Below are 50,278 nucleotides of genomic sequence, written 5' to 3' on the forward strand. Positions count from 1 at the left end.
ACCACAGCGAGCGACACGGTCAAGGCGATGCACGCCGAAATCGAGGGTCGGGGCCGCACAAACGGCTGAGACCGGCGCGCCCGCACGCACTCAGCGGATTTGCGCAACCGCCCGGTCAATTTTCCGGCAGAACGCCTTGAGGCGCGCCTCGTCGAGCGCCGCCACGCCGTAAAGGCTCAACATCTCGAAGGCCGCCTGCGGCGCGCAAGCCTTGAGGATCGCCCCCTTCAGGACTCGCTTGACCGGCTGCCGCAGGAACAGGCGGTCGATTTTCCACGGTGACGTCATCGTCGTGATCGCCAGGCAGGATTTGAGGTTGCCCAGCGCCGGCGTGATGGCGCCCGTCTCGGCTACACTGTCGAAGGCGACGCCGGGCGCCCACACCCGGTCGAACCAGCCCTTGAGCAGCGCGGGCATCCCGAACCACCAGGTCGGAAAGACGAGGATCAGCGTCTCCGCACGTTTCAGCCGGGCGGTTTCCCCGCCGACAGCGCTATCGTCGAATTGGCTGAAATAGCTCGCCCGCTCGGCGGCGGTGAGCGCGGCCTCGAAGCCGCATCCGTAGAGATCCAGGTGCTCATAGGACACGCCGTTCGCCGCGAGGCCGGCTTCGACCCGGCCGACAAGGTGATGGCACAGGCTGTCCTTCAGCGGATGGCAGGAGACGATCAGGCAGTTCGGTTCGGCGTTCCGCAGCGTTCGGGCCTCGGCCACTTTTTTCGTCTCCTTTGCCCGGCGCCGGGCGCTCCCGCAATCGACGCGTCAGGCCGGGGCCAGCACGAAATCGAATCGCGCCCGCCAGTGTCCGCCGACCCTGTCGAGGCGCAGCAACAGTTCGTCGCGATAGATGAAATCCCGGCTGTTGGCCTCCCGCAGGTCTGGAAAATAGAGCTGGGTGGTCAGCAGGCGCGTCTTCTCGCCCTGCACCTTGACGTGAAAATGCGGCGTCCGCCCGGTGTAGTGGCCGGGCCGGACGGTCTTGAACCGGAACGCGCCGGCGGCGTCGGTAAACTGATGGCCGCGATAGCGGAAACCGCTGTTGTCGTACCGGCCGCGCTCGTCGCAATGCCACAGGTCGACAACCGCGCCGGGCACGGGGCGGCAGTCGGACATCAGTACGAGCCCCTGAAGGACCAGCGGTTCTCCGCCGGAGTCCGGCTCAAGCAGCCTGGTGCGCCGCGGCGTCGACGGCGTGTAAAACGGCCCCGCAGTCCGCCCGACCGTACCGGGCGTGCATGCCGCAGGCGGCGCGAGACCGAGGCCGCGATCGGCCGCCGGCCCCCTAAATTTGTATCCGAGAGTCGCCGAACGGGCGCCGGGCGGCAACAGCGCTGCGGCCGCGCCGGCCGCGAGCCCGGCCGTTACGGTTCGGCGTGTCAAGCTGCGGTTCGACATCGACTTCTCCTATCATATTCGAGGTCCGGACGCATTTCCGTTCACGGCATAGCCGGACCGGCGGATTCGGGATCGAGTTCCCCAGCGCTCCGGACTAATGTGGGCGAAGATTCTCCTGTCTTGAAAGAAACGACGATGCCGGCCGAATCCATCGCTTACCTGAATCCGCCGAACACCTGCCCGGCCCAGGGCCTCTACTCTCACGCCACCGCCGTGCCCGCGGGCGGCACGCTGCACATCGCCGGCCAGCTATCGGTCGGGCGCAACGGCAGCGTGGTCGGCAAGAACGATTTCGACGCCCAGATGCGCCAGGTGCTCGAAAATCTGGGCGCGGTCCTCGAAGGCACCGGCCTCGGTTTCAACCATATCGTCAAATTCACGACCTACCTGGTCCATGCACAGGATATCGAGCGGTTTATGGAGATCCGCGCCGAACTGTTTCCGGCGCTCTTCGGCGGAAGCCTGTATCCGCCGAATACACTGCTGATCGTCGACCGGTTGGTGAAGGAGGAATTCCTGATCGAGATCGAAGCGATCGCCTATTCCGATCCGGAAGGCGCCATGCGTCAGCCCTGACCGCCGCCCGCTTCTGCGCAGGAACGACCTGCCGGCTTACCCGTTGCCGGCCGGAGTACCGTATTCGGGTTCGGCGGTGACTTCGTAACCTTCGAGGCGAAGCCGGCGGCCCAGTTCCGCGATATGGGCCGGCCCGATTTCGCAGCAGCCGCCGAGGATCGTCGCCCCCGCTGCTGCCCAGTCGAGCGCGTACAGCGCATAGGCCTCCGGGCCCAGGTCGTCCCGCGCCTCCAGCACGTCGAACGGCCCGCCCGGCTCAAGCGCCTCCACCGACACGAACCCGTTGGCATAAGCCCCGAGCGGCGCGCCTATGTCCGCCAGTGCCGGCAATGCCCGGGAGACGGCCTCCGGGATGGAGCAGTTGATCAATATCGCAGACGCCCCGGCGTCGAGCGCCGCGAAGGCGCCGTCTGCGACCGGCTCCCCCGACCGCAGCACCGTCCCGTCCGCATCGTCCACCGTGAGCGCGGTCCACACCGTCCGGCCGCTTTCGCACGCCGCCAGCGTGGCGATGCGCGCTTCCCTGACAGTGGCCAGGGTCTCGCACAGGAACAGGTCGACCCGGTCCGCCTGGGCCGCGACGATCCTGCGGTAGTCCGCCAGGCAGAGGTTTTCGGGCAGAGTCAGATCCGGCCGGTAGGATGCCGCCAGCGGCGGCAGGCATCCGGCGATCAGGACGTTGCGCCCGCTGCGGTCGCGTGCTGCCTGCGCGGCGCGGAGGGCGGCGTCCTGCAACGTCTCGAAACTCCCGGACCGGCCGGTGCGCGCGAGCCGGTGCGGCGTCGCGGAATAGCTGTTCACCGTGAGGATCCGCGCGCCGGCTTCGATGAATTCGAGATGCACGGTCTCCACCAGCTCAGGTTCATCGATCATGACCTGCGTCGACCACAAGGGACCGGACGGAAGACTGCTGCGCCGGTGCAGTTCCTGTCCGACGCCGCCATCGAGCAGCGCGATCTTTCTGCCGGGCGCCGGATTTTCGCGCTTCGTAATGCAGCTCATTTTCGTCCGGCTTGCTCAGGATTCCCGCGCGATGGCGTGAAAAAAGGTTCCTGTCGTGTTGCCCCGGCGGCCGCCGCCGGCACCCAGCGCCCGTCCCTCGCCATCGAACACCGTGAGAAAGGCGTCGTCCGCCGTGTCGTCCCGGATCGTCGCATAATGAAATTCATGGCCGCGAACCGCCGTGCCGGCGTGTCCCAGAACACAGTCCTGCGTCGTCACGGCCCGCCGGTAGCCCAGATGCAGCTTCCGGTCCCTGAAGCTCGTGCGGTGGCCGAGCAGTCCCGCCATGGTGTGCACCGCACCGTCGGAGTCTTCGAGGGTCTGTCCGAGAACCATGTATCCGCCGCATTCGCCATGCACCGGGCGGGTTTCGGAGAAGGCCGCGAGGCCGGCGAGAAATCTGCCGGCCGCAGCGATCCGCCCGGCGTGCAGCTCGGGATAACCGCCGGGCAGCCAGCAGGAGTCGCATCCCTCCGGCGGCGGCTCGTCAGCAAGCGGCGAGAAGCGTTCGATTTCCGCACCCTGCCGGCGCCACGCTTCCGTCATGTGCGGATAGACGAAGGAGAAGGCGTCGTCGTCGGCAAAGGCGATGCGCTGGCCCGGCGGATCGGGCGCACAGGTCGCGGCCTGCCCGGCATCGGCGTCGCCGATCTCCCGGACCGGCCGGGCCATCGCCTCGATCCGGTCGAGATCGACGGTCGCGGCGATCTGATCGGCAAGGGCGGCGATCTCCTTGTCCAGATCGTGCCGCTCGCGTGCCTGCACAAGGCCGAGATGCCGGTCCTGAAAGGCGAATTTCCGGCGCCGCGGCAGCCATCCGAGCCGCGCCATACCGGCAGCGGTCAGGCCTTCGGTTGCGGTGCGCAGATGCCGTTCGCTGGCGACCCCGTTCAGGATGACGCCGCCGATTTCGAGTCGCGGATCGAATTCGGCGAAGCCCTTGGCGACGGCGCCGGCAGACTGGGCCTGGCCGGCAATGTCGACCGCCAGAACGACCGGAATTCCGAAACGGACCGCAATATCGGCCGCAGCCCCGGAGCGCCCCGCCTGCCCGGCGATCCCGTCGAACAGGCCCATGGCCGATTCGACGACGACCAGGCCGTCCGGCTCGCCGGCCGACTCGAGGATCGCGGCCATATGGCCGGGCGACATGGCCCAGCTGTCGATGTTGGCGCACCCGGCTCCGCTTGCCGCGCTGTGAAACGCCGCGTCGATATAATCCGGCCCGCATTTCAGCGCGCGCACCCGCCGTCCACGTGCGTTCAGCGCCGCGATGAGGCCGACGGTGAGTGTCGTCTTTCCGGCCCCGGACCGCGGCGCGCCGACAAGGATTGCCCTGGCGGTCAAGCGAGGGCTCCGGCAAAGGCCGGCGCAACCCGCAGCAGCCGTTCGCGGGTCTTCACGATATCTCCGACAACGACGATGGCGGGCGGTTCGATGTTGCGGCGCTGCCGGTCTTCTGCAACGGCGCCCAGGCTGGAGATCAGGATGTCCTCGTCCGGCCGGGTGGCCGACGAGATCACGGCAAGCGGCGTTGCCGGCGGCAGGCCGCCAGCGATCAGTTCGCGGGCGATCCCGTCGATCCGGCGCAGCGCCATATAGAGGACCAGCGGCTGGCCCAGCGCGGCGAGCGCCGCCCAGTCGGTCTCATCGGTGTCCGGCGCAGCATGGCCGGTCGCGAACACCACGGCGCGGTTGACGTCGCGCAGTGTCGCCGGGATCGACGCCACCGCCATCGCCGCCAGGCCGGCCGTGACGCCGGGGATGATGCGGAAGGGAATTTCGGCCTCGGCGAGGCGCAGCATTTCCTCGCCGCCCCGGCCGAAGACCATCGGATCGCCGCCCTTGAGGCGCAGCACGCGCTGACCGGACCGGGCGAGGTCGACCATCCGGGCGCACAGGGCGGCCTGGTCGATGGAATGGATCCCCGCCCGCTTGCCCGAGAAGATCCTTTGCGCTTCCGGCCGTGCGAGATCGAGTATCCGGTCGTCGATCAGCGCGTCGTGCAGGACGGTATCCGCCTGCTGCAGCGCGCGGATCGCGTTGACGGTCAGATAGCCGGGATCGCCCGGGCCGGCGCCGACCAGCCAGACCGAGCCGGGCTCGAAGACCGGGCCGCCGTCCAGCATGCCCTCCAGCCTGGCGCCGATCATCGACCGTCCTGCCCCTGATGACAGCCGCGCGGCCGGCGCTTATGTCTTTCGCCATGAAACCCGACCGACCGCTCAAGCGCGGCTGGACCACCGGCGCCTGCGCCACCGCTGCCGCCAAATCGGCCTATACCGCCCTGCTCACCGGCACATTCGAGGATCCGGCGACCATCGCCCTGCCGCGCGGCGAACGGGTGGCCTTTGCGCTGGCGCGGCAGGAGGTGACGGCGGATTCGGCGACGGCGGCAATCGTCAAGGACGCCGGCGACGATCCGGACGTGACCCATGGCGCGCTGGTCGAAGCCACCGTTCGCAAGTCGGATGGCGGCCTGCGGTTCCGCGCCGGTCCGGGCGTCGGCACGGTGACCAAGCCGGGTCTCCCGGTCGGGCCGGGCGAACCGGCGATCAACCCGGTGCCCCGGCAAATGATTGCCGGCGCGATTGCCGAAGTCGCCGACAGGCACGGCGGTTCCCGCGATGTCGAGGTCGAGATTTCGATACCCGGCGGCGAGAAGCTGGCCGAGAAGACGATGAACGGGCGTCTCGGGATTGTTGGCGGCCTGTCGATCCTCGGCACGACAGGGATCGTCGTTCCCTACTCCTGCGCCGCATGGATCCACTCGATCTACAGCGGCATCGACGTGGCCCGGGCGACCGGCCTGACCCACATCGCCGGCGCCACCGGCGCGACCTCCGAGGCGGCGGTCCAGCGCCATTACGGACTGCCGGAAGGTGCGCTGATCGATATGGGCGATTTCGTCGGCGGCATGCTGAAACACCTGCGCAAGCATCCCGTGCCCCGGGTCACCATCGCCGGCGGTGTCGCGAAGATGACCAAGCTGGCCCAGGGAATGCTCGACCTGCATTCGGGCAAGGGCGCGGTCGACCGGGCTGCGCTTGCCCGGGTCGCCGGCGAGGTCGGGGCGAGCGACGAGGCGGTCGCCGCGATCGCCGAAGCCAACACGACGGCGCTCGCCTTCCGGATTGCCGGGACCGAAGGGCTGGCGCTCGGAGATGCGATTGCCGCTGCGGCCCAGCGTGAAGCCGGGGCCGTGGTCGCCGGAGCGGACATCAGGATCGACGTGCTGATCTTCGACCGCGACAGCAATCTCGTAGGAAATTCGGCGCGTCAGCCGCATCCGGCCGGTCCTCCCCGGAAGCGGCGGCGGTATTCGGGGTCGTAGAGCGCGCTTTCGCTGAAATCTTCCGCCGCGAGAACCGGCCCGACAAGGATTGTCGCCGTCCGCTCCATCGGCTGTTCGGCGGCCAGCGTCTCGATCGTACCCAGCGTGCCGCGCAGCACCGCTTCGTCTGGCCAGCTGGCCCGGCACACGATGGCAGCCGGGCAATCCGGCCCGTAATGCGGCAGCAGCGCAGACACGATCCGATCCAGCACATGGACCGAGAGGTGGATCGCGAGCGTCGCGCCGGACGCCGCGAAGGTTTCCAGGGTTTCGCGTTCCGGCATTTTCGTGGCCCGGCCGGTGGTCCGGGTCAGAACCAGCGACTGGCCGATGCCGGGCAGGGTCAATTCCCGCCGCAGCGCGGCGGCCGAGGCGGCGAACGCCGGAACGCCCGGCGTCATCGTATAGGGAATGCCAAGCCGGTCGAGCCGTCGGAACTGTTCGCCGACCGCGCTCCAGACCGAAAGATCGCCGGAATGCAACCGCGCGACATCCTTCCCGGCGGTGTGGGCGGTGCGGATTTCAGCAATGATTTCGTCGAGGCTCATGGGCGCGGTATCGACGACTTTCGCATCCGGCGGGCAATGCGAAAGAATATCGCGGTGAACCAGCGAGCCGGCATAGAGGCACACCGGGCAGCGGCCCAACAGTTCACGGCCCCGGACCGTAATCAGGTCCGGCGCGCCGGGTCCTGCGCCGATGAAATGGACGGTCATCGATTGTTCAGCGTCGTCTGCGTGGCGATGTTCAATACCTGTTGGTAATAGACAGAAAAAATTGAGGGAATGATTTTGTCGGTCGGGCGCTGCTATTTGCCCAGCCGTATCGTATCCGGATTCATTCCGTTGTCTGAAATCCTTTGTCCGCATCTTGCCGGCTTTTCGCCGCGAAACCGGACAAGGCGCGGTGTTCGGCGACCGTGTGTACTGCGCGCGTCAGGTCCTGCCCGAACGGCGGCTGCGCACGATCCGGACCAGATGCGCGATTATTGTCGCCACGCCCAGCACGAGGAAGACGGCGGCAGTCGGAAAGTCGAAGAAGCCAAACAGCCGGTAGTCCATCATCACCATCGATTGGTAGAAGGCCTCCTCGCCGATCTGCCCGAGTATGACCCCCATCACGATGGCAGGCAGCGAATAGCCGTAGCGCCGCAGGACGTAGCCCAGGATACCCGCGACGAAGATCGTCCAGACGTCGAGGATGTTGTTGCGCAGCGAGAAGGCGCCGATGGCCGAGAAGAAGATGATCGCGGGGCCGAGAATCGAGAAGGGAATGCGCAGCAGGTTGACGATCATGCGGGTCTCGATCAGGCCCAGCGCCAGAATCGCGATACTGGCCCAGAACATGCCGCAGAACAGAATCCAGACCAGCGGCTTGTGCTGAATCATCACCAGCGGGCCGGGCGTCAGGTCGTGCAGCGTGAGCACGCCGATCATGATCGCCGTGAAACCGCCGCCGGGCAGGCCGAGCGCCAGCAGCGGCACCATCGCCCCGCCGGTCGCCGAGTTGTTCGCCGTTTCCGCGGCGACGATGCCCTCGGGCTCGCCGGTGCCGAAGCGTTCCGGGTGCTTCGACCAGCGCACCGCCTCGCTGTAGGACAAGAACGATGCCAGCGCCGCGCCGACGCCGGGCAGCACGCCGCAGGCGAAACCGATGACCGACGAGCGCAGAATGGCGATTTTCAGGCGCCAGAACTCGGCGAAACGCGGGAAGTCGACCGAGACCTTGGGCGCCTTGTAGGTGCCCCTCACCAGCCTTTCGCCCTGTACGAACACTTCGGACACCGCGAAGAAGCCAACGATCAGCACCGTAAAATTGATCCCGGTCATCACGTAATAGTCGCCGAAGGCGAATCGGCCGAGGCCGCCCACCGGATCGGTGCCGATGGTTCCGATCCACAGGCCGAAGAACAGCGAAAGCCAGCGCTTCCAGAAAGAACCCCGGCCGATGCCCGCAACCACGGCCAGCGCAAAGAAGACAATGGCGAATTTCTCAATCGGGCTGATGGCGGAGATCGCCCAGCGGGCTATCGGCGCCGTGCCGATCATCATAACGATGCAGGACAGCGTGCCGCCGACCGCCGAGGCGGTAATGGCCAGTCCGACGGCCCGTCCGGCCTGCCCCTTCTTGACCATCGGATGGCCGTCAAAGGTGGTCGGCGTGTTTTCCACCGATCCCGGAATATTGAACAGGATTGCCGTCGTCGCCCCGCCATAGACCCCGGAAACGTAGATAACGCCGTAGAACAGGATCGCGTGTTCCGACGGCAGGAAAACGGAAAACGGCAGGAAAATTGCCGCCAGCGTCATGGAACTGAGGCCCGGCACCGAGCCGAAGACGAGCCCGGCGATCAGCGCGGCAGCAAAGAGAAGCAGCGCGTTCGGATCGCTGACGAGTTGATAGGTTCCGAGAAGAAAGTTCTCCACTGCCCGCCGTTCCGCCTATTGGATGAGATCCACGAACCGGCCGGTGAGGCTGTGAAAGACCCCGAGGCCGGGCGGGAAATGGGTGTAGAGCAGGCGCACGAAGACCAGCAGGACAAGCGCGTAGATGGCGAGATTGACGGCGATCAGGACCCGCCACTTGCGATAGCCGAACAGGTACATGTAGGCGAGCAGGAAGACCGGCGAGACGAAGAGGAAGCCGAACCGGTGCATGGCGGCGACATAAACGAGCGGCAGGCCGAAGCTGAGCAACCGCTTCGGTTCCAGCGCCTGCCGCCAGAATTCGGCGGTCGAGGCGGCCGGCGGCGACGCCTTGCTCTCAGCGTCGAACGAACTGTCGAGGTCGGCGCTCCGGTCCGCTTCTGCGCCGGGATTCAGCAGCCCGGAGACCAGCAGTCCGACCGCGCCGAGCCCGATCATCAGGATGATCGCCCGGGGCCAGGTCGTCGCGCCGAGGTCGTAGCCGCGCAACGGCTGGTCGAATTCGTAAGTCAGAAAAAAAGCGAGCGCCGCGAAGGCGAGCCAGATCAGGCCTTCGGCGGCGCGCGCTCCCATGGTTTACCGTTCGCTCGGTGAGCCGCGCAGGCGTCCGGCCCACTCCGAACACGAACGGCGGGCCAACAAGCGGCTACCGGCTCGGCAAACCGAGTTCGCGATAGGCTTCCGAATAGGTCTTGATTTCGTCGGCCGCGATTTTCGTTGTCTCGGCGCTGCTCCGGTAGGAATTCAGCAGGTGCATGCCCTTCTTCTTCAGCCAGGCCTGATGGCTCTCGGTCGCCCAGGCCTTTTTCATCGCCGCTTCAAGGAAATCGGCGATCGGCTTGGGCGTGTCCTTGCGGATGAACAATGCCCGCCACTTGACGGTCGGGACCCATTTCATGCCGTAGTCTTGCCCGGTCGCCTTGGTGTCCGGGTAGACCTTGAACCGCTTCGGCCAGATCGAGAGCACCGGCGCCAGGTCACCACTCTGGACCAGGGAGCGGACGTCGCTGATCTGCTCGAACAGCACGTCGATGCGTCCGCCGATCACCGAACCATAGCGTTCGGCCGGCTTGTCGAAGGCGACGATCTTGGTCTTGATGCCGAAGAATTTCTCCAGCTTGCCCATGGTCACGCCTTCGAGATTCTCCGACGTGCCGTAGTTCGCCACTGTCAACTTGCCCGGATTGGCCTTGGCGTACTTCAGCACCTTGTCGAAATCCGGCTTGCCGTCGGTCAGGAAGCGCTTGTCCTTCGGGTTGATGAAGACCTGGCTGGCCACGACGTTGGCGATCAGCAGCGGCTTGATGTCGGTCGCCGGGTTCAGGTTGCTCTTCTTCGACGCATAGAGCGTCACCAGATTGTCGGTATGCTGCAGGATCGTGTAACCATCCGCCGGCGCGCCGAGGAAATCGGGCAGGCAGCCGAGGCCGCCGGCGCCCTTCTTGTTGGTCACCACGACCGGAACGCCGAGCACCTTCTTGGCCGCTGCGCCCATGGCGCGGGCCATCTGGTCGCTGCCGCCGCCCGCCCCGAAGCAGACGATGATCGTGATCTGGCGTTTCGGGAAACCACCCGGGCCGTCGCCAGCGCTGACCGCAGAGGGCGTGGCGGAAAGGCCCAGTATCGCTCCGGCGGCAAGCACCGCGGCTGCACCTTTGCGCATACCCTTCAGGCATCCGTTCGAAATCATGACGACGCTCCCTCCCACTCGGCAAAGCCGAGTGCCCTGGCAATGCTCGGCCGTATCGAACGAAGGCCTGCCAGCGGCGGCGTCACCGCGCCAGGCGGCAGGATCAGCTTGGAAAAATCGAGTATGGGCAGGCGTCCTATTCCCTGTCAACACGGGATTGTGTACAAAATTCAATTTGCGGATGCTGCCTGTTCCGCGGCGGCGGGATTGCCGCCGGCGGCAGAACGCGGGCAGTATTCGCAGCAGCAACGGACGATGACCGATGGCAACACCAAACAAACGGAATCCGGGTCTCGACAAAGATTTCGTCGACGATCTGAACCTGCCGGTCTCGGCGAGAATCGCCAATCTTCTGGAGCGCGCCATCCTCGAAGGCCGCTATCCGCCGGGACAGCGGCTGCGCGAGGTCGAGCTTGCGGAGCGGCTCGGTGTCAGCCGGACCCCGCTGCGCGAGGCGTTCTACACGCTCGAAACGCGCGGCTTGTTGCAGATTCAGCCGCGCCGCGGCGCATTCGTGAAATCCGTTACCGTCGAGGAAATGGAGGAACTGTTAACGGTTCGCGTCGCGCTCGACGGGCTGGCGGCGGGGCTGGCGGCGGAAAAGGCCGACGCAGCGGATATCGAAGAGTTGAAGAGGGTTCACGAGGCCCAGCTCGCCGCTTTCCGGCAAGGCGACGATTCCGCCTTTCATGCGTTGGGCCAGGAATTTCACAACCTGATCTACGCCACTGCCGGCAATCCCAAGCTGAACTCGATTTACCGCTCGCTCCGCGTCGACCTGGCACTCTATCCGGTTGCGGACATCCTGCTGCCCGGCGAAACGGAAAAGTCGCTCGAAGATCATGGCGAGCTGCTGGCCGCCATCGATGCCCGCGATTCCAGCAAGGCGCACGACATTGCGGAAAGACATATCGGGCGGATCAAGGCTCATCTGAAGGCCAACCTCCCGGCCGAGGCGAAACCGGGCTGACCTCGCCCGAACGAACTTTGCCGACGCGGCCGGCTCAAGTGCTCACATAGCCTTCCCGGAGGTCGCAGCCCGCTGCCGCGGCGTCACGGCGATCGGCCGCGCCGAACCCGCCGCCGCCGGCGGACTCCACGACCAGGACCGATTGCGGCGGGAAATCGATCAAGGCCTTGTCGGGGATGGACTTGCCGTCGAGTGTGATGACCGCGGGCCGGCCTTCCAATCCGCCGAACAGTCCGCGCGCGCCGCGATGGGTCAATTCCGCAAGGACCGACAACTGGATCGGCTCACCGGACGCATTGCGCACCGCCATGCGCTGGCCGCAGCCGCCGCGCCATTGCCCGGTACCGCCGGAATCCGGCACCAATTCCTTGCATTCGATCCGCAATGTCGTCAGCGCCTCGATGATTTCAATCGGCGTACAGGTCGTATTGGCGGGGAAACACAGGGCGTTGGGACCGTCGGCGACCGAGCGCGCGCCAAGCCCGCTCACCATGAAGATATGCTCGACGAAGCGCTCGCCTTCGCGGGTCTTGCCGCTGAACACCAGCTGCGGCCGGGTCACGCCGCTTTCCGCCATGATGCGGTCGGGGATGCACTCGGCCAGCGCCAGGAAAACCGCCGCGCTGAGAAACTGCCCGGTCAGGTGGCGCGCCGAAACCGGCGCCGGAAATACCGGATTGAGCACGCATCCTTCGGGTGCGCTCACGGCGAGCGGCGTCAGGGCGCCGTGGTTGTTCGGAATCTCCGGCGCAAGGATGCATTTGAGCGGATAGACCGTGTGGGCGTAGGTGTAGCAGAGCGGCACGTTGATGCCGAAGCGCTGGGCGCCGGTCGTGCCGCTGTAGTCCACGCCTATGGCGTCGTCGGCGACCGTCACGGTACAGGCGATCCGAAGCGGTTCTTCGAGGCCGCTTGTCGTCAGTTCGCTGCGGTAGACGCCGTTCGGGATTTCCCGGATCGCTGCGCGCATAGCGGCTTCCGACCGGCGAACGATCTCGTCGGCACAGGCCAGATAGCGGGCCGGCGTCATGGATTGCGCAAGGTCTCGGACCTGGCGTCCGGCCTTTTCCACACAGGCCGCCATGCCCTCGAGATCGCCGATCACCTTTTCGGGCACCCGCACGTTGGACACGATGAAATCGCGCACCAGCGGATCGCGCACGCCGGCTCGGGCATAGTGGCAAATGGGAATGCGCAGACCTTCCTCGAACACCTCGCGGCTCAGCGCCGAATAGAGGCCGCCGCCGATGTCCGGTCCGTGGGCGGCGATCAGCGCAAAACCGAACAGGTCGCTGCCCAGGAAGACCGGCGACGCCATGGTGATGTCCTGCAGATGGCCGGCGCCGATCCAGGGATCGTTGGTGATGACGCAGTCCCCGGCGCGCCACTCCGCGGCGGGATGCGCCTTGAGAAAGGCCTGCATGGAGCGCGGCAGCGTTCCGATAAAGGATGCATTCGCCGAAGTGCATTCGGCGATGGCGCGGCCCCTCGGATCGAACAGCACGACGGTCAGGTCGCGGCTTTCCCGGATGGTCGTCGAATAGGCCGTCCGGATCATGGTCGTCATCGCCTCGTCCATGAAGGAGATGAGCCGGCGCCAGACGATCTCGATGTCGCCCGGACGGAGACCTGCGTCCCCCGCGCTCGCGGGTACCGCCGTTCGTGCCGGCGCGTCCATCATCCGGCGCTTCCGATCCGGATTCTGAGATTTCCGATGCCGTCCGCCCGGAATTCGGCGCCCGGCGGCACCACGGTCGTCGTTTCGCGTTCTTCGACCAGGGCCGGTCCTTCGAGCCGGATTTCGGGTTCGAGCCCGCTTCTTTGCAGGACCGGGACGTCCATCGGGCAGCCGGCGAAACGCGCACGGCGCACCGTGCCTGCCGAACCTGCGGAAGGCGAAGACTCGGCCGTGTGGACGGCGAGATCGGGGCGCGGACCCGTCGCTTCCAGGCGCCAGATCACCACCTCGGGGCGGCCGCCGGGATTGGTGCGGCCGTACAGCTTCCGGTAGGCTTCGCTGAAGGCCCCGTTCAGGGCGGCATGCCGCCCGTCCGCCGGCAGCGGCCAGGGGACCGGGACATCGATTTCGTGTCCCTGGCCCCGGTAGCGCATGTCGCAGGACAGGCTGAATGCCAGATGGTGCGCACCGCCAGTCCCGAGATCCGTGAGCAATTCGGCCCGCATGTCCTCGACCAGGTCGCAGACCTCCTCCCACTGCACATCGTCAAGCGCTTCCAGACGCGACCGCGACGCGCGGGCGATCGCCGGCGCCTCGAGCAGGCCGACAGCGGCGCCGACTCCGGCGCGCGGCATGATCAGGACGTCCTTCACGCCGAGGTGCCCGGCGAGCGCGGCGGCATGCATCGGTCCGGCGCCACCGCATACGACGATGGCGAATTCGCGCGGATCCAGTCCGCGTTCGAGAATGTGGATGCGCGCCGCATTCGCCATGGTCTCGACGACGACGCGAAATATCGCCTCCGCCGCCGTGTCGACATCGACCGATTGGGGACGCGCGATGGCCACCGATATCGCCTCGGCCGCGGCTTGGGCGTTCAGGGGATACTCGCCGCCGACGAGCCCGTCCGGATTCAGGTATCCGAGCATGAGGCAGGCGTCGGAAACGGTCGGCGCACGCCCGCCGCGGCCATAACAGGCAGGGCCGGGATCGCTGCCGGCGCTGTCCGGTCCGACCTCGACCAGCCCGAGACGGTCGATCCGCGCAATGCTGCCACCGCCCGCGCCGATCTCGATCAGGTCGATGGCGGCGGCCTGGATCGGGATGCCGCTGCCCTTCTTGAGCCGCGCATTGCGCGCCACTTCATAGCTGCGGGTCAGGATCGGCTTGCCGTCGAGGACTATCGCGGCCTTGGCGGTGGTTCCGCCCATGTCGAAAGCCAGCACCTTCGGCCAGCCGACCCGGCGGGCGATGCCGGCCGCGGCGAGGACTCCGGCAGCCGCGCCGCACTCCAGCAGTTCGACCGGGCGGCGGACCGCCGCCTCCACGCGCAAACGCCCGCCGTGGGACGAGATGAGATGCCATGGCGCGCCGATGCCGCCCTGCTTCAACAGCTCGTCCAAGCGCCGGATATAGCCGGCAACCCGGGGGCTCAGATAGGTATTGGCGACGGTTGTCGAGGCTCTTTCGTATTCGCGGATTTCCGGGCAGGTCTCGTGCGACAGCACGATCGGGCCGTTAAAACCCGCCTCGCGCAGGACTTCGCGGACGCGCGTTTCATGAACGCCGTTCCGGTAACCGTGCAGCAGGCAGACCGCGACGGCCTCGACGCCCGCATCCGCAAGTTCGCCGGCAAGCTTCGGGACCCGTCCGGTATCGAGCGGCGTTTCGATGGAGCCGTCGGCGTTGAGCCGCTCTTCGACCTCGAACCTCAGACGGCGCGGCACCAGCGGCACTACCGGCCGGACCGTCAGGTCGTAAAGGTCATAGCGCGCCTCCCGCCCGAATTCGAGGATGTCGCGGAAGCCTTCGGTCGTGATCAGCGCGATGCAAGGCCCGCTTCGCTCGATCAACGTGTTCGACGTCTGCGTGGTCGCATGTATCAGCGAGTCGATCGCGCCAGGTTCGATTTTCTCCCGGTCGAGGAGTGTCCGGATTCCGGCGGCGGCGCCGAGGGCGATATCCGCAGGATTCGTCGGCACCTTCGCTGTACCCTTTACGCGGCCTCCGGAATCGAGCAGCACGAAGTCGGTGAACGTGCCGCCGACATCGAAGCCCAGGCGATAGCCGCCCCGGCCCGGAGTCTCTGCCGTTGCGGCTGTCATCGCATTGCTGCCCGAAGGGCCGCGTCGGCAGCCCGGAGCGTGAACTCGACCTCCCGCTCGCGGTGGGCGGTCGAGAAATAGCTTCGTCCGCCGATCCGCACCATCACGCCCTGTTCGACCAGGCCGAGATGAAACCGCCGGTGCCGGGCGCTGTCGGCGCGTACCGCCGCGCGATGATCCCGGATCGGCCCGTCGGCAAACACGATATCCCAAAGCGGTCCGGAGCCGACGACCTGTGCTGCCGTGGCACCGCGCCGCTCGACAATGTCGCGGAGCCCGGCCTTCAGCTCCTCGGCGGAACGGTGAAACGCCTGCATGACCCCGGGCCGCGACAGTTCGTTCAGGGTCGCCAGCGCAGCCGCACAGCCGAGCGGGTTGCCGGCCTGGGACGAGGTCACATAGCAGTAGCCGTCTTCCGGGCCGCCCCGGTTCGGGTCGCCGTGGGACATTACCTCTTCCCTGCCGGCGACGGCGCTGACCGGCAGTCCGCCGCCGAGCGCCTTGCCAAAAACCGAAAGGTCCGGTTCGATGCCCGTCAACTCGGCCGCGCCGCCCAGGGCGTGGCGGAATCCGGTCACCACTTCGTCGTAGATCAGCACGATGCCGCGCGCGTCGCACACGCGGCGCAGCGTTTCGAGGAAGCCGGGCTCGGCCGCGTAGTAGCGCTGAACCGGCTCGACGATGACGGCCGCAATATCGCGCCACTCCCGGTTGACGATCGAAGCCGCCGCTTCGGGATCGTTATATGGCGCCACCAGGACGAGTTCTCCGATCGCGCCCGGTATGCCCGCCGAATCGGGGGCAGTAGCCGCATAAGGCACCGCTGTGCGCGACGCCATGCCCCAGAGCGCATAGTCCGAATTGCCGTGATAGGCCCCCTCGAACTTGACGATCTTGTCCCGCCCGGTCGCGGCACGCGCCAGGCGCAACGCGAACATGACGGCTTCCGCACCCGAGAGCGCAAACCGGACCCTTTCGACCCATCCGACAAGCTCCGTGACGCGCTCGGCCAAATGCAACGCCGGAAAATTGCGGATGCTGACAAATTGCGTGGCCTGCTCGGCCTGCGCCTGCACGGCCCGGACCACGGCCGGATGGCTGTAGCCGAGGATCAGGGAACCGCCGCCGCAGGAATAGTCCAGAAATTCGCGGCCGGCATGGTCGACGATCCAGGCACCCTTGCCGGATACCGGGATGTGTTCGACGCCGTCGGGATAGACATGCCGGCCCAGCACGCCGCCCGGCAGGACCCGTTCGGCCCGAGCGACCGTCTCGGCGTAGGACCCGGTCTCCGTATCATTGGCGCTGTCTGAGGCGGGTCTCCCCAAGAATCGTCTCCCGGTTCATCATCGATACGCCCCGCGGCCCGAATCCCGCTCCTCCGCGGCGGGACGACTGGTTCCACCTGCCGCAATTTGACCTTGTAGAGGATGCAGGCGTATTTTGTCGACATAACACAATAGAGGCGCCGAATTCCGAAAGAGCCGGCACGAAGTGTGCTACAGGAAACGGGCGGCAGCGGCAGCCGGCACCAGCGTCTCGGGGGCAGCAGGATCATGCAGGATCGTTTCGGAAACCCGCTCGATCCCGCGGTCGGCTATGCACGCGGCGCGCATCTTGCCGGCCCCCTGGACGAATTCCGCCGCCGCGCCCATGGTCTTGACATTCTCCGGGCAAAGGTCGCCTCCGAAGGGCGCGACAGGCTGTACAATTTTACCGGCCATCGGCGCGACTTCCTCGCGCGGGACAAAGATCTCACGGACAACCTCGCCGAGGAGTGGATCGGCACGCCGCTGATCGAAGACCAGTTCAATCGGTTGGCGCAGGATCATTTCGGCGCCGGCAAGAAAGCAGCTGTGGCTCTGTTCAACCGGTCGGCCGCCGGAATCGTGTCGGCAATTCTTTCCGCCGCGTCGCCAGGCGACCGTATCGTTGCGGTGGCGTCGAACGGCCGGACCCATCCGTCGATCCGGCGCGGGGCGAGCCTTGCCGACGCCCGGCTTAGCGAGCCGGATCCGGAAAACGGCCTGGATCCCTCGGAATTCGACGGCGCCGTCCTGACGGTCCTGACCCGGGTGACCAGCGAACTTGACACCCTTGCCCCGGAACGGACCCGCGCCATCGTCGCCATGGCGAAAGCGGCCGGATCGCCGGTCTTCGTCGACGACGCCTACGGAACGCGCGTCGGTCCGGTGCTCCTGGGGCAGGAAAAAACGCTGGAGCTGGGGGCCGACTACGGTATCACGAGTTGCGACAAGGCCGGCATGGGCGGCCCGCGGGCCGGCCTCATGGTCGGCCGGCCCGACCTGGTCGACCGGGCCGTTGCGCAGGCCAGCGGCCTTGGCCTGGAAGCGCGCGGCCCGCTGGTCCTCGGCGTGCTGCGCTCGCTCGAAAGTTACCGGCCCGAGACCCTGCGGACCGATTCGGCGGTTGCCCGGCAGATCGCCGCCGGCCTGCGGGAACGGTTCGGAGCGGAACGCGTTCTCGATCTCTGCATGGGCCCGACGATTTCCGAAGAGGACGTGCTGACCATTGCGCTGGAAGGCCGGAACGACGCCGAAAACGATTCCGCCATGGTTCCGGCCGAAGCGTCGTGCATCCTCGGCATGGCGCTCCTGGAGGACCACGGCATCGTGACCTCCAACGTCGCGGAACGGCCGGGCGCCCGGGTCTCGCTGCGCCTGCGGCCGACCGCAACGGAAGTCGAACGGTTCGGCGGACCGGACCGCGTCGTCGATGCCGTGGAGCACGCATTCGGCAGATTGCGGGCGCTGCTTGGCGACACCCGGGCGGCCGAAGCGAAAATCTTCGGCAACGGCCGGCCGCATTGAACCGCCGCGACCCTTCCGGAACGACCGATCCCGTGCACGATCCTGGCACATGGCAGGAGCAGTTCCCGGTCACCCGCGACTGGGTCTATCTCGACATCGCCAACAAGGCGCCCCTGCCGCGCGCCGTCAAAGACGCATGGCTCCGGTTCCTCGTCGAACAGCACGAGGGCCCCGGCGACAAGACCGGCTGGAAGCGGCGCGCAGAGACCCTCCGCGCCGAGGTGGCCGCGTTGATCGGCGCCCGCCCTTCCGAGATTGCCTTTGTCAAGAACACCTCCGAAGGGCTCAACACGATTGCCCAGAGTTTTCCCTGGCGCGCGGGTGACAGCATGGTCGTGCACGCCCGGGAGCATCCCAACAACCTGCACGGCTGGATCAACTTGCGGCGTCGCGGCGTCGAGGTCCGGGTGGTCGAAAGCGCCGGCCCGATCATCGATATCGAAGACATCCTGGCCGCCATCGGGCCGACCACCCGCATGGTTGCAATTTCGGCCGTCAGCCATCGCACCGGGCAGCGCTTCGATCTCGGGCAACTCGGCGAACGGTGCCGCCGGCACAACGCCCTGCTCGTCGTGGATGCGGTCCAGGCGATCGGCACGGTGCCGTTCGATGTCAACGATCCGGCGATCGACGCGCTGGCCTGCGGGCCGCAAAAAGGCCTCATGTCCACCCACGGGCTCGGTTTTCTCTGGTGCCGCGAACCGCTGATTCCCGGCCTGATGCCGCCGTTCGCGGCGCGTTCGAGCCTGGCGGATACAGCGGCCGATGCCGAAATTCCCGGGTTTCACGCCGACGCGCGCCGCTTCGAGCATGGAAACATGAACTATGGCGGCGTTTACGCTCTCGAAGCGGCGGTCGACTTCATCGGCGAAATCGGGATTCCTGCTATCCATGACCGGGTCCGGGCCCTGACCGGCCACCTCATGGATCTTATCGACCGCAAGGGACTGCCCTGCATCACGCCGAGAAACGACGGCGAGCGCGCCGGGATCGTCACGATCGGGATGGACGACGCACCGCAGCGCCGTGACGCGCTGCTGGGCAAGCGATTCGTCGTCAGCGCCGTCGAGGACGGACTGCGCGTCGCCCCGCATTTCTACAATACCGGGCTGGAACTCGAGGCCCTGGTCGACGCGCTATAGGAGCCGGTGACGGGAGAGACCGAAAATGGCATCGCATTATCAGTTGTTAATTGACGGCAAATGGACCGATGCCACTTCCGGCAAGGCATTCGCGACTCATAACCCGGCGACGGGCGAGCATGTCGCCGACGTGGCGGAAGCGGATACGGCAGATGTCGACACCGCCGTGGCGGCGGCCCGGCGGGCGTTCGAAACCGGCCCGTGGCCGCGCATGGATGCGGCGGCGCGCGGCCGGCTGCTGCTCCAGGTGGCCGAGAAAATCCGCGCCCGCGGCGACGAGCTGGCGCGCATGGAGACGCTGGACAACGGCAAGGCGATCCGCGAGACGCGCGCCCAGGTCAACGCTTCGGCCGACTATTTCGAATATTACGGCGGCTGGGCCGACAAGCTGGAAGGCCATGTCGTGCCGGTGCGCGGCCGGTTCCACACCTATACGGTGCTGGAGCCGATCGGCGTGTGCGGCCAGATCATCCCCTGGAACTCGCCGCTTCCCCAGGCCGCCCAAAAGCTGGCGCCGGCGCTGGCCGCCGGCTGCAGCATGGTCCTCAAACCCGCCGAACATACGCCTGTCACGGCCTTGGTTCTGGGTGAAATCCTGATGGAGGCCGGCCTTCCCGAAGGCGTGGTCAATATACTGCCGGGCTTCGGCCACACCGCCGGCGCGGCCCTGTCGCGCCATCCCGGCGTCGACAAGGTGGCATTCACCGGCGAGGTCGCGACGGGGCAGGAAGTCTTGCGCGCGTCGATCGACAATCTCACCAAGGTGACTCTGGAACTGGGCGGCAAGGCACCGAACATCGTCTGCGAGGACGCCGATCTGGATGCCGCGGCCCGCGGCACGCTGTTCGGCATATTCGCCGGCGCTGGGCAGTATTGCGACGCCGGCCCGCGCCTGTTCGTCCACCGCGCGATCCGCGACGCCTTCATGGAGAAACTGCTGGATATGACCCGCCTGATCCGGGTCGGCGATCCGCTCGACCCGGCGACCCATGTCGGCTCGCTGACGACCCGCGAGCAGTTCGACAAGGTCGCGCGCTATGTCGACATCGGCCGGAACGAAGGCGCCCGATTGATCGCGGGCGGCGCGCCGCCGGAAGATCCCGGCCTGGCAAGAGGACATTTCTACCTGCCGACGATCTTCGACCGCGTGGCGCCGGATATGCGCCTCGCCCGGGAGGAGATATTCGGCCCTGTGCTTTCCGTGCTCGATTTCGAGGACGACGAGCAACTCCTGTCGGACGCCAACGGCACGGATTTCGGCCTCGTCGCCGGCCTGTGGACGGAGGATATGCGCCGGGCCATGCGGCTGGCGCAACGCCTCAAGGCGGGAACGGTGTGGATCAACACCTTCCGCCAGACCCAGATTTCGGCTTCCTTCGGCGGCTACAAGATGAGTGGCATCGGCCGCGAGAAAGGCCTGTCGGGCCTCGAGGAATACTGCGAGGAGAAAACCGTCTGGGTTGATCTCAACGACGCCGGCATCGGCTATTTCGACAGCTGACAGAAGCAGAATCGCTGAGACCGCAGAAAATGCTGAACAAAGAAAAGATCGTATCCCCGCTGGCGCCCGGAAAAATCGCCAACCACCCCCACCCGTTCTCGCAGGGCTGGAAGGTCGGCGATTTCGTGTTTACCGGCGGCATCGCGCCGGAGGACCACGAAACCGGCGAGATCGTCGAGGGCGGTATCGATGTCCAGGCGCGCCGGGTGTTCGAAAGCCTCAAGGCGATCCTCGAAGAGGCCGGTTCGTCGCTCGACAAGGTCGTCAAGGTCACGGTCTACCTGACCGACATCGGCAACAAGCCGGGCTTCGAGAAGGTCTACCGTGAGTATTTCCCGAAAGACGCGCCGGGCCGGATGACCGCGGAGGTCAGCTTCATCGGCCCCGGCATCCTGCTGGAAATGGATGCCATCGCCTACGTCTAGGATCGGTCCGGCCTGCGAAAGCGTGCCGGATCGTTGTCGCCAAAGTGCGGGCCGGCGCCTATCATCGCCCCGAGTTTGCGATGCCCCCGGTCCGGAAACGCTGAAAGGGGTTGGGACGCCGGCCATGACCGTTAGCGCCAGGCCAGTGCCGAAAGTCGATCCGATCGAACTCGAGATCATCCAGGAGGCGATGATCTCGATCGTCCGCGAGATGCGGGTCAATCTCGTGGCGACCGCCTATTCCTCGATCATCTACGAGGCCTACGACTTTTCCTGCGTCCTGATCGACGGGACGGGCCAGATCGTGGCGCTGGCCGAGGACAACCCGTCCCACATCTTCCCGGTGCCCTGGTCGGTCAGGCAGATGTTCGACACTTTCGGGGACGACATACGGCCGGGCGACGTTTTCCTGCACAACGACCCCTATACCGGCGGCACCCACCTCAACGACATCGCCATGATGTTTCCGGTCTTTGCCGAGGGGCGGCTGGTGCTGTTTCCGTGCGTGCGCGCCCACTGGGGCGATGTCGGCGGCACGACGCCGGGCAGCATCTCGGGCAAGTCGACGGAGATTTTCCACGACGGGGTGCGCCTGCCGATCGTGAAGATCGCGAGCGGTGGCGAACTCAACCGGGGCCTGTTCGACGTGATGATGGCCAACATGCGCGTGCCGCGCGAGCGACGCGGCGATTTCATGTCGACCTGGGGCACCTGCCAAGTCGCCGAACGGCGCATCGCCGAGTTGTTCGAACGGTATGGCGTCGCAACGATCGAGGGCGCCATCGCCGAGCTGATCGACCGGGCCGAGCGCAGAACGCGGCAGCGGATCGAGGCGCTGGCCGACCGGGAGTATTTCTACGAACACTATCTGGACCCGGTCGGCGCCGACGCAGAACCCGTGATCGCGAAAGCGCGAATCCGCATCGAAGGGAGCGACCTCGCGGTCGACTTCACCGGATCCTCGGGACAGACCCGGGCGGCCATGAATGCCGGCCCTGCCGTCGCCGCGACCGGCGCGTTTATCGTGCTCAAGGCGTTCCTGGACCCTGCCCAGCCCATCAACCACGGGAATTTCCGGCCGATATCCATCACGGCACCCGAAGGCTCCTTTTTCAACGCGCGCTATCCCGCGTCCTGCGCCGGCTCGTCCGAAGTCCGGCACGCGGCGATATCGGCGGTTCTCGGCGCGATGTCCCAGGCGATGCCGGAGCGCATGGCCGGGGACATCAAGGGCACCTCCAACCACATTTACATCGGCGGCAAGGACCCGGAGCGGCCGGAACCCTTCATCTTCTACGAATATCCCGCAGGCGGCACGGGCGCGACCGCCGAAGGCGATGGCGGCGACGCGCTGCGCAATTTCGCGGAAGGGGATTTCGCGTCCATTCAGTCGGTCGAGTCGATCGAGCACGAGAGCCCGCTGCGCGTCGAGCACTGCGAAATCCGGCGCGATTCCGGCGGCGCCGGGCGGCACCGCGGCGGCTGCGGCCTGCGCCGGGACGTGCGCGTGCTGGTCGACGAAGCCCTGCTCTCCGTTTCGTCCAACAAGAACATTCTCCCGCCCTTCGGAGTCGCGGCGGGATGGCCGGGCGCGCCCAACAATTTTTCGGTGATCCGCAACGGCGCGGAACTGGCGCCTTCCGATACACCGGGGCAGGTTCAGGGCTTTCCCCTGCGGCGCGGCGACATCGTCGTCATGCGCAGCTCCGGCGGCGGCGGTTTCGGCGATCCCCTGGAACGGGAGCCGTCGCGCGTCCTCGCGGATATCGCGGAAGGCCGGCTTTCCGCGGAAGCGGCGCGGCGCGTCTACGGCGTTGTCGCCGACACCGGGAAAATCGATACCGAGGCCACCACGGCGCTGCGGGCGGGAATGAAGGCGGAGCGGCGGCGGCTGGCCGCCGATCCTGTGCCGGGTCCGCCGCCAGCCGGCAAAAGGTGGTGCGAACTCGCAAGCGGAACGATCGCCCGGCTCGGCCTGAGGGAAGGCGGGGCTCATGAAATCCTCGATGCGGGCGGTCCGGGTCTGCGGATCTGGATCCGCGGCGGCGAGGGGATCGACGAGGATACGCTCAGGCTGCCGGAGCGCCTCTGCCGGGCCCTGAACCTGCGCCGGGGCGACGGCGTCGCCCTGCGCCCGCTTACGGAACCGCCGGGCGCCGGAACGCCATGACCGGACCGTCGGACCAGCGCAACCTGATCGAGACCGCCGCACGCATCTTTCCGGGCGGCGTGCTGAGCCGGCACAAGCTCGACGACGATCGTCAGCTCGTCTTCGTGTCGGGCCGGGGGGCGCATGTCACCGATGCCGCCGGCCGGGAATTCGTCGACTTTACCTGCGCGGGTGGGGCCGTGCTGCTCGGCTACGATCATCCGGGCGTACTGGCGGCGCTCGACGCCCAGGCCCGGCGCGGCACGCATTTCTTCGGACTGCTCAACGAGCCGGCGATCCGCTATGGCGCCGAGCTCCTCGACGTGCTGCCCGTCGGCGGGCAGATCCGGTTCTGCTGCTCGGGCGCCGAGGCCACGTTCAACGCAATCCGGCTTGCCCGCGCCTGGACCGGCCGCAACAGGATCCTGAAGTTCGAGGGCGCCTATCACGGCCATCACGACTACGGCATGTGGAGCTACAACCGCTTCGGCGGCGACGCCTTCTCGCCGGTTCCGAACTCGGCCGGCATGGCCGCCGGGATCGCCGCCGATATCCTGATCGCGCCCTACAACGACCTCGCCGCGGCGGAGGACGTGTTCCGGAGCGAAGGTTCGGCGATCGCCGCCGTGATCATGGAGCCCGTGCAGCGCATGACGGCGCCGGCACCGGGCTATCTCGAGCGGCTGCGGGACCTCGCCTCGGAAAACGGCGCTGTCCTGATCTTCGACGAGACCGTTACCGGATTCCGCCTCGCCCTTGGCGGCGCTCAGGAGTGTTTCGGCGTGTTGCCCGACCTCGCGGTCTACGGCAAGTCGCTGGGCGGCGGCCTGCCGCTCGCGGCGGTCGCCGGCGATCCGGAAATCATGGCGCTGGCGTCGGTCGAGGCCTGGCAGAACGATCCCAGGGGCGTCTTCTTCTCCGGCACGCTGTTCGGCAATCCGATGGCCTGCGCCGCCGGGCGGGCGTTCCTCGAAGCGTTGCGGAAGCCGGACGCATTTCCGCCTTTCCTGGCCCGCGCAGAAGCCCTCAAATCCGGCCTCGCCCGGATCCTCCGCAAGCATGGGGTCGAGGCGCACGTCATCGGCGAGGGGCCGTTGTGGCGACTCTATTTCGGCGATCCGGACCGGATTCACGACGTCCGGGCGACCTCCGACAAGGACCGCCAACGCGCCTTCGATCTCGGCCTGCTCGATTCCGGCATCTTCGTGCGGCCCGGCGGCGGCCACTATTTCTCGATGGCCCACACGGACGAAGACGTCGAAGCGGTCCTGCGCGCCGCGGACCGGATCGCAGCGCGGCTCTAGGACCGACAGCGCATGGCGATTGCGGTCGGCATCGACATCGGCGGGACCTTCACGGACGTCATCGCCCTCGATCTGGATACCGGCGACGTGCGCGCCGCAAAATCGCTCACGAGCTACGGCGACGAGACCAGGGCCCTGCTGGAAGGCCTGCGGGACGTCGGCGTTCCCTTTGGGGAAATCGACCGCCTGGTGCATGGCACGACCATCGGCACCAACGCCATCCTGGAGCGCCGGGGTGCGCGGACGGCCCTGCTGGTTACGCAGGGCTTCCGCGACCTGCTGGTCATCGGCCGGACGCGGCGCATGGCGCCGAACACCCTGTTCGACCTGACCTTCCAGCGGCCGGAGCCGCTGGTCCCGCGGGCGCGGCGTTTCGATGTCGAAGAACGGGTCGGCGCCTCAGGCGAGACCGTCCGGCCTCTCGACGACGACGCGCTCGCAGCCGTTCTGGAAGATCTTCGACATCAGAACGTCGAGTCGGTCGCGGTGTGCTACCTCCACGCCTACGCAGCGCCGGGGCACGAGCTGGAAACGCGTGCGGCGATCCGGGAGAAGCTGCCCGGGATCCCGGTGTCGCTGTCCCATGAAGTCGTGCCCGAATACCGCGAATACGAGCGGCTGAGCACTACGGTCCTGAACGCCTACATCGCCCCGGCGCTCGAAGACTATCTGGCAAGGCTCGAAAGCGTCCTGCGGGGTGAGGGCATCCGGGGCGCTCTCTTCATCATGGCTTCGAGCGGCGGCGTCCTTTCGCTGGACCGGGCGCGCCTCTTCCCCGTGACCACGGTTCTATCCGGACCGGCCGGAGGCGTTGTGGCTGCCGTGCAGTCGGCCGCGGCGGCGGGCGCGCGCGACCTCATCACTTGCGACATGGGCGGTACAAGCACAGATGTCAGCATGATCCGCGACCTGACGCCGACCGTGAAAAAGGACGGCGTCATTGCCGGAATGCCGATAAAATCGACCCAAATCGACATCAGCACGGTCGGAGCCGGCGGCGGCAGCATCGCCTGGGTCAGCGAAGAGGGCCAGCTTCATGTCGGCCCGAGGAGCGCCGGCTCGCGTCCGGGACCGATCTGCTACGGCCTAGGCGGAACCGAACCGACGATCACGGATGCCAATCTCGTCCTCGGCCGCCTGACCCTCGGCCGTAAGCTCGGCGGCCGGATCGAACCTTCGACGGAACAGGTCGTACCGGTACTCGACGCCCTGGCGCGCCGCATCGGCGTCGAGAGCCGGGAGCGCATGGCCGACGGCATCATCCGCATTGCCGTCGCGAAGATGGTTGCCTCGATCCGGGAAATCTCGGTCGCCCGCGGCCACGATCCGCGCCGCTGCGCGCTGGTTGCCTTCGGCGGGGCGGGTCCGATGCATGCCACCCAGGTCGCCGAAGCCCTGGCCATCCCCAGGGTGATCGTCCCGCCGCACGCGGGGAACCTTTCGGCGCTCGGCCTGGTCTCCGCCGATCTGCGTATCGACCTGAGCGAGACCGTGCTCCTGCCGAACGAAGCGGCAAGCATGGGATCCGCGGAAGGTGCCTTTGCACGGCTGGAGGAAACCGGCCGCGACCGATTCGCCGAGGAAGGTTTCGCCCGTGGCGGGATCATCGTCGAACGGGTGGCCGAGATGCGCTACGTCGGCCAGGCGCACGAGCTCGCCATCCCGGTGGCCGGCAAACCGGACCCGGCCGGCCTCGCCGATGCCTTCAACGCGAGCTACGAACGGGCCTACGGCCATTGCAATCGGGACGAGGCGATCGAGATCGTCAACCTGCGCCTGGCCGCCATCGTGCCGGTCCAGCGGCCACGGCTGCAGGCGCGGGAAGAGACGGACGGCAGAACGGACGAACGCGATGTCTGGTTCCGGGACGGTTTCCGGCCGACGCGAGTCTTCGAACGATACCGGCTTCCGATCGGCGCCTGGACCGAGGGACCGGCGATCGTCGAGGAAGCGGGCGCCACGACCGTCGTGTTCCCCGATTGGCGGATGCGCCGGGACGAGCACGACAATCTGAGCCTCGAACGCATCGGTTGAACCGGCCCGCTCCCGCCCGTCCGGCGCCTTTGTTGACAGGTCAACGCCGCGTGGTACGCTTCGCCCAGTGCAAAAAAGAGGGCGGCTCCCATCCCATACGGCCATTGGGGTGTCGCTATTGGATTTGTTGCACTCCAATGGCCACGGGCGATGGACAGACCGTCCCCAATTTGAACGTAGGGAAGCGTCCGGGAACGGACGCTGTGAGGAGGGATTGGAATGTCTATTGTAATTCGCTGGTTTACCGGCCTCGTGGTGCTCGCCATTGCATCGGGCGCCTATGCCGCGCCCAAGAAGACGGACTGGACCATTTCTTCGGGTAGCGATCCGTCCGGGCCGTTTCAGGTCATTGCCGACGCCATGGGCTTTTTCAAGAAGCAGGGCCTCAACGTTACGGTCAAGATATACTCATCGGCGACCCGCGGCTTCCGTGGGATGCTCGCCGGCGAGAACGACATGGCGAACTCTGGTTCGTTCGCGCCCGTCAGCACGCTGGCGCAAGGGTCGAAGAAGTTCAAGATCGTCGGCTCGACCCGGAACAGCCAGAGCGGCTTCACGGCCATCGTCGTACGGCCGGGAATCATGGATGCCAAGGGCCTCGAGGGCGCCAAGGTCGGCATCGCGCGGGGCAGCCCGTCGTCCCACATGTGGTTCGACAAATACGCTGCCAAGAACGGCCTGAAGAAGTTCGAGCGCCTCTGGCTGCAGCCTTCGGAACAGCTGATTGCGTTCAGCAAGGGCGAGATCGACGCGGTCTCGATCTGGTTTCCGTGGGCCGGCCGGGCCGCCGGCGTCCTCAAGGGTGCCAAGATACTGGCGCGGGACAAGGATATCGGCTTCGTCAACGACACGCCGATCACCTTCAGCGCCGGCCTGCTGGCGGACCGAGATGCGGCGCTGGGCATCATGAAGGGGATGGTCATGGCGAGCGAGTACCTCGATGCCAATCCGGACGAATCGGCCAAGATCGTCAGCAAGGCGTTCAATATCGATCTGAAGGTCACCAAGGCGATCTCGAAGACGATCAGCCTGAAGGTCCAGTTCTCGGACGTCACGACCGCCGACCTGTGCCAGTCGCTGAACTTCCTCAAGGGTCTCGGCAAGGTCAAGGGCCAGCCCGACTGGAAGACGGGGCTCGATTCGAGCATCTTGAAGGCGGTCGCTCCGGAGCGCGTCACCGCGAAATCGTTGCCGAACTGCTAGCAGTCGGTGCGTATGCACGCGGCGGAGTTCATCGGGGTAAAGAAGCAATTCGGCGGGCGGGGACAGGATCCCAGCCCGCCGGCCCTCGAGAATTTCGAAGTCACGATTCGCGAGCGGGAGTTTTTCTGCCTGCTCGGCCCGAGTGGCTGTGGCAAGACCACGGCGCTCACGCTGCTGGCGGGCTTCGAAATGCCGACCTCGGGGCAGGCGCTGCACCGCGGCCAGCCGGTGCGCGGCCCGAGCGCCGACCGCGGCGTCGTCTTCCAGGGCGACGATTCCCTGATGCCCTGGCTGACCGCGCGGGACAACGTCCTGCTCGGGCCGAGGATACAGGGCCTGGAAAAAGCCGAGCAGGGCGAAATCGCCGAACGCCTGCTCAAGCTGGTCGGCCTCGACGGCCACGGCCACAAATACCCGCGCGAACTGTCCGGCGGCATGAAGCAGCGCATCCAGATCGCGCGGGTGCTGGCGACCGAGCCGGACATGCTGCTGATGGACGAGCCGTTCGCCGCCCTGGATGCCCAGACCCGGGGCCAGATGCAGGACGAGCTGACCCGCATCTGGAGCTCGAGCCGGCGCACCGTGCTCTTCATCACCCATGACGTGGTCGAGGCGCTGATCCTGGGCGACCGGGTCGGCGTCATGCACGCCGGGCCGCGCTCGTCGATCCGGGAGATCTTCCCGATCGACCTGCCGCGCCCGCGCGACCGCACCGATCCGGAGTTGCTGAAGATCTACCGGAGAATTCAGGAGATCCTTGCCGAAGAAGTCCAGAGGAGCCGCGCGGAATGAAGCGGATCCTGCTGTATCGGGTGCTGCCCTATACGTTGACGGTCGTACTGCTGCTGAGCCTCTGGGAGATGGGCTCGCGGATGATCAATCCGCTGTTCTTTCCGCCCCTCGAGACCGTCGGCGAGTCATTTGTAAAAATGGCGACGGGCGATCTCTGGGCCCAGGTCCTGGTCAGTCTGCTGCGCATCTGGACCGGCTTTCTGCTCGGCAGTATGCTCGGCGTGCTGGTCGGCATCCTGATGGGCGGCCTGCCGCTGGCGCGGGGCATGCTCTACAGCGTCGTCGAGTTCTTCCGCTTCATCCCGCCGATCGCGATGATCGTGCTCGCCGTCTCGTGGTTCGGCACCGGCGACGTCGCCACCATCTTCCTGATCGTCTTCGCGACGGTGTTCATCGTAACGATCAACACCGAAGACGGCGTCTATCACGTCACCCGCAACCGGGTCCGGGCCGCCGAAAGCCTCGGTGCGAATACGGGTCAGGTCTTTCGCCTGGTCATCTTTCCCTCGACGCTGCCCCATGCGCTCACCGGTATGCGGGTCGCCATGGGTAACGCCTTCTCGACCATCATTGCCGCCGAGATGATCGCGGCCGATTTCGGCCTCGGCTTCATGCTCCAGCAGGCGCGAGTCTTCCTCCAGACCGGCGATATCTTCGTCGGGCTGGTCGCGCTCGGCCTGCTTGGCTTTGCGACCGACCGCGTCTTCCGCATCCTGATCGACCGCTGCGGCGGCGAATACGCCAGGGTCGGCTGACATGGCCGTCACCCGCGCCTTCGACCTGCTTCTGGCGCCAAGCTGGCAGGCCAGCGAAATGGAGCGGCCGGGCGCCGTCGTCCTTCCGGTCACCGGCGCCGCCATCCTGATCGCGATCTGGGGCTTGGCGTCGCTGCGCTACGACGTGACCATCCTGCCGTCGCCCGGCCAGGCGCTGGAGGAGGGAATCGATCTGCTGGCCGGCGGCGAACTGGTCTTTCACGCGCTGGCAAGCTTGCAGCGGCTGTTGATCGGGTTCCTGATCGGCAGCGCGATCGCGATCCCGATCGGTTTTGCCATGGGCCTGTCGCCGTTTTTCCGGCGCATGATGGAGCCGATCACCGAGTTTTTCCGCTACATCCCGGCCATCGCCATGGTGGTCTTTGCGCTCATCTGGTTCGGCATCGGCGAAGCCTCGAAGGTCTTCCTGATCTTCTACAACACCTTCTTTTCCGTCGCGCTGGCGACCGAAGCCGGCGTCAAGCACATCTCCCAGGTGCGGATCAACGCCGTGCGCAGCCTCGGCGCGAACCGCTGGCAGGTATTGCAGTTCGTTGTCGTGCCCTCGGTGGTGCCCTACGCCATTCAGGGCATGCGCATGGGCATGGGCCGCGCCTTCGCGACCATCATTTCGGCCGAGATCCTCGCCGCCAACTCGGGCCTCGGATTCCTGATTTTCTCGTCGCGCGAATTCTCCAGGATGGACACGGTGATCGTGGCGATCGCCGTGCTCGGCGTCCTCGGCATCGTGATCGACCGCCTGTTCCGCCGCATGACCCGAGTGGTCGGCGGCAATTATCTGCCGAGCGAGATGGCCTGAGCACGGTCACGCCGGGGGTATGGCCAAATACGTCGCCGCTGCTCACCGAATCGGTCTATACCTTTGTTCTTGTTTATTATTTCGTTAATACAGTAAAAGCAGAAATAACTGTAATTTTTCAGAGATACCAATTGCCGCCCAATTGTGGCGCGATCCGACCCGGGAAGCAGTGCCGGAATTATTTGTCCGGAATCGGCCTGTCCCCGCCGTCCGCAAAACGCCGGGCCAGGGGTTTCAGCATGGCCGGTGCCATGTAAATCGGGAATTGCGCCACCGCGAGGAACAGCAGGGTTTCCGCATTGACGGCCGACGGCACGGCGCCCAGCAGGATCGCCATGTTGCGCAGGCCGCTGGACAGCCCCACGGTCAGCGCAAACCGGCGTCCGAGAAACAGGAAGGCGAGGCCTCCCGTTACGAAGAGAAGGGCCGTCAATCCGATGACGAAGGCCAGTATCCGGAGCACATGTCCAGGATCGTCCGCGAACCGGGCGGCGAGGCCATCGACAATCCCGAGCGCGAACAGAATCAACGCGGCCAGCAACCCGGCCTCGAACCCGGGCGCGAAGCGGCGCCGGCCGTCGGCGCCCAGGACGCGCCGGAACAACAGCGCCGCCAGAAACGCGCTGCCGACGAAGGCGGCCAGGCGCAGCAGCATCTCGCCGACCCCCACGTTGAGATCGAGGCCAAGCAACACCAGGACGACGAAAGGCATCACGAAGGGCGCCGCCGCCGTCATCGACAACAGCACGCCGAGGCTGAGCGGTGCATCGAGCCCGACGAACCGTGCGAGGGCCGGCGAGCCCATGAGCGGCGGCGATGCGGTCCACAGAACCGCCGCTGCCAGCAGGGCGCCGTCGAGCGACAGGCCCGTCCCGAGGAGCCAGGCAAGTCCGGGCGAAATCAGCAGCAGCCAGAATCCGACACCGATAACGAGGCCCGGCCGTTTGACGAACCGGACCGTGCCGGCCCAGTCGTCCTGCACCATGGACAGGAACAGCAGCAGCCAGACGAAAACACCGAGATAGGGACTGAACAGCGGCGGCAGGCTTGGAAAGATCAGCCCCACGAAGATGCAGAAAAACAACAGCGTTGTTGCGTGCCGGGCGACGGCCTCCAGTATCTTCGACATGCCCGGCCTGCGATCGCCTACCGGCTCTGTTCGTCCGGGCCAAGCCCGACGGTCCGGGCCCGGTAGTCAAGCCACCAGCCGTAAGGCTTCGGCCAGAACCGGAAATCCGGATCCGCCCCGAGTTCGCGGGCTGCGTGAAGCGCCCAATAGGGATCGAGCAGCGCCTCGCGGCCGATCGCGACGAGGTCGCACTGCCCGCGCTGGAGAATGTCCTCGGCCTGCCGGGCTTCGGTGATCAGGCCGACGCCCATCGTGCAGAGTCCGGTACGCCGGCGAATTTGCTCTGCCAGGCCGACCTGGAAGCCCGCCACCCGCCGCCCGCGGATGGCGAATCCCTGGGCTCCGATGCCGCCGGACGAGCAGTCGATGACATCGATGCCGAGCTTCTGCAGTTCGCCGACAAAGACGACGACCTCGTCCATCGTCCAGCTGGGATCCCCTTCGTCACTGGCCGAGAGGCGCAGGAAGACCGGCTTTTCCTGCGGCCACACGAGGCGCACCCGCTCCGCCACCTGCAAGGGAAACCGCATGCGGCCCTCGAGCGTGCCGCCCCAGGCGTCGTTGCGCCGGTTCGAGACAGCGGACAGGAACTGGTGCAGCAGGTAGCCGTGGGCGGCGTGGATTTCGACGATGTCGAACCCGGCCTCCTGCGCCCGCTGCGCGGCCTCGCCCCAAGCGTCGACGAGGGCGGCAATTTCACCGGCGTCCAGCGCGCGGGGCGGCCTGGCCGCGTCGGACAAGGGAACGGCGCTCGGCGCCACGGTCTCCCAGGGCGGCTCGCCGGCGTCGGCGTCGCTGCCGTCGAGCGGCGCGCCGCCGTCCCAGGGACGCCGCGAACTCGCCTTGCGCCCGGCATGGGCAAGCTGGATGCCGGGGACCACTCCCCTATCTTTCAGGTAACTTGCGATGCGCCGCAGCGCTTCCGCGTGATCGTCCGACCAGACGCCGAGGTCGCCATGCGTGATGCGGCCGCGGGCCTCGACAGCCGTGGCTTCCGTAAAGACCAGCCCGGCGCCGGCGAACCCGCCCAAGTGCTGAAAATGCCAGTCGTTGGCCAGGCCGCCGCCGGCCGAATACTGGCACATGGGCGATATGACGACGCGGTTGGGAAACTCGACCTCGCGGAGCTTCAGGGGAGAAAACAACAGGGACGGCGCGGCGCGTTCTGGCACGTCAGGACCTCCGGAACGGCGCCCTCGCCGGCTCGGCTATCATGCCGGTCGGGTGCGCCTCAGGCCTCGCCCAGATAGGCCTTGCGGATCTTCTCGCTCCTCAGGATGTTCTCCGCCGTGTCGCTGATGACGATCTGGCCGTTCTGAAGAACATATCCCCGGTCGGCCACGGACAGCGCCATGGTGGCGTTCTGCTCGACGATGAACATGGTCGTGCCGGCAGCCCCGATCCCGGCGATGACGTCGTAGACCTTCTCGACCAGGGCCGGCGCCAGGCCCATGGACGGCTCGTCCATGAGGATCATCTTCGGGCGCGCCATGAGCGCGCGGGCGACGGCGACCATCTGCTGCTCGCCGCCGGAAAGCGTGCCGCCGGTCTGCCCCAGCCGTTCCCGGATGGCCGGAAACAGCTCCAGCACCCGGTCCATGTCTTCCTGGGCCCTGTTGTTCTTCTCGCGGCGGTGGACATAGGCGCCCATGAGCAGGTTTTCGCGCACCGTCATGGTCGGGAACAGGCGCCTGGCCTCGGGCACCGGCGCCAGGCCCATGGCGATCACCTCGCCCGTGGACAGGCCGTCGATGCGCCTGCCGCCGAACCAGACGGAACCGGAAACGGGTTTCACCAGGCCGAGAATGGTCTTCATGGTGGTCGTCTTGCCCGACGCATTGCCGCCCAGCAGCGACACCACCTCGCCCGGATAGACCTCCAGATTGACTTCCTTGAGAATTCTGATCGACCCGTAATAGGTGACCACGTCCTCGAGCTTCAGCAGCGGCTCTGCGGCCTCGATTTCCACCTCCGCGGCGGTCGCGCTTTGCTGCATGGGTCCTCCCTCCGGGGGCCGCCTCGCTTTCCGGGACCATAATGTCCCGCCCCGTACCGGCACAAGTACGGGATCATCCCGGAGCGCGTCGGGGAACCGGCCCGAGGGCGCCGTTGACACGAATTTCTGTAACCGGGGATACTTGATCATTTCTGAGCAGGCGCGGCGGCCCCGAATTATAATGGTCGGCGGGCTGTCGGGGCGATATTCCCTGAGACCCGCCGTTCGCCCGCGCCGGTTTGGCTAACTGGGCGTCGGAACCGGTTCTGGAGAACCGGTATCGGCGCCCCGTCTGTCCGGACAGGTAACCCGGTATGCGAACTGTAATCCGGAACGGGACGGTCATCGCCTGGACAGGCGAAAGGCATCGCGCAGTCGAAAACGGCGCGGTCGCTTTCGAAGACGACCGGATCGTCTCCGCCGGTCCGGACGACGGGGCGGCAGCCGACCGCGAAATTGATGCGACCGGGCGCCTGGTGATCCCCGGACTGGTCAACAGCCACCTGCACGTCACCGACACGCCCTACACCAAGGGCTACCTGGAGGAGATCGGCAGTTCGTCGGCCGACGGAACGCCCACGAATTTTTTCGCGCTCTACAAGGCCCTGCCCAGCGTGCGCGCGGCGACGGATGCCGAAGCCCAGGTCGCGGCCGCCGAGTGCGCGTTCGCGGAACTCGCCCTCACCGGTTCGACGACCGTCGTCGAACTCGGATACGATTTCGAGATCGGCGGCGACGGAGACATCTCGATTACGGAGCGCGTGGCGGACGGTGCGGGCCGGTCCGGCCTACGCTGCTACTCCGGTCCCCGCTATCGCAGCCGCTACTACGGCGACGACGACAAGGGGGGCGTCTTCTACAGGGAATACGGGGCAAGGGCGCAGAAGCGGTTCGAGGACTGCGTCGCGTTCTGCCGCACATGGAACGGCCGATACGACGACCGCCTCCGCACCATGCTCGCACCGGGCCAGATCGATACCTGCGAGGCACAGCTCCTCAAAGAGACCCGGCGCTACGCCGACGAACTCGGAGTCCCGATCCAGCTCCATGCCGGACAGTCCCCCAACGAATTTGCCCGCGTCCGGGAAACCGAGAACAGGACGACGGTCGAGCTGATGATGGATACCGGCCTGCTGGGGCCGGACCTCATCGTCGGGCACGGCCAGATCATGAGCGGCGACGGCGACGTCATGAGCATGGGCGCGCACGAAACCGCCGCCCTGCGCGACTCGCAAACGACGATCTGCCATCTGCCCTGGGTCAAGGCCCGGCGCGGCGGCGTCATCGATTCGATCCACAAATACCGGGAACTGGGCATCCGCCAGTGCCTCGGGACGGACACCTATCCGTTCGACATGTTCAACGACATGCGGATTGCGTCGGTGGTCTGCAAGATCGTCGAGAAGACGGCCGAGGTTGCGGCGTCGGAGGACGTTTTCCACATGGCGACCGTGGGCGGCGCGGACGCGCTGGGCCGGCCCGACCTCGGCCGCCTCGCGCCCGGCTGCAAGGCCGATATCGTCCTGGTCCGCACCGACACGCCGAAAGCCACGCCGGTCTACGATCCGTTCAAGTTCCTCGTCCTGGCCGCCACGGGGGGCGATGTCGATCGCGTCATCGTCGACGGGCGGACGATCGTCCGGGACGGCGAGGTTCTGACGATCGACGTTCCCGCCGCCGTCCGGCGGGTCAACGAAGCGAGCGAACGCGTCCGGGCCGCGCTCGATTTCTAGCGTGCGATACGTTAATTCCCGTCCAAATCGCAATCGATGTGGAGGAACCGACCTTGCCCCTGGAAAACCTCAACCATTTTCTCGTGGCCGCCAAAGACCTTGAGGCAACCCGGACATTCTATGTCGACGTCCTGGGCCTCGAAGAGGGCTTCCGGCCGCCCTTCGATTTTCGCGGCCACTGGATCTATCTGGGCGGCCGCGCGGTGGTCCATCTGGCCGACCACCGGGACTATCTCGACAAGGTCGACCATATCCGCGACGGTTCCGGGGACAGCGCCACGGGCCCGATCGATCATATCGCCTTCGAGGCGACCGGCCTGCGGGCTATGGTCGAGACGCTGGAAAAACACGGCGTCCCAGCGCGCCACCGCAAGGTGCCGGACGTCGGCCTGCACCAGGTCTTCGTCCACGACCCGAACGGAGTCCTGATCGAACTGAACTACCCGGCGGACGAAGGGGCCGATGTGGAGCTATCCGGCTAGGGTGCAACTGCGCTATTCGGAAGCGTAACCCGCATTTCTGAAGTAGATTGCGCATTCTGCCGGTGACGCCCGCTTCCCGGCCGGGCGCGAACGAGGGAGGGAAACATGGTACTCGGACATCGCATTCACGGTAACGGCCCCGAGAAGGCGTTCCTGTACAACGACTGGCTGGCCAGCGCGGAGAGCTGGGACCCGACGCTTCCCTATCTGGATACGGAGCGCTTCACCTACATCCTGACGGACCTGCGGGGCTACGGCGAATCCCTGGACCAGACCGGCGAATACAACGAGGTGGAGGGGGCAGCCGATACCCTCGCGCTGGCCGATCACCTGGGCTTGGAGAAATTCCACCTCGTCGGGTTCTCCATGACCGGCATGGTGGTCGAGCGCCTCGCCATCGACGCGCCGGAGCGCATCAAGAGCGTGGTCGCCATCGGCCCGGTATCGGCGGCCGGCATCAAGATGAGCGACGAGGAGCGCCAGTTCTTCGTCGACGTCATCACGAACGACGACAAGGCGCGGGAACTCGCCGACCGCATCACCGGCGGGCAGCTCTCCCGCCAATGGCAGGACGTCAAGCTGCGCCTGGCCCGCGAGACCCGCACGCCCGAGGCGGCGCGGGGCTATCTCGACATGTGGACCCTGCACGATTTCTCCGACGAAGCGGGGGCCCACGACGTGCCCTTCCTGGTCATCGGCTGCCGCTACGACCAGCCGAATTTCCTGGAAGACGACATGCGCAACACCTTCCTCAAGTGGCACAAGAATATCGAGCTGGTGATGATGGACTGCGGCCACTGCCCGATGCAGGAGATGCCGATCCGGCTGCAGACCCTGATGGAAGACTTTATGAACAAGCACGCCGGCTGAGGCGCCATGGTTCGCCCCTGTGCCCGGGTCGTCGGTGAAGACATCGGCGCCGTCAGGGTCCTTACGCTCGACAACGAGGCCAAGCGCAACGCCTTCTCGGGCTCGATGGCCGACGACCTGTTGCGGCTGTTCCGGGAGGCCGACGCGACCGCCGCGGTCCGTTGCGTCGTCGTCACCGGGGCCGGCCGCAAGGCATTCTCGAGCGGCCACGACCTGACGGAGGTTCTTGGTGCAAGCGAGGCCGCCGTCGGCGCGGACGCCAACCGCGCCTTCGTCCATCCCGCGAACATGGCCAAGCCGGTGATCGCCGCCGTCAACGGCGCGGCCTATGCCGGCGGCTTCATTCTGGCGCTCTCCTGCGATCTCCGGGTGGCGAGCCGGAACGCCGCGTTCTGCGTCCCCGGCGCCCGCATCGGGCTGCTGCCGATCGGCGGCCAGTTGAGCCGGCTGCTCCATGTCATGCCCCATGCCCGGGCGCTGGAGATGGCCCTGACCGCGCAGCCCATGACGGCTGGGGAGGCGCATGGCCTCGGCTTCGTCAACCGGCTGGTGCCGGAGGGCGAGGCGCTGCCGGCCGCGCTGGCCCTCGCCGCGGACATCGCGGCAAATTCGCCCGCCGTAGCGCGGGCGATCAAGAGAGGGGTCGACGTTTCGCTCCGGAAGGGCGTCGCAGCGGGCGAAGCCTGGGAATGGGAAACCGGCCCTGCCCTCGCCGGCCATGCCGATGCCGAAGAGGGCGTCCGCGCCTTTCTTGAAAAACGCCGGCCCCGGTTCGAGGACAGCTGACGGCCTAGTGCCTCGCAGCCCTTTTTCCGAGATAAGCCTCGATTACGGCCGGGTGGGTGGAGACCTCGCGGAAGGAGCCCTCGGCGATCTTGGTGCCGTGGTCGAACGCGAAGACCCGGTGCGCCACGCCTTCCACCAGCGCCATGTCATGCTCGATGAGGAGCACCGTGTGGCCCTTCTCGTGGATGCGCTGGATATCCTCGATGACGCCCCTTGTCTCGGTCGGGTTCATGCCGGCAACCGGCTCATCCAGCAGGATCAGCCGCGGCCGCGAGGCGACGCAGCGGGCGATCTCCAGGCGCCGGCGGTTGGCGTAGGAAAGCGACGACGCCGGCTCGTTGCACATGCTGATGAGGCGCGCGCCGAACAGGGAAAGCGTCTCCAGCGCCGCTTCCTCGGCGCCCCTGTCCTGCCGGCGCAGCCATTTGGGTTTCAGGAGCGCCGGGAGGAACCCCGCGTTGACGTGGGAACTCATGGCGACCAGCACGTTTTCCAGCACCGTCAGGTTGGGGAACAGGCGCAGCGTCTGGAAAGTCCGGGCCAGGCCCTGCGCGTTGATCTTGTGGGTCGGCAGATCGAGAAGATTGCGGCGCTCGCCGCCGAACAGGATCTGTCCCGAGGTGGCGTCGTAGAGGTGCATGACGAGGTTGAAGAAGGTCGTCTTGCCGGACCCGTTGGGCCCGATGATGGCGGTGATCTCGCCTTCGCGGACCTCCAGGCTGAGGTCGTTGACCGCCAGCACGCCGCCGAAATTCTTGGTCAGCGCCTGGCTGGCGAGGATGGTCGCGCCGGTGTCGTCTGCAGCCATGGCGTTTCTCGCCGCCGCTTCAGGCCTTCACTTCGTCCGGCAGGCCCGCGGCTTCGGCGTCGTCGCGTCCGGACTCGGCGATGAGGGTATTGATCTTCTCGGCCTGCAGTTCCCGGCGCCGACGCGAGTTGGGGAACAGGCCCTGGGGCCGGTAGATCATGATCAGCACCAGGGCGCCGCCGAACAGCAGCATGCGCAGGTCCTCGAACTCGCGCAGGCGTTCGGGGATCAGGGTGAGCGCGACGGCGCCGACCACGACGCCGGCGATGTTGCCCATGCCGCCGATGATGACCATGGCGAGGATCATGATCGACGTCAGCAGGACGAAGTTGTCCGGATGCACGAACCCGATCATGTGGGCGAAGACGGCGCCGCCGATGCCGCCGAAAAAGGCGCCGGTGGAAAAGGCGATGATCTTGAGCCGGGTGACGTTGACGCCGAAGCACCTGGCCGCCACCTCGTCCTCGCGGATGGCCTCCCACTGCCGTCCGAGATTGGAATCGCGCAGCCGGATGCTGACGAAGATGGTCAGCGCCACGATGATCAGGGCCAGGAAGTAGAAGTTCATCTGGAACGGCAGCTCCAGCTCGCCGATCGTGATCGGCGTGACGAAATCCCACCCGAGGATCGAGGGCGGCGGAATATTGATGACCCCGTCCGTCCCGTGGGTCAGGAAGGTGAAATTGCGGTGCAGGAGGTTCATGATCAGCCCGTAGCCGAGCGTCACCAGCGCAAGATAGTGGTCGCTCACCCGGAGCGCGGGCCAGGCGACCAGGAATCCGAAAAAGGCGGCCGTGAGCCCGCCCAGCGGCAGCCCGATCCAGAAGCTCACGTCGAAGATCACCGCGAGCTGCGAACTCATATAGGCGCCGGCGGCGAAGTAGACGGCGAACCCCACATCCAGGAGCCCGCAGAACCCGAGCGTGATGTTGAGTCCCAGGGCCATGATGGCGAAGATGGCGGCGAGCGCGCCCAGGTGGATGAGATACGGGTTGTCGAGAAAGAAGAAGGGGAAAGCGACGAGAAGCCCGACCAGGACCAGCTGGGAGAAGCGTTTGTCTTTCGTGATGCGTTCCCCGGCCCACCGGTTGAGCCCGGGCAGGCGGCCCCAGCCGATCGCGCCGGCGACGATGAGCAGCAGGAAGCCGGTCACGAGGATGGTGTCCTCCAGCGCCAGCCCGACCATGAAAGCGGCGAACAACGCCGCCTGGCAGCCGCCCAGGGCCAGCCGGTCCCTGACCTTTTCGGCCAGGGACCGGGTGTCCTCGCGCGCCACCTGGGTTTCTATGAAATCGACTTCGGGCACGTCGCCGGCTCCTCTGCCTCAACCCGCTTTCTTTTCCGGCGTCCGCAGGAGGCCCGAGGGGCGGAACACCAGGACCACGATCAGGAGCAGGAACACGAACACGTCCTTGTAGCGCGAGCCTTCCGGGATCAGCGCGACCACAAGGACTTCGACCGCGGCGACGATGTAGCCGCCGTACATGGCGCCGTAGATGTTGCCGAGGCCGCCGACGACCGCGGCGGTAAAGCCCTTGATCGCCATCACCCAGCCCATGTCGAAGCGGATGGAAAGATAGTAGAGGCCGTTCATGACCCCGGCTACGCCGCCCAGCGCGGAGCCCAGGAAAAAAGTATTGCGGATGACGATATCGACATTGATTCCCATCATCCGGGCTGCATCGAGATCCTCCGACGTCGCGCGCATGGCGCGGCCGACCCAGGTCTTGGAGACCAGCAGGTAAATTCCGTAAACGAGGGCGACGGAAGCGATGATCAGCCCGAGCTGCGTGTAGTCCAGGACCACCTCGCCGAGCTTGATGCTGTCGTATTTGAAGGGCGAATAGAAGGCGTGGGGATTGGCCCCTTCGGGGAAGAACTCCTTGACCGCCTCGCGGACCACGATGCCCACGGCGAGCGACGTCACCAGCATGATCAGTACCGGCATGCCACGCACGGGGCGGTAGGCGAAGCGCTCCATGAGCGCGCCGATGACGGCGCAAACCGCCATGGACACGACGAACATCAGGAAGATGATCAACAGCCCGCTCTGGAGACCCAGGTCCTCGGCCAGCCAAGCGACGACAAGTCCGGTGAACCCGCCCAGCATGAAGACCTCGCCGTGAGCGAAGTTGATCAGCCGCAGGACGCCGAAGAACAGCGTGAAGCCGACCGCCACCAGGGTGTACATCCCCCCGATGGTGAGGCCGTTAATCAGCTGCTGGATCCAGATTTCGAACACGGGCCGGGGTTATGCTTTCGCGAGTCGGCGGGCGCCCGGGCCGGACCCGGCCGCCGCCGATGTGATCCGGGCGCCGGGAGAGGGCGCCATACCCTCCCCCGGCGGCCGGCCGGACAGTCTGTGCTGCTGGAAAGCCCGGTGCCGGTTTCCCGGCAGACGGGTCAATCCGCGATCTTCTGGAACTTCGTGGCCGCCCGGTCCGTCCGGTAGAGCAGCTTCCACTTGGCGTTCTCGACCCGGAAGATGCCGATATGCAGGATATCGAGCATGCCGTGCTTGTCGAAGCCGAAGTCCCCGATGCTGGTCTTGTACTGGCCCTGGTTCAGCTCCGCCAGAAGCGCCTTGCGGGTGACCTTGCCGGCCTTGGCGAGGCGCGCGACGGCCTGGACGTAGACCTGCCCGGCCGCGTGGGCCATCGGCCCGAAGGACTCGTACGGGTCCTGGAACTTGGCTGCCGCGTAGGCCTTCTCGAAGGCCGTGCCGCGCCCTTCCGGATAATGGTCCAGCGGCAGACCCCAGAAGCTGGCGAGCGTCCCCTCGGACGCCTTGCCGGCGACCTTGATATAGGTGTTGGAGAACACGCCGCCGGAGCTCATCATCGGCACGTTGAGGCCGAGCTTCAGCATCTGCTGGCGGAACAGCGCCGCCTCCACCATGTGGCCGGCATAGAAGACGGCGTCCGGATTCATGCCCTTCAGCTTGGTGATGAGCGGCGTGAAGTCCTTCTCGCCCAGCTGCACGCTCTCGCGGCCGATGATGCGGCCCTTGCCGTGCAGCTTAACGGCTGCGTTGGTGAACTCGTTGACCTGGGTCACGGAGAACGCCGTGTTGTCGTCGATCGTGAAGATGCGTTTCAGCTTGGCGTAGTTGGTGGCGTAGGTCGCCAGCATCTTCATGTTGATCAGGTCGTAGGGCGAATTCCGGAAGATCACCATGCTCTTGTGGAACGGCCGCGTCGAGCGGTGGTCGTTGGACCCGCCGAGTATCGTGGGCAGGCCGTAGCGGTTGTAGATGGCGTGAGTCGCCAGCGCCAGGCCGCTGCTCCAGCAGCAGAAAGCGCCGATGACCCTGGAATCTGCCCCCGCCTTGGTCGCCAGGCTCGCCGCCTGGGCGCTGTCGCCGGCATTGTCGCCGCGCACGACCTCAAGCTTGACCTTGCCCATGACGCCGGAGGCGTTGCCCTGGTCGATGGCCAGCTTGAACGAGTTGAACATGCCCTCGCCGAAAGACGACCAGGGCCCGCTCAGCGGCAGGTTGACGTAGAGTTTGTAGGTTTGTGCCTTGGCTTGACCGCCGAGGAGCAGGCCCATCGCCAGCACGGTCGAAATGGCCCATACAGTCCGTTTCAACATGGTTAATCCCTCCCTCTTTTCAGGTTCCCGGCGCTTCGCTCGGAGCGCAAGCGTAACATCTTGTACCTGCACATACAGGAAAAGTCCGCGGAATTCGGCGAAACGGGGCGCCCGATGATTTCTCGCCAGGAAAATATATTGTATACAACTAACCGAAAACCGGTCAAGCCGGAGCGGTGCCGGAGACACCGGCATGGAGAGTAGCGGCCGAGCCTCGGGCGCCGGGGCCGCTTTCGGTCCCGTACGCCGGAAGCGGTTGGTCTCCCGGGTCCGACGCTCGGCACGCCGGAGACCCGGAAAGTTGACTCTGACCCCTGACCGCCGCCCGATATATGGTAGCTTCGAGTGCCCGTTCAGTCGGAACCGAATCCGGATTTGGAACAATCCTGCGAGCGCATGCCGGTCGGGCGGCATCGACTGACCCGGGAAAAACCGTTCAGGGAGATCATGTCATGGCGGCCGTCGCCGAAGCGAAAACCTACCGGCACATCTCCGTCAGGCCGATCAACCCGGTGATCGGCGCCGAGATAACGGGCGTCGATCTCGGCCGGGAACCGGACGCTGCGGTTGCGGCCGAGATCCGGAGCGCCATCTTCGACCATCTCGTGGTGTTCTTCCCGGGCCAGGATATCACGCCGGACCAGCAGGCCGCCTTCGCACGCCAGTTCGGCGATGTGCCGAAGGTCCCGGATTCCATGTTCAGGGTTCACGCCGACAATCCCTGCGTCTCGGTGCTGGAAAACGACGCAGAGCGGCCGCCGACCGTCAACAACTGGCACTCCGACTATTCCTTCGCCGCCGAACCGGATTTCCTGTCCATCCTGCACGCCCGGTCCATCCCGGATGTCGGCGGCGACACCATCTGGGTGAACATGTACGCCGCCTACGAGGCCCTGACCGAACCCATGAAGGCGCATCTGGACGGCCGGATGGCGACCCACGACTTCATGAAGCTCTATGAGCGGCCGTTCAAACGGCATCTCTGGGAGGGCGAGCGGTTCGAATACATGGAGGCGGCGAGGCAGGAGCATCCGCCGGTGCGCCATCCGGTTGTCCGGACTATCCCCGAGACCGGGCGCCGCGCGCTGTTCGTCAACGAATCCTTCACCCGCAACATCGAGGGCCTGGACGAACGCGAAAGCGCCAGCCTGCTCGACTATCTGTTCGAGCACATCCGCACGCCGGAATACCAGATCCGGTATCGATGGGAACCCGGGACCCTGGTCGTCTGGGACAACCGGGTCACGGTCCATTACGCGGTCGCCGACTATCACCCGCGGCACCGGCTGATGCACCGGGTGACGGTGCTCAATCACGAGGTGCCGCAAGCATGAAGATCGCCCAATGAAGATCGCTCCATGAAGATTATCGCGGCAGAGACGATCCTGGTTTCCGTTCCCTTCGAGGCCGGCGGCATACCGCCGTGGAGCTTCGGCGGCGACCCGAAGTGCGCCTTCGACACGCTTTTCGTGCGCCTGGAGACGGACACCGGCCTGGTCGGCTGGGGCGAGGCCTTCTCGCGCAACGAGGACACGGCCCTGAAGAGCCTGATCGATACCCGCGTGCTGCCGCTGGTCTTGGGCCGCGAGGCGGCGGAGATCGCCCGGATCAAGTTCGATCTGGAGTTCGAGCTGCAGAATTTCGGCCGCGTCGGGCCCATCGTCTACGGCATCTCGGCCGTGGATACGGCGCTCTGGGACATTCGCGGCAAGGCCTGCGGCGAGCCGCTGGTCAACCTCCTGGGCGGGCCGTTTGCCGGCGAGCTGGAGGTCTATGCCAGCCTCCTGCGTTACGGCAACGTGGCCGACGTCGTGCGCATCACCCGTCAGGCCGTCGAGCGGGGCTACCGGTATATCAAGCTGCACGAGATAACGATGCCGGAGATCGCAGCGGCCTGCGAAGCGGCCGGCGACGACGCCGTGGTCATGCTCGACACCAACTGCCCGTGGTCGGTCGAGGAGGCGCTCCGCCACGACGCCGAACTGGCGCCGCTCGGCCTCTATTGGCTGGAAGAGCCGGTATGGCCGCCGGAGAACTACCGCGGCCTGGCCCGGGTGCGGGCGACCGGCCGCCACCGCATCGCGGCCGGCGAGAACGCCGGCAGCCTGTACGACTTCGTGGCCATGGCCGACGCCGGTGCGATCGACATCGCCCAGCCCGACGTGGCCAAGACCGGCGGCGTGACGGAACTGGTGAAGATCGCCGCATTCTGCGACGCCGCCAGCATCGAATACGTCCCCCACTGCGCGCTGTTCGGCCCCGGCCAGGTGGCGACCCTGCATCTCAACGCCGCCCACCGCTCGACGCCCATGCTGGAACGGCTCTATTGCGATTTCGAAGCCGAACTCTACGGCGGCGCGACCCTGCCCGTAGACGGGCGGCTGAAGGTGCCGCGGGGGCCCGGACTCGGCCTCGAGCCGGACCCCGACGTCATCGAGCGCTACCGGGTCGCATAGGGTTTCGCGCCGGATGACCGTCCTGCTCGAACACCGGGCCAAGGAACTGCTGCACCGCTACGGTATTCCGGCGACAGATGCCCGCCTGGCGCGGACCGCCGAAGAGGCTGCGGCCCTGGCCCGCGCGGCCGGCGGCCCCGTCGCCATCAAGATCGCGGCGTCCGGCATCGTCCACAAGGCCGCGGCCGGCGGGGTTCGACTCAACGTCGAAGCAACGGATGCCGAAGCGGTGTTCGGAGACCTCACCGCGGCGGCCTGTGCCGAAACGGTCGAGGGAGTCGTTGTCGAGCCGATGGCCGCGCCCGGTCACGAGGCCGTCGTCGGCGCTGTCCGGGACCCGGTGTTCGGTCCCGTGGTCATGTGCGGCGTCGGCGGGACGGGCGTCGAGGAAGCGGCGAACGTGGCGTTCCGGCTGGCGCCGCTCGGCGATGCGGATCTCCGCTATCTGGCGCAGGCGGCGGCCTACCCCGGGGGCGCCGACGCGCTGATGGCAATCCTGTCGGCCGTCGGCGGATCGGAGGGCCTGCTTTTCAGGGAGAACATCGCCGAGCTGGACATCAATCCGGTCATCCTTTCCGAAACCGGGGCCATCGCCGTCGACGCCTACATTGCGTTGTCCGACGAAGACGCCGCCGAACCGTCGGCGTTCGGCTACCTCGATCCAGCGGCGCGCAAGACCCTGCAACGGGAGGTTCACGACGCCCTGCGCCCGGTCTTTTACCCTGAAGGCATCGTCATCGTCGGGGCGTCGGCGACGCCGGGCAAGCTGGGCTTCCGGATCGTCCAGAACCTGGTCGACTTCGGCTACGCGGGGAAACTCTATCCCGTCCATCCGGCGGCGGAGACCATCTATGGCGTCAAGGCCTATCCCGGCATCGACGCCCTGCCCGAACCGGTCGACCGCGCGATTGTCGCGATCGGCGCCAGGGGCGTTCCGGAGGCGCTTCGCCGGTGCGCCACAAAGGGCGTCAGGGTTGCGCAGATTCTGACGGCGGGTTTCGCCGAATGGGACGACGAAGGCGCGAAACTCGAGGCCGCCATCGGGGATGTGGCCGCGTCCACGGGCATGCGCATTGTTGGACCCAACACCATCGGCGCGTATTGTGGGGCGGCGAAGATCACCATGAGCACGCCGCGCCACGCGCCGGAAAGCGCGGGCGGGATCACCTTCATCTCCCAGAGCGGCACCTATGCCTGGGACATGATCCACCGCGCGAAAGTTCTGGGCCTGCCGCTGGGCAAATCCCTGTCCTGCGGCAACTGCGCGGACGTGACGCCGACCGACTATCTGCTCTACGCCGCCGAGGACCCGGACACCGACATCCTCGCCATGTATCTGGAGACGGACCTCGACACCGGGCGCTTCTTCCGCCTCGCCCGCGAGATCGGGAAACCGCTGGTGCTCTTCAAGGGCGGCCGCTCGGCCGCCGGGATGCGCGCCGCGACCAGCCACACGGGCGCGCTCGCTGCCGACGGCAACCTCTGGCTGGCGGCGGCCCGCCAGGCCGGCGCGGTCGTGGTCGACAGCATGGAAGAGCTTCTGGACGTCCTGCTGGCCCACGCCGCTTTCGGCACCCTCGGCGGCCGGCGGCTGGCGCTGTTCGGGTCCGGCGGCGGCGTCAGCGTCGTCTCGGCCGATGTCGCCGATGCCAACGGCATGACCTTCGCCGCGTTCGGCGACGAGACGCGGCAACGCCTCGGGAAATTCGGCGTCCCGGGGACCAGCGTCGACAACCCCGTCGATATCCCCGTGTGGGGCCTGAAGAGCGACGGCATCTTCATCTTCCACGAGATCGTCGAACTGCTGGCCGCCGACGCGGCCGTGGATTCGATCATCGCCTATGTGGAGATGAACTCCATTTTCGAGTTTTCCGACGCCGTGGCGGAGGGAGAAGCCGAAATGGAAGCCATCGTCCGGTCGCTGCTGCGCGCGGACACGGCCGGCATCGCGCTTTCGGCCGTCCTGCGCACCGCGGGCGACAGGGTCCAGGACGATATCCTGCGGAATGCCCGGCCGCGCCTGCTCAAGAACGGTATCGCCGTCTATCCGACCACGGCCCGCGCCATCCGGGCCCACGCCCGCATCGCGGCGTTATCGGCAGGCCAGTAGCCGGACCGGCGCCGGACGCCGCGCCGTTCCCGCAATCGGCCTGAAGTCCGGATCATCCAGCGGAGGATTGCGCGCCGTCTCCGCGTGCGACCGCACAGGTCACGCCGTCGCGCGCGATCCGGGGCAGCAGCAGGCGCGCATTGCGCCCGGCGGCGGCGAGCGCCGCGGCTTCCGAAACAGCTGCCAGACCGGTTGCTTCCTCGGCCGCCTGCGAGAGGGTGGCGCACAAGGGCTGGACGGCATCGAGTTCCGAACGGTGGACCAGCTTTACCGGCAGACCCAGCTCCTCAGCCGCCCGAACGATGCCGGGCTCGTCCGCCTTGAATGCCGGTACGGCCAGCGCGTCGACCGTCCCAAGCGCCAGCCCGGTCTGCGCCAGCGCCTCTTCGACCGCAGCGCCGACCCGCGCCGCCGGGCTGTTTCGCCGGCATCCGATTCCGACGGCGATCACGGCTTCACCGCCCGCAGCTGGGTGACGGTCATCGCCGGACGAAAGCCCTGAAGGCCGCCGATCCGGTCGAGCCGCTCGACCGACAACCGGGTCAGCGCAGCGTCATTCTCCTTTACGAAAGCGCCGAGAACCTGGTCGCTGTCCAGCGTAACGCTGTTGGCCACCAGCCGGCCGCCGCGGGGCAGCGCGCGCCAAGCCGCCTCAAGCACGCTCGCGTCGGAGAGGCCGCCGCCGACGAAGATCGCATCCGGTGCCGGCAGGCCGCTGAGCGCGCCCGGCGCCGCGCCGACGACGATTTCAAGACGCGGCACGCCGAGCGCCGCGGCATTTTTCCGGGCGAGCGCCGCCCGGTCCGCGCGCCGCTCGATTCCGACGGCGCGGTTTGCCGGATGGGCCAGCAGCCATTCGATGGCGACCGAGCCCGAGCCTGTCCCGATGTCCCAGAGCAGTTCGCCGACCCGGGGCGCGAGACTCGACAACGTGACCGCGCGGATTTCGCGCTTGGTCAGCATGCCGTCGGTCTCGAACAGGGAGTCGGCGAGGCTCGCGCCGGCCGGAACGATCCGCGCGTCCGGCGCCGCCTCGACGGCGATCGCCATCAGGTTGAGCCGCGCGACGTCAGTCAGGTCGAAGGCGTCGGCGCGGCATTCCCGGACCCTTTCGTCAGGCCCGCCCAGCGCCTCCAGCACAGTCATGCGGCTGGCGCCGAAACCGCGCCCGGTCAGCAATCGCGCGACGGCCTGCGGCGTCGTATTGTCGGCGGACAGGACGAAAACCCGCCGGCCCGGTTGCAGGTGCGGCAGCAGCGTCTCCGGCGGCGGGCCGCACAGCGAGACGATTTCGGCATCCTGCACCGCCCAGCCCAGCCGGCCCGCTGCGAGGGCGACGGACGACGGCGCCGGAAAAACCGCCATTTCGTCCGCGGCTATGCACTCTGCCAGCACCGAGCCGATGCCGTAGTGGAACGGATCGCCCGACGCCAGGACCGCAACCGGGCTGCCTTTCAGTGCTTCGATCTCCGGGATGGCGTCGCGAATCGGACTCGGCCACGGCGCCGCCCGTCCGCGGATCAGGCTTTCGACCAGGCGCAGATGACGCCGGCCGCCGTAAACGACCGAGGCTTCGGCGACCGCCTCCCGGGCCGCCGGGCCCAATCCCTCGACACCGTCCTCGCCGACTCCGATAATCGACAGCCATCGCCGGGCCGCAGCGGTTCCGGCGCCGGGGGTATCGGCGGGCGCGGGAGACCTGGACGGTGTCACGGCTGACCATCCTTCTGCTCGGCGGCACCGCCGAGGCAAGCGCCCTGGCGCAGCGCATTGCGGATGACAGCCGGTTCGACGGCACCCTCTCGCTCGCCGGCGTCACCCGGTCGCCCAAAGCGTCGCCGCTCCAAACGCGCACAGGCGGCTTCGGCGGCGCAGACGGGCTCGCCCGCTACCTTCGCGATCGGAACATCGGTGCGCTGATCGACGCCACCCATCCCTTTGCCGCCGCGATGTCGGCCAACGCCGCGGCCGCCGCGGCGGCGGCGTCCGTGCCCGCCATCGCCCTGCTCCGGCCGGCCTGGCGGGAACAGACGGGCGACCGCTGGATCCGGGTGCCGGACATGGCGTCCGCCGCCGCCGCGCTGGGACCGGCCCCGCGAACCGTGTTCCTCACGGTCGGCCGCAAGGACCTGGCACCGTTCCGGCGCGCGCCGCAGCACCGCTACGTCGTCCGCAGCGTCGATCCGCCGCCGCCGGACGACCTGCCGGTCAATGCCACGTTCATCTCGGCACGCGGCCCGTTCGCGCTGGAAGACGAAGAGCGTTTGCTGCGCGAACACGGCATCGAGACCCTCGTCACCAAGAATTCCGGCGGCACGGCGACCGCCGCCAAGCTGGCCGCAGCGCGCGGGCTGGGCCTGCCCGTCGTCATGATCGAACGCCCGCCGGCAGCCGGGCCGGCCGTCCCGACGGTCGACGAGGCCTGGGAATGGCTGGTCGCGCGTCATCGCGAAGGCGGCGCCCCGGCCCGGCGCGGCGTGTAGACCCAGGCGCCCTCCCCGGCCCGCGGAACGCTCCGCGTCGCGCTCGATCCGACGATCACCAGGGTGCGCATGTCGGCTATTTCCGGCGCCGCCTCGGCGAGTGTCGTGACGACGATTTCCTCGTCCGGGCGGCTGACCGCCGTCGCGAAAATCACCAGCGTATCGGGCGCGCGCACTTCGCGCAGCAGGTCCAGCACGTTGCCGAGCTGCCAGGGCCGCGCCTTCGAGACCGGGTTGTAGAAGGCCATCACGAAATCCGCCGCGGCGGCGGCGCGAACCCGGTGCAGGATCGTCTCCCAGGGTTTCAGATTGTCGGACAGCGAGATCGCGCAGAAGTCGTGGCCGAGCGGCGCGCCGGCCCGGGCCGCCGCCGCGGTCATCGCCGTGACGCCGGGCACGACCGATATTTCGCAGTCGGCGCCGCCCTGCAACTCGACCGCCTCAAACAGGGTCGCCGCCATGGCGAAGACGCCGGCGTCGCCCGACGAGACGATGGCGACCGTCTCCCCCTCGGCTGCAAGCCGCAGCGCCGTGCGGGCGCGGTCCAGTTCCTCGCGATTGTCCGAGGCGTGGACGATCTGGCCGTCGCGCACCGGGATGCGCGCCAGATATGGCCCGTAGCCGACCAGATGGCGCGCCTGCCCAAGCGCGTCGCCCGCAGCCGGCGTGCGATGGCAGGCGTCGCCCGGCCCCAGCCCGACCACATAAACATGCCCGCTCACGAGGTCGCCCGCCCGGTCGGCACCAGCACCAGCGAGAAATAGGGCGCGTCGTCGGTCGGCATGTCGGAGAGCCGGACGATGCGTTCGTCGGGCGTCGACCCGTTTTCTACATAGATCGCGCGCTCGCTCAGCCCGGCCCGGTCCAGCGCCCGCCGGACTTTCCCGAAATGCCGGCCGACCTTCATGACGACCGCCGCGTCAGCCGACTTCAGGCGCGCGGCAAGCGTATCCTCGTCCAGGGTGCCGGCGAGCACCGAAAGGCAATCGTCGCCGCGTGTCATCGGCAGGCCGGCCCGGCTCCAGCAGGCGGCCATCGCAGTCACGCCGGGCACGATCTCGGTCTCGTACCGCGCCGCCAGCCGGTCGTGCACATACATAAAGGAACCGTAAAACAGCGGGTCGCCCTCGCACAGCAGCGCAACATCGCGTCCATCGTCCAGCGCCGCGGAGATCCGTTCCGCCGCTTCGTCGTAGAACGCCGCCATCGCGTCCCTGTAGGCTGCCGAGCGCTTCGGAATTTCGGTCGTGTAGGGGTAGGTGAAGCGCAGTTCCTTGGCATCCGGGGCAAGATAGCCGTCGGCGATACGCCGGGCATGGCCCGTCTTGCCGGACTTCGCGAACCAGGCGACGACCTGCGCGCCGCGCAGCAGGCGGGCCGCCTTGATCGTCAGCAATTCCGGATCGCCGGGCCCGACCCCGAGGCCGAGCAGTTTTCCCGCACCGTCCATCGCCAGGTCGTTCAATCCGGCCCGCACAGTCCCGCGGGACCGCGCTGCGAAAAATTTAGAGCGGGATCCGACCGTGAAAGCAGGGCATCCCCCCTCCCCTTGGGGGAGGGGGTCAGGGGGAGGGGTCCGCGGACCCTGGCGCAGTGCTGGGATCGGACGGCGGCGCAGCGGCAGACGAGGGGGGGGGGGGGCCCGCCCCCCCCCCCCCGCGGGGGGGGGGGGGGGGGGGGGGGGGGGGGGGGGGGGGGG

The 50,278-nt window shown here is 67.0% G+C and carries 47 protein-coding genes (1 of these 47 running past the window's edge); 23 read left to right on the forward strand and 24 right to left on the reverse strand.

Annotated elements, in window-relative coordinates; genetic code table 11:
• Positions 1 to 69 carry the 3' portion of a DUF6356 family protein gene (locus tag OXM58_12880; protein ID MDE0149257.1) on the forward strand. Its footprint begins 180 nt before the window's first position, so 69 of the gene's 249 nt are visible here — the last part of the coding sequence; its start codon lies off the left edge, out of view; it ends in the stop codon at positions 67 to 69.
• Positions 70 to 90: 21 nt separating this feature from the next.
• Here OXM58_12880 and OXM58_12885 read toward each other — a convergent pair whose 3' ends face one another.
• The gene (locus OXM58_12885; protein ID MDE0149258.1) at positions 91 to 714 is read right to left on the reverse strand and encodes an NAD(P)H-dependent oxidoreductase; all 624 of its coding nucleotides are present in this window, start codon (positions 712 to 714) and stop codon (positions 91 to 93) included.
• Between the two features lie 48 nt (positions 715 to 762).
• Positions 763 to 1,395, reverse strand: coding sequence for an intradiol ring-cleavage dioxygenase (locus OXM58_12890; GenBank protein MDE0149259.1), 633 nt, complete (start codon positions 1,393 to 1,395; stop codon positions 763 to 765).
• A gap of 135 nt (positions 1,396 to 1,530) precedes the next feature.
• On the opposite strand from OXM58_12890, the gene OXM58_12895 reads away from it, so the two are divergent.
• A complete protein-coding gene (locus tag OXM58_12895) occupies positions 1,531 to 1,971 on the forward strand; it encodes a RidA family protein (protein ID MDE0149260.1) in 441 nt (146 codons plus the stop codon).
• A 36-nt stretch (positions 1,972 to 2,007) separates the two neighbouring features.
• On the opposite strand, the gene OXM58_12900 is transcribed toward OXM58_12895, so the two are convergent.
• Genes OXM58_12900 through cobA form a run of 3 tightly spaced genes read right to left on the reverse strand, consistent with a single transcriptional unit; the run spans position 2,008 to position 5,126 of the window.
• A complete protein-coding gene (locus tag OXM58_12900; protein ID MDE0149261.1) occupies positions 2,008 to 2,973 on the reverse strand; it encodes a homocysteine S-methyltransferase family protein in 966 nt (321 codons plus the stop codon).
• A gap of 15 nt (positions 2,974 to 2,988) precedes the next feature.
• Entirely contained in the window at positions 2,989 to 4,320 is a 1,332-nt protein-coding gene (locus OXM58_12905) for a cobyrinate a,c-diamide synthase (GenBank protein ID MDE0149262.1), read from the reverse strand.
• Positions 4,317 to 5,126, reverse strand: a complete 810-nt coding sequence (cobA, locus tag OXM58_12910) for a uroporphyrinogen-III C-methyltransferase (protein ID MDE0149263.1) — start codon at positions 5,124 to 5,126, stop codon at positions 4,317 to 4,319. Before cobA ends, OXM58_12905 begins: the two co-directional genes overlap by 4 nt.
• A gap of 53 nt (positions 5,127 to 5,179) precedes the next feature.
• Between cobA and OXM58_12915 the strand changes: the two genes are divergently transcribed.
• Entirely contained in the window at positions 5,180 to 6,307 is a 1,128-nt protein-coding gene (locus tag OXM58_12915) for a cobalt-precorrin-5B (C(1))-methyltransferase (GenBank protein MDE0149264.1), read from the forward strand.
• On the opposite strand, the gene cobM is transcribed toward OXM58_12915, so the two are convergent.
• The 4 genes from cobM to OXM58_12935 form a co-directional block, all read right to left on the reverse strand.
• Positions 6,253 to 7,023 carry a precorrin-4 C(11)-methyltransferase gene (cobM, locus tag OXM58_12920; protein MDE0149265.1) on the reverse strand — a complete coding sequence of 257 codons (771 nt, stop codon included), beginning with the start codon at positions 7,021 to 7,023 and terminating at the stop codon, positions 6,253 to 6,255. The two genes, OXM58_12915 and cobM, sit on opposite strands and share 55 nt — an antisense overlap.
• Before the next feature lie 219 nt (positions 7,024 to 7,242).
• On the reverse strand, positions 7,243 to 8,733 hold the full coding sequence (locus tag OXM58_12925) for a tripartite tricarboxylate transporter permease (GenBank protein ID MDE0149266.1): 1,491 nt from the start codon (positions 8,731 to 8,733) through the stop codon (positions 7,243 to 7,245).
• Between the two features lie 15 nt (positions 8,734 to 8,748).
• On the reverse strand, positions 8,749 to 9,306 hold the full coding sequence (locus tag OXM58_12930) for a tripartite tricarboxylate transporter TctB family protein (protein MDE0149267.1): 558 nt from the start codon (positions 9,304 to 9,306) through the stop codon (positions 8,749 to 8,751).
• Positions 9,307 to 9,379: 73 nt separating this feature from the next.
• The gene (locus tag OXM58_12935; GenBank protein MDE0149268.1) at positions 9,380 to 10,423 is read right to left on the reverse strand and encodes a tripartite tricarboxylate transporter substrate binding protein; all 1,044 of its coding nucleotides are present in this window, start codon (positions 10,421 to 10,423) and stop codon (positions 9,380 to 9,382) included.
• A gap of 262 nt (positions 10,424 to 10,685) precedes the next feature.
• On the opposite strand from OXM58_12935, the gene OXM58_12940 reads away from it, so the two are divergent.
• The gene (locus tag OXM58_12940) at positions 10,686 to 11,393 is read left to right on the forward strand and encodes a GntR family transcriptional regulator (GenBank protein ID MDE0149269.1); all 708 of its coding nucleotides are present in this window, start codon (positions 10,686 to 10,688) and stop codon (positions 11,391 to 11,393) included.
• A gap of 34 nt (positions 11,394 to 11,427) precedes the next feature.
• On the opposite strand, the gene OXM58_12945 is transcribed toward OXM58_12940, so the two are convergent.
• The 4 genes from OXM58_12945 to OXM58_12960 form a co-directional block, all read right to left on the reverse strand.
• A complete protein-coding gene (locus OXM58_12945; protein ID MDE0149270.1) occupies positions 11,428 to 13,074 on the reverse strand; it encodes a hydantoinase B/oxoprolinase family protein in 1,647 nt (548 codons plus the stop codon).
• Positions 13,071 to 15,176 (reverse strand): hydantoinase/oxoprolinase family protein, encoded by a 2,106-nt coding sequence (locus OXM58_12950; GenBank protein MDE0149271.1) that lies wholly within the window; start codon positions 15,174 to 15,176, stop codon positions 13,071 to 13,073. The genes OXM58_12945 and OXM58_12950 overlap by 4 nt, the downstream gene beginning before the upstream one ends.
• Positions 15,173 to 16,504 (reverse strand): aminotransferase class III-fold pyridoxal phosphate-dependent enzyme, encoded by a 1,332-nt coding sequence (locus OXM58_12955; protein ID MDE0149272.1) that lies wholly within the window; start codon positions 16,502 to 16,504, stop codon positions 15,173 to 15,175. The genes OXM58_12950 and OXM58_12955 overlap by 4 nt, the downstream gene beginning before the upstream one ends.
• 171 nt (positions 16,505 to 16,675) lie before the next feature.
• Complete coding sequence (locus tag OXM58_12960; protein MDE0149273.1) at positions 16,676 to 17,008, reverse strand: hypothetical protein; 333 nt, start codon at positions 17,006 to 17,008, stop codon at positions 16,676 to 16,678.
• A 24-nt stretch (positions 17,009 to 17,032) separates the two neighbouring features.
• Here OXM58_12960 and OXM58_12965 point away from each other — a divergent pair, with 24 nt between their 5' ends.
• The 11 genes from OXM58_12965 (at position 17,033) to OXM58_13015 (ending at position 30,132) form a co-directional block, all read left to right on the forward strand.
• On the forward strand, positions 17,033 to 18,007 hold the full coding sequence (locus OXM58_12965) for a hypothetical protein (GenBank protein ID MDE0149274.1): 975 nt from the start codon (positions 17,033 to 17,035) through the stop codon (positions 18,005 to 18,007).
• Positions 18,008 to 18,039: 32 nt separating this feature from the next.
• Entirely contained in the window at positions 18,040 to 19,149 is a 1,110-nt protein-coding gene (locus OXM58_12970; GenBank protein MDE0149275.1) for an aminotransferase class V-fold PLP-dependent enzyme, read from the forward strand.
• A 25-nt stretch (positions 19,150 to 19,174) separates the two neighbouring features.
• Positions 19,175 to 20,650, forward strand: a complete 1,476-nt coding sequence (locus tag OXM58_12975) for an aldehyde dehydrogenase (protein ID MDE0149276.1) — start codon at positions 19,175 to 19,177, stop codon at positions 20,648 to 20,650.
• A 29-nt stretch (positions 20,651 to 20,679) separates the two neighbouring features.
• Positions 20,680 to 21,075 (forward strand): Rid family hydrolase, encoded by a 396-nt coding sequence (locus OXM58_12980; GenBank protein ID MDE0149277.1) that lies wholly within the window; start codon positions 20,680 to 20,682, stop codon positions 21,073 to 21,075.
• 124 nt (positions 21,076 to 21,199) lie between these two features.
• Positions 21,200 to 23,245, forward strand: a complete 2,046-nt coding sequence (locus OXM58_12985) for a hydantoinase B/oxoprolinase family protein (GenBank protein ID MDE0149278.1) — start codon at positions 21,200 to 21,202, stop codon at positions 23,243 to 23,245.
• Complete coding sequence (locus OXM58_12990; GenBank protein ID MDE0149279.1) at positions 23,242 to 24,528, forward strand: aminotransferase class III-fold pyridoxal phosphate-dependent enzyme; 1,287 nt, start codon at positions 23,242 to 23,244, stop codon at positions 24,526 to 24,528. The genes OXM58_12985 and OXM58_12990 overlap by 4 nt, the downstream gene beginning before the upstream one ends.
• Before the next feature lie 12 nt (positions 24,529 to 24,540).
• Positions 24,541 to 26,562, forward strand: coding sequence for a hydantoinase/oxoprolinase family protein (locus OXM58_12995; protein MDE0149280.1), 2,022 nt, complete (start codon positions 24,541 to 24,543; stop codon positions 26,560 to 26,562).
• Between the two features lie 219 nt (positions 26,563 to 26,781).
• Entirely contained in the window at positions 26,782 to 27,765 is a 984-nt protein-coding gene (locus OXM58_13000; protein MDE0149281.1) for an ABC transporter substrate-binding protein, read from the forward strand.
• 12 nt (positions 27,766 to 27,777) lie between these two features.
• Positions 27,778 to 28,557, forward strand: a complete 780-nt coding sequence (locus OXM58_13005; protein ID MDE0149282.1) for an ABC transporter ATP-binding protein — start codon at positions 27,778 to 27,780, stop codon at positions 28,555 to 28,557.
• On the forward strand, positions 28,554 to 29,312 hold the full coding sequence (locus OXM58_13010; protein ID MDE0149283.1) for an ABC transporter permease: 759 nt from the start codon (positions 28,554 to 28,556) through the stop codon (positions 29,310 to 29,312). Before OXM58_13005 ends, OXM58_13010 begins: the two co-directional genes overlap by 4 nt.
• A gap of 1 nt (position 29,313) precedes the next feature.
• A complete protein-coding gene (locus OXM58_13015; GenBank protein MDE0149284.1) occupies positions 29,314 to 30,132 on the forward strand; it encodes an ABC transporter permease in 819 nt (272 codons plus the stop codon).
• Positions 30,133 to 30,310: 178 nt separating this feature from the next.
• On the opposite strand, the gene OXM58_13020 is transcribed toward OXM58_13015, so the two are convergent.
• From OXM58_13020 to OXM58_13030, 3 genes are read right to left on the reverse strand one after another with little or no spacing between them, the layout of a single operon-like run.
• Positions 30,311 to 31,261, reverse strand: a complete 951-nt coding sequence (locus OXM58_13020) for a hypothetical protein (GenBank protein MDE0149285.1) — start codon at positions 31,259 to 31,261, stop codon at positions 30,311 to 30,313.
• A 17-nt stretch (positions 31,262 to 31,278) separates the two neighbouring features.
• Entirely contained in the window at positions 31,279 to 32,433 is a 1,155-nt protein-coding gene (locus tag OXM58_13025) for an NADH:flavin oxidoreductase/NADH oxidase (protein ID MDE0149286.1), read from the reverse strand.
• Between the two features lie 59 nt (positions 32,434 to 32,492).
• Positions 32,493 to 33,257 (reverse strand): ABC transporter ATP-binding protein, encoded by a 765-nt coding sequence (locus OXM58_13030; GenBank protein MDE0149287.1) that lies wholly within the window; start codon positions 33,255 to 33,257, stop codon positions 32,493 to 32,495.
• 314 nt (positions 33,258 to 33,571) lie between these two features.
• On the opposite strand from OXM58_13030, the gene OXM58_13035 reads away from it, so the two are divergent.
• The 4 genes from OXM58_13035 to OXM58_13050 all read left to right on the forward strand — a co-directional run bounded on the left by OXM58_13035 (position 33,572) and on the right by OXM58_13050 (position 37,128).
• Positions 33,572 to 34,990, forward strand: a complete 1,419-nt coding sequence (locus OXM58_13035) for an amidohydrolase family protein (GenBank protein ID MDE0149288.1) — start codon at positions 33,572 to 33,574, stop codon at positions 34,988 to 34,990.
• A gap of 53 nt (positions 34,991 to 35,043) precedes the next feature.
• The gene (locus OXM58_13040; GenBank protein MDE0149289.1) at positions 35,044 to 35,472 is read left to right on the forward strand and encodes a VOC family protein; all 429 of its coding nucleotides are present in this window, start codon (positions 35,044 to 35,046) and stop codon (positions 35,470 to 35,472) included.
• 105 nt (positions 35,473 to 35,577) lie between these two features.
• Entirely contained in the window at positions 35,578 to 36,342 is a 765-nt protein-coding gene (locus OXM58_13045; GenBank protein ID MDE0149290.1) for an alpha/beta hydrolase, read from the forward strand.
• 6 nt (positions 36,343 to 36,348) lie between these two features.
• Positions 36,349 to 37,128, forward strand: a complete 780-nt coding sequence (locus tag OXM58_13050) for an enoyl-CoA hydratase/isomerase family protein (GenBank protein ID MDE0149291.1) — start codon at positions 36,349 to 36,351, stop codon at positions 37,126 to 37,128.
• Positions 37,129 to 37,132: 4 nt separating this feature from the next.
• On the opposite strand, the gene OXM58_13055 is transcribed toward OXM58_13050, so the two are convergent.
• The 4 genes from OXM58_13055 to OXM58_13070 form a co-directional block, all read right to left on the reverse strand.
• Complete coding sequence (locus OXM58_13055; GenBank protein ID MDE0149292.1) at positions 37,133 to 37,936, reverse strand: ABC transporter ATP-binding protein; 804 nt, start codon at positions 37,934 to 37,936, stop codon at positions 37,133 to 37,135.
• 19 nt (positions 37,937 to 37,955) lie between these two features.
• Positions 37,956 to 39,242: a high-affinity branched-chain amino acid ABC transporter permease LivM gene (livM, locus tag OXM58_13060; protein MDE0149293.1), complete on the reverse strand. Its 1,287-nt coding sequence runs from the start codon at positions 39,240 to 39,242 to the stop codon at positions 37,956 to 37,958.
• Positions 39,243 to 39,260: 18 nt separating this feature from the next.
• A complete protein-coding gene (locus OXM58_13065; GenBank protein MDE0149294.1) occupies positions 39,261 to 40,178 on the reverse strand; it encodes a branched-chain amino acid ABC transporter permease in 918 nt (305 codons plus the stop codon).
• 161 nt (positions 40,179 to 40,339) lie between these two features.
• Positions 40,340 to 41,530, reverse strand: coding sequence for a branched-chain amino acid ABC transporter substrate-binding protein (locus OXM58_13070; GenBank protein MDE0149295.1), 1,191 nt, complete (start codon positions 41,528 to 41,530; stop codon positions 40,340 to 40,342).
• Between the two features lie 452 nt (positions 41,531 to 41,982).
• Here OXM58_13070 and OXM58_13075 point away from each other — a divergent pair, with 452 nt between their 5' ends.
• From OXM58_13075 to OXM58_13085, 3 genes are read left to right on the forward strand one after another with little or no spacing between them, the layout of a single operon-like run.
• Positions 41,983 to 42,864 (forward strand): TauD/TfdA family dioxygenase, encoded by an 882-nt coding sequence (locus OXM58_13075; protein ID MDE0149296.1) that lies wholly within the window; start codon positions 41,983 to 41,985, stop codon positions 42,862 to 42,864.
• 24 nt (positions 42,865 to 42,888) lie between these two features.
• The gene (locus tag OXM58_13080; GenBank protein MDE0149297.1) at positions 42,889 to 43,986 is read left to right on the forward strand and encodes a mandelate racemase/muconate lactonizing enzyme family protein; all 1,098 of its coding nucleotides are present in this window, start codon (positions 42,889 to 42,891) and stop codon (positions 43,984 to 43,986) included.
• Between the two features lie 13 nt (positions 43,987 to 43,999).
• Entirely contained in the window at positions 44,000 to 46,096 is a 2,097-nt protein-coding gene (locus OXM58_13085) for an acetate--CoA ligase family protein (protein MDE0149298.1), read from the forward strand.
• Between the two features lie 52 nt (positions 46,097 to 46,148).
• On the opposite strand, the gene OXM58_13090 is transcribed toward OXM58_13085, so the two are convergent.
• Positions 46,149 to 46,547: a cobalamin biosynthesis protein gene (locus tag OXM58_13090; GenBank protein MDE0149299.1), complete on the reverse strand. Its 399-nt coding sequence runs from the start codon at positions 46,545 to 46,547 to the stop codon at positions 46,149 to 46,151.
• Positions 46,544 to 47,740: a precorrin-6y C5,15-methyltransferase (decarboxylating) subunit CbiE gene (cbiE, locus tag OXM58_13095; protein MDE0149300.1), complete on the reverse strand. Its 1,197-nt coding sequence runs from the start codon at positions 47,738 to 47,740 to the stop codon at positions 46,544 to 46,546. Before cbiE ends, OXM58_13090 begins: the two co-directional genes overlap by 4 nt.
• 71 nt (positions 47,741 to 47,811) lie before the next feature.
• Between cbiE and OXM58_13100 the strand changes: the two genes are divergently transcribed.
• Positions 47,812 to 48,579 (forward strand): cobalt-precorrin-6A reductase, encoded by a 768-nt coding sequence (locus tag OXM58_13100; GenBank protein ID MDE0149301.1) that lies wholly within the window; start codon positions 47,812 to 47,814, stop codon positions 48,577 to 48,579.
• On the opposite strand, the gene cobJ is transcribed toward OXM58_13100, so the two are convergent.
• Entirely contained in the window at positions 48,540 to 49,301 is a 762-nt protein-coding gene (gene cobJ / locus OXM58_13105) for a precorrin-3B C(17)-methyltransferase (GenBank protein MDE0149302.1), read from the reverse strand. The two genes, OXM58_13100 and cobJ, sit on opposite strands and share 40 nt — an antisense overlap.
• The gene (locus tag OXM58_13110) at positions 49,298 to 50,029 is read right to left on the reverse strand and encodes a precorrin-2 C(20)-methyltransferase (GenBank protein MDE0149303.1); all 732 of its coding nucleotides are present in this window, start codon (positions 50,027 to 50,029) and stop codon (positions 49,298 to 49,300) included. Before OXM58_13110 ends, cobJ begins: the two co-directional genes overlap by 4 nt.
• Positions 50,030 to 50,278 lie beyond the last annotated feature (249 nt).

It is taken from the genome of Rhodospirillaceae bacterium, from assembly GCA_028819475.1.
Classification (GTDB): domain Bacteria; phylum Pseudomonadota; class Alphaproteobacteria; order Bin65; family Bin65; genus Bin65.

Bases quoted from the DNA above. Each gene is read 5' to 3' on its own strand.
- OXM58_13000 (MDE0149281.1), top strand. From the start codon at position 26,782: ATGTCTATTGTAATTCGCTGGTTTACCGGCCTCGTGGTGCTCGCCATT.
- OXM58_13015 (MDE0149284.1), top strand. From the start codon at position 29,314: ATGGCCGTCACCCGCGCCTTCGACCTGCTTCTGGCGCCAAGCTGGCAG.
- OXM58_12975 (MDE0149276.1), top strand. From the start codon at position 19,175: ATGGCATCGCATTATCAGTTGTTAATTGACGGCAAATGGACCGATGCC.
- OXM58_12980 (MDE0149277.1), top strand. From the start codon at position 20,680: ATGCTGAACAAAGAAAAGATCGTATCCCCGCTGGCGCCCGGAAAAATC.
- OXM58_13085 (MDE0149298.1), top strand. From the start codon at position 44,000: ATGACCGTCCTGCTCGAACACCGGGCCAAGGAACTGCTGCACCGCTAC.
- OXM58_13110 (MDE0149303.1), bottom strand. From the start codon at position 50,029: ATGGACGGTGCGGGAAAACTGCTCGGCCTCGGGGTCGGGCCCGGCGAT.
- OXM58_12900 (MDE0149261.1), bottom strand. From the start codon at position 2,973: ATGAGCTGCATTACGAAGCGCGAAAATCCGGCGCCCGGCAGAAAGATC.
- OXM58_13020 (MDE0149285.1), bottom strand. From the start codon at position 31,261: ATGTCGAAGATACTGGAGGCCGTCGCCCGGCACGCAACAACGCTGTTG.
- OXM58_13070 (MDE0149295.1), bottom strand. From the start codon at position 41,530: ATGTTGAAACGGACTGTATGGGCCATTTCGACCGTGCTGGCGATGGGC.
- OXM58_13005 (MDE0149282.1), top strand. From the start codon at position 27,778: ATGCACGCGGCGGAGTTCATCGGGGTAAAGAAGCAATTCGGCGGGCGG.
- OXM58_12935 (MDE0149268.1), bottom strand. From the start codon at position 10,423: ATGATTTCGAACGGATGCCTGAAGGGTATGCGCAAAGGTGCAGCCGCG.
- OXM58_12945 (MDE0149270.1), bottom strand. From the start codon at position 13,074: ATGATGGACGCGCCGGCACGAACGGCGGTACCCGCGAGCGCGGGGGAC.
- OXM58_12890 (MDE0149259.1), bottom strand. From the start codon at position 1,395: ATGTCGAACCGCAGCTTGACACGCCGAACCGTAACGGCCGGGCTCGCG.
- OXM58_13045 (MDE0149290.1), top strand. From the start codon at position 35,578: ATGGTACTCGGACATCGCATTCACGGTAACGGCCCCGAGAAGGCGTTC.
- OXM58_12960 (MDE0149273.1), bottom strand. From the start codon at position 17,008: ATGATCCTGCGCCAACCGATTGAACTGGTCTTCGATCAGCGGCGTGCC.
- OXM58_13010 (MDE0149283.1), top strand. From the start codon at position 28,554: ATGAAGCGGATCCTGCTGTATCGGGTGCTGCCCTATACGTTGACGGTC.
- OXM58_13055 (MDE0149292.1), bottom strand. From the start codon at position 37,936: ATGGCTGCAGACGACACCGGCGCGACCATCCTCGCCAGCCAGGCGCTG.
- OXM58_13075 (MDE0149296.1), top strand. From the start codon at position 41,983: ATGGCGGCCGTCGCCGAAGCGAAAACCTACCGGCACATCTCCGTCAGG.
- OXM58_12940 (MDE0149269.1), top strand. From the start codon at position 10,686: ATGGCAACACCAAACAAACGGAATCCGGGTCTCGACAAAGATTTCGTC.
- cobM (MDE0149265.1), bottom strand. From the start codon at position 7,023: ATGACCGTCCATTTCATCGGCGCAGGACCCGGCGCGCCGGACCTGATT.
- OXM58_13050 (MDE0149291.1), top strand. From the start codon at position 36,349: ATGGTTCGCCCCTGTGCCCGGGTCGTCGGTGAAGACATCGGCGCCGTC.
- OXM58_12930 (MDE0149267.1), bottom strand. From the start codon at position 9,306: ATGGGAGCGCGCGCCGCCGAAGGCCTGATCTGGCTCGCCTTCGCGGCG.
- OXM58_12995 (MDE0149280.1), top strand. From the start codon at position 24,541: ATGGCGATTGCGGTCGGCATCGACATCGGCGGGACCTTCACGGACGTC.
- OXM58_12950 (MDE0149271.1), bottom strand. From the start codon at position 15,176: ATGACAGCCGCAACGGCAGAGACTCCGGGCCGGGGCGGCTATCGCCTG.
- OXM58_13080 (MDE0149297.1), top strand. From the start codon at position 42,889: ATGAAGATTATCGCGGCAGAGACGATCCTGGTTTCCGTTCCCTTCGAG.
- OXM58_13030 (MDE0149287.1), bottom strand. From the start codon at position 33,257: ATGCAGCAAAGCGCGACCGCCGCGGAGGTGGAAATCGAGGCCGCAGAG.
- OXM58_12895 (MDE0149260.1), top strand. From the start codon at position 1,531: ATGCCGGCCGAATCCATCGCTTACCTGAATCCGCCGAACACCTGCCCG.
- OXM58_12990 (MDE0149279.1), top strand. From the start codon at position 23,242: ATGACCGGACCGTCGGACCAGCGCAACCTGATCGAGACCGCCGCACGC.
- OXM58_12915 (MDE0149264.1), top strand. From the start codon at position 5,180: ATGAAACCCGACCGACCGCTCAAGCGCGGCTGGACCACCGGCGCCTGC.
- OXM58_13035 (MDE0149288.1), top strand. From the start codon at position 33,572: ATGCGAACTGTAATCCGGAACGGGACGGTCATCGCCTGGACAGGCGAA.
- cobA (MDE0149263.1), bottom strand. From the start codon at position 5,126: ATGATCGGCGCCAGGCTGGAGGGCATGCTGGACGGCGGCCCGGTCTTC.
- OXM58_12985 (MDE0149278.1), top strand. From the start codon at position 21,200: ATGACCGTTAGCGCCAGGCCAGTGCCGAAAGTCGATCCGATCGAACTC.